Origin of the sequence: Streptacidiphilus alkalitolerans, from assembly GCF_042511045.1 — a bacterium.
Classification (GTDB): Bacteria; Actinomycetota; Actinomycetes; order Streptomycetales; family Streptomycetaceae; genus Streptacidiphilus; species Streptacidiphilus alkalitolerans.
This window is the reverse complement of the sequence record NZ_JBHEZX010000016.1, coordinates 57672-113587: the sequence shown is the minus strand read 5'-3', so window position 1 is coordinate 113587 and position 55916 is coordinate 57672. Positions and strand designations below refer to the sequence as shown.

Annotated in this window: 53 protein-coding genes, 1 tRNA gene and 4 pseudogenes (2 of these 58 cut by a window edge); 24 read left to right on the top strand and 34 right to left on the bottom strand. The window is 69.0% G+C overall.

Annotated features, from left to right (window positions below; translation table 11 throughout):
* The 6 genes from ACEZDG_RS29480 to clpS form a co-directional block, all read right to left on the bottom strand.
* On the bottom strand, positions 1-117 hold the 5' end (the start) of the coding sequence (locus ACEZDG_RS29480) for a PLP-dependent cysteine synthase family protein (protein ID WP_380515201.1). The gene continues 852 nt to the left of window position 1, outside the view; only the first 117 of its 969 coding nucleotides appear in the window; the start codon lies at positions 115-117; its stop codon lies beyond the left edge, outside the window.
* Complete coding sequence (locus tag ACEZDG_RS29475; protein WP_380515198.1) at positions 117-395, bottom strand: MoaD/ThiS family protein; 279 nt, start codon at positions 393-395, stop codon at positions 117-119. Before ACEZDG_RS29475 ends, ACEZDG_RS29480 begins: the two co-directional genes overlap by 1 nt.
* Before the next feature lie 118 nt (positions 396-513).
* On the bottom strand, positions 514-618 hold the full coding sequence (locus ACEZDG_RS29470) for a putative leader peptide (RefSeq protein WP_380515195.1): 105 nt from the start codon (positions 616-618) through the stop codon (positions 514-516).
* 144 nt (positions 619-762) lie between these two features.
* The gene (locus tag ACEZDG_RS29465) at positions 763-1191 is read right to left on the bottom strand and encodes a Mov34/MPN/PAD-1 family protein (RefSeq protein WP_380515193.1); all 429 of its coding nucleotides are present in this window, start codon (positions 1189-1191) and stop codon (positions 763-765) included.
* A gap of 47 nt (positions 1192-1238) precedes the next feature.
* Complete coding sequence (locus ACEZDG_RS29460; protein ID WP_380515190.1) at positions 1239-1817, bottom strand: DUF2017 domain-containing protein; 579 nt, start codon at positions 1815-1817, stop codon at positions 1239-1241.
* 69 nt (positions 1818-1886) lie between these two features.
* Positions 1887-2189, bottom strand: coding sequence for an ATP-dependent Clp protease adapter ClpS (clpS, locus tag ACEZDG_RS29455; protein WP_380515187.1), 303 nt, complete (start codon positions 2187-2189; stop codon positions 1887-1889).
* A 161-nt stretch (positions 2190-2350) separates the two neighbouring features.
* On the opposite strand from clpS, the gene ACEZDG_RS29450 reads away from it, so the two are divergent.
* From ACEZDG_RS29450 to ACEZDG_RS29440, 3 genes are all read left to right on the top strand, one after another.
* Positions 2351-3700, top strand: a complete 1350-nt coding sequence (locus tag ACEZDG_RS29450) for a nicotinate phosphoribosyltransferase (protein WP_380515184.1) — start codon at positions 2351-2353, stop codon at positions 3698-3700.
* Between the two features lie 137 nt (positions 3701-3837).
* Positions 3838-4431, top strand: a complete 594-nt coding sequence (locus tag ACEZDG_RS29445) for an isochorismatase family protein (protein ID WP_380515181.1) — start codon at positions 3838-3840, stop codon at positions 4429-4431.
* A 329-nt stretch (positions 4432-4760) separates the two neighbouring features.
* Positions 4761-5042: a hypothetical protein gene (locus ACEZDG_RS29440; RefSeq protein ID WP_380515178.1), complete on the top strand. Its 282-nt coding sequence runs from the start codon at positions 4761-4763 to the stop codon at positions 5040-5042.
* A gap of 99 nt (positions 5043-5141) precedes the next feature.
* Here ACEZDG_RS29440 and ACEZDG_RS29435 read toward each other — a convergent pair whose 3' ends face one another.
* The 3 genes and pseudogenes from ACEZDG_RS29435 to ACEZDG_RS29425 all read right to left on the bottom strand — a co-directional run.
* Positions 5142-5747, bottom strand: a complete 606-nt coding sequence (locus ACEZDG_RS29435) for an RDD family protein (RefSeq protein WP_380515175.1) — start codon at positions 5745-5747, stop codon at positions 5142-5144.
* Between the two features lie 71 nt (positions 5748-5818).
* Positions 5819-6790 carry an RDD family protein gene (locus ACEZDG_RS29430; protein WP_380515378.1) on the bottom strand — a complete coding sequence of 324 codons (972 nt, stop codon included), beginning with the start codon at positions 6788-6790 and terminating at the stop codon, positions 5819-5821.
* Positions 6791-7501: 711 nt separating this feature from the next.
* Positions 7502-7633: pseudogene (locus ACEZDG_RS29425) on the bottom strand (DUF2510 domain-containing protein); the annotation flags it as partial.
* Positions 7634-7851: 218 nt separating this feature from the next.
* On the opposite strand from ACEZDG_RS29425, the gene ACEZDG_RS29420 reads away from it, so the two are divergent.
* Entirely contained in the window at positions 7852-8331 is a 480-nt protein-coding gene (locus ACEZDG_RS29420) for an SsgA family sporulation/cell division regulator (protein ID WP_380515172.1), read from the top strand.
* Between the two features lie 438 nt (positions 8332-8769).
* On the opposite strand, the pseudogene ACEZDG_RS29415 reads toward ACEZDG_RS29420, so the two are convergent.
* The 3 genes and pseudogenes from ACEZDG_RS29415 to ACEZDG_RS29405 form a co-directional block, all read right to left on the bottom strand.
* Positions 8770-9399, bottom strand: a pseudogene (locus ACEZDG_RS29415) (glycosyltransferase 87 family protein); the annotation flags it as partial.
* Between the two features lie 664 nt (positions 9400-10063).
* A complete protein-coding gene (locus ACEZDG_RS29410; RefSeq protein ID WP_380515169.1) occupies positions 10064-11503 on the bottom strand; it encodes a sensor histidine kinase in 1440 nt (479 codons plus the stop codon).
* Positions 11500-12210 carry a response regulator transcription factor gene (locus tag ACEZDG_RS29405; RefSeq protein ID WP_380515167.1) on the bottom strand — a complete coding sequence of 237 codons (711 nt, stop codon included), beginning with the start codon at positions 12208-12210 and terminating at the stop codon, positions 11500-11502. Before ACEZDG_RS29405 ends, ACEZDG_RS29410 begins: the two co-directional genes overlap by 4 nt.
* Positions 12211-12273: 63 nt before the next feature.
* On the opposite strand from ACEZDG_RS29405, the gene ACEZDG_RS29400 reads away from it, so the two are divergent.
* Complete coding sequence (locus ACEZDG_RS29400; protein ID WP_380515165.1) at positions 12274-12807, top strand: hypothetical protein; 534 nt, start codon at positions 12274-12276, stop codon at positions 12805-12807.
* A 15-nt stretch (positions 12808-12822) separates the two neighbouring features.
* Here ACEZDG_RS29400 and ACEZDG_RS29395 read toward each other — a convergent pair whose 3' ends face one another.
* Genes ACEZDG_RS29395 through hppD form a run of 3 tightly spaced genes read right to left on the bottom strand, consistent with a single transcriptional unit; the run spans position 12823 to position 16750 of the window.
* Complete coding sequence (locus tag ACEZDG_RS29395; RefSeq protein WP_380515162.1) at positions 12823-14187, bottom strand: FAD-binding oxidoreductase; 1365 nt, start codon at positions 14185-14187, stop codon at positions 12823-12825.
* Positions 14188-14201: 14 nt separating this feature from the next.
* A complete protein-coding gene (locus tag ACEZDG_RS29390) occupies positions 14202-15599 on the bottom strand; it encodes a M1 family metallopeptidase (RefSeq protein WP_380515159.1) in 1398 nt (465 codons plus the stop codon).
* Positions 15600-15643: 44 nt separating this feature from the next.
* A complete protein-coding gene (gene hppD / locus ACEZDG_RS29385) occupies positions 15644-16750 on the bottom strand; it encodes a 4-hydroxyphenylpyruvate dioxygenase (protein WP_380515156.1) in 1107 nt (368 codons plus the stop codon).
* A 150-nt stretch (positions 16751-16900) separates the two neighbouring features.
* On the opposite strand from hppD, the gene ACEZDG_RS29380 reads away from it, so the two are divergent.
* The 5 genes from ACEZDG_RS29380 to ACEZDG_RS29360 are packed head-to-tail and all read left to right on the top strand — an operon-like array spanning position 16901 to position 21092.
* Positions 16901-17374 (top strand): Lrp/AsnC family transcriptional regulator, encoded by a 474-nt coding sequence (locus ACEZDG_RS29380; RefSeq protein ID WP_380515153.1) that lies wholly within the window; start codon positions 16901-16903, stop codon positions 17372-17374.
* 29 nt (positions 17375-17403) lie between these two features.
* Positions 17404-18051, top strand: coding sequence for an ABC transporter permease (locus ACEZDG_RS29375; protein WP_380515150.1), 648 nt, complete (start codon positions 17404-17406; stop codon positions 18049-18051).
* Positions 18044-19309 (top strand): betaine/proline/choline family ABC transporter ATP-binding protein, encoded by a 1266-nt coding sequence (locus ACEZDG_RS29370; RefSeq protein ID WP_380515147.1) that lies wholly within the window; start codon positions 18044-18046, stop codon positions 19307-19309. Before ACEZDG_RS29375 ends, ACEZDG_RS29370 begins: the two co-directional genes overlap by 8 nt.
* Complete coding sequence (locus tag ACEZDG_RS29365; RefSeq protein WP_380515144.1) at positions 19306-20100, top strand: ABC transporter permease; 795 nt, start codon at positions 19306-19308, stop codon at positions 20098-20100. Before ACEZDG_RS29370 ends, ACEZDG_RS29365 begins: the two co-directional genes overlap by 4 nt.
* Complete coding sequence (locus ACEZDG_RS29360) at positions 20097-21092, top strand: glycine betaine ABC transporter substrate-binding protein (protein ID WP_380515141.1); 996 nt, start codon at positions 20097-20099, stop codon at positions 21090-21092. The genes ACEZDG_RS29365 and ACEZDG_RS29360 overlap by 4 nt, the downstream gene beginning before the upstream one ends.
* Before the next feature lie 17 nt (positions 21093-21109).
* On the opposite strand, the gene ACEZDG_RS29355 is transcribed toward ACEZDG_RS29360, so the two are convergent.
* Both ACEZDG_RS29355 and ACEZDG_RS29350 read right to left on the bottom strand, forming a co-directional pair.
* Positions 21110-21967: a S16 family serine protease gene (locus tag ACEZDG_RS29355; RefSeq protein WP_380515138.1), complete on the bottom strand. Its 858-nt coding sequence runs from the start codon at positions 21965-21967 to the stop codon at positions 21110-21112.
* A gap of 61 nt (positions 21968-22028) precedes the next feature.
* Positions 22029-22694, bottom strand: a complete 666-nt coding sequence (locus ACEZDG_RS29350) for an IclR family transcriptional regulator (protein WP_380515135.1) — start codon at positions 22692-22694, stop codon at positions 22029-22031.
* A 295-nt stretch (positions 22695-22989) separates the two neighbouring features.
* Between ACEZDG_RS29350 and ACEZDG_RS29345 the strand changes: the two genes are divergently transcribed.
* The gene (locus tag ACEZDG_RS29345) at positions 22990-23943 is read left to right on the top strand and encodes a DUF3152 domain-containing protein (RefSeq protein WP_380515133.1); all 954 of its coding nucleotides are present in this window, start codon (positions 22990-22992) and stop codon (positions 23941-23943) included.
* A gap of 19 nt (positions 23944-23962) precedes the next feature.
* Here ACEZDG_RS29345 and ACEZDG_RS29340 read toward each other — a convergent pair whose 3' ends face one another.
* Both ACEZDG_RS29340 and ACEZDG_RS29335 read right to left on the bottom strand, forming a co-directional pair.
* Positions 23963-25750: a DEAD/DEAH box helicase gene (locus ACEZDG_RS29340; protein WP_380515130.1), complete on the bottom strand. Its 1788-nt coding sequence runs from the start codon at positions 25748-25750 to the stop codon at positions 23963-23965.
* A gap of 225 nt (positions 25751-25975) precedes the next feature.
* Positions 25976-27442 carry an MFS transporter gene (locus ACEZDG_RS29335; protein WP_380515128.1) on the bottom strand — a complete coding sequence of 489 codons (1467 nt, stop codon included), beginning with the start codon at positions 27440-27442 and terminating at the stop codon, positions 25976-25978.
* A 315-nt stretch (positions 27443-27757) separates the two neighbouring features.
* On the opposite strand from ACEZDG_RS29335, the gene ACEZDG_RS29330 reads away from it, so the two are divergent.
* Together ACEZDG_RS29330 and ACEZDG_RS29325 are read left to right on the top strand one after the other, a co-directional pair.
* A tRNA-Cys gene (locus ACEZDG_RS29330) sits at positions 27758-27829 on the top strand.
* Positions 27830-28047: 218 nt separating this feature from the next.
* A complete protein-coding gene (locus tag ACEZDG_RS29325) occupies positions 28048-29034 on the top strand; it encodes a tyrosine-type recombinase/integrase (protein WP_380515125.1) in 987 nt (328 codons plus the stop codon).
* Positions 29035-29120: 86 nt separating this feature from the next.
* On the opposite strand, the gene ACEZDG_RS29320 is transcribed toward ACEZDG_RS29325, so the two are convergent.
* Positions 29121-29660, bottom strand: coding sequence for an HNH endonuclease (locus tag ACEZDG_RS29320; RefSeq protein WP_380515122.1), 540 nt, complete (start codon positions 29658-29660; stop codon positions 29121-29123).
* 861 nt (positions 29661-30521) lie between these two features.
* Here ACEZDG_RS29320 and ACEZDG_RS29315 point away from each other — a divergent pair.
* Positions 30522-30650, top strand: coding sequence for a hypothetical protein (locus tag ACEZDG_RS29315; protein ID WP_380515119.1), 129 nt, complete (start codon positions 30522-30524; stop codon positions 30648-30650).
* A gap of 768 nt (positions 30651-31418) precedes the next feature.
* A complete protein-coding gene (locus ACEZDG_RS29310) occupies positions 31419-31577 on the top strand; it encodes a hypothetical protein (protein WP_380515116.1) in 159 nt (52 codons plus the stop codon).
* 89 nt (positions 31578-31666) lie between these two features.
* On the opposite strand, the gene ACEZDG_RS29305 is transcribed toward ACEZDG_RS29310, so the two are convergent.
* Positions 31667-32029: a hypothetical protein gene (locus ACEZDG_RS29305; RefSeq protein WP_380515114.1), complete on the bottom strand. Its 363-nt coding sequence runs from the start codon at positions 32027-32029 to the stop codon at positions 31667-31669.
* Between the two features lie 1196 nt (positions 32030-33225).
* Here ACEZDG_RS29305 and ACEZDG_RS29300 point away from each other — a divergent pair.
* The 7 genes from ACEZDG_RS29300 to ACEZDG_RS29270 all read left to right on the top strand — a co-directional run bounded on the left by ACEZDG_RS29300 (position 33226) and on the right by ACEZDG_RS29270 (position 40244).
* Positions 33226-33915 carry an XRE family transcriptional regulator gene (locus ACEZDG_RS29300; protein ID WP_380515111.1) on the top strand — a complete coding sequence of 230 codons (690 nt, stop codon included), beginning with the start codon at positions 33226-33228 and terminating at the stop codon, positions 33913-33915.
* Between the two features lie 327 nt (positions 33916-34242).
* Positions 34243-34407, top strand: coding sequence for a ribbon-helix-helix protein, CopG family (locus ACEZDG_RS29295; protein WP_380515108.1), 165 nt, complete (start codon positions 34243-34245; stop codon positions 34405-34407).
* Positions 34385-35113, top strand: coding sequence for a DUF3987 domain-containing protein (locus ACEZDG_RS29290; protein ID WP_380515105.1), 729 nt, complete (start codon positions 34385-34387; stop codon positions 35111-35113). The genes ACEZDG_RS29295 and ACEZDG_RS29290 overlap by 23 nt, the downstream gene beginning before the upstream one ends.
* A 531-nt stretch (positions 35114-35644) precedes the next feature.
* Positions 35645-36106, top strand: coding sequence for a hypothetical protein (locus ACEZDG_RS29285; protein WP_380515102.1), 462 nt, complete (start codon positions 35645-35647; stop codon positions 36104-36106).
* The gene (locus ACEZDG_RS29280; protein WP_380515099.1) at positions 36094-36933 is read left to right on the top strand and encodes a hypothetical protein; all 840 of its coding nucleotides are present in this window, start codon (positions 36094-36096) and stop codon (positions 36931-36933) included. Before ACEZDG_RS29285 ends, ACEZDG_RS29280 begins: the two co-directional genes overlap by 13 nt.
* Positions 36915-37199, top strand: a complete 285-nt coding sequence (locus ACEZDG_RS29275; RefSeq protein ID WP_380515096.1) for a hypothetical protein — start codon at positions 36915-36917, stop codon at positions 37197-37199. Before ACEZDG_RS29280 ends, ACEZDG_RS29275 begins: the two co-directional genes overlap by 19 nt.
* A 288-nt stretch (positions 37200-37487) precedes the next feature.
* Complete coding sequence (locus ACEZDG_RS29270) at positions 37488-40244, top strand: transglycosylase SLT domain-containing protein (protein WP_380515094.1); 2757 nt, start codon at positions 37488-37490, stop codon at positions 40242-40244.
* Positions 40245-40307: 63 nt separating this feature from the next.
* Here the strand turns inward: ACEZDG_RS29270 and ACEZDG_RS29265 are convergent, their stop codons facing one another.
* The 4 genes and pseudogenes from ACEZDG_RS29265 to ACEZDG_RS29250 form a co-directional block, all read right to left on the bottom strand.
* Positions 40308-40904, bottom strand: a complete 597-nt coding sequence (locus tag ACEZDG_RS29265) for a hypothetical protein (protein ID WP_380515091.1) — start codon at positions 40902-40904, stop codon at positions 40308-40310.
* Positions 40905-42430: 1526 nt separating this feature from the next.
* Positions 42431-42675: pseudogene (locus tag ACEZDG_RS29260) on the bottom strand (transposase); the annotation flags it as partial.
* 178 nt (positions 42676-42853) lie between these two features.
* Entirely contained in the window at positions 42854-43552 is a 699-nt protein-coding gene (locus tag ACEZDG_RS29255; protein WP_380515088.1) for a hypothetical protein, read from the bottom strand.
* A gap of 175 nt (positions 43553-43727) precedes the next feature.
* Positions 43728-44180: a hypothetical protein gene (locus ACEZDG_RS29250; protein ID WP_380515085.1), complete on the bottom strand. Its 453-nt coding sequence runs from the start codon at positions 44178-44180 to the stop codon at positions 43728-43730.
* 265 nt (positions 44181-44445) lie between these two features.
* Between ACEZDG_RS29250 and ACEZDG_RS29245 the strand changes: the two are divergent.
* Positions 44446-45051 (top strand): annotated as a pseudogene (locus ACEZDG_RS29245) (XRE family transcriptional regulator); the annotation flags it as partial.
* Between the two features lie 45 nt (positions 45052-45096).
* Here the strand turns inward: ACEZDG_RS29245 and ACEZDG_RS29240 are convergent.
* The 4 genes from ACEZDG_RS29240 to ACEZDG_RS29225 all read right to left on the bottom strand — a co-directional run bounded on the left by ACEZDG_RS29240 (position 45097) and on the right by ACEZDG_RS29225 (position 48126).
* Positions 45097-45846: a GAF and ANTAR domain-containing protein gene (locus ACEZDG_RS29240; protein WP_380515082.1), complete on the bottom strand. Its 750-nt coding sequence runs from the start codon at positions 45844-45846 to the stop codon at positions 45097-45099.
* A gap of 158 nt (positions 45847-46004) precedes the next feature.
* Positions 46005-46739, bottom strand: a complete 735-nt coding sequence (locus tag ACEZDG_RS29235) for a GAF and ANTAR domain-containing protein (RefSeq protein WP_380515080.1) — start codon at positions 46737-46739, stop codon at positions 46005-46007.
* 51 nt (positions 46740-46790) lie between these two features.
* The gene (locus ACEZDG_RS29230; RefSeq protein ID WP_380515077.1) at positions 46791-47516 is read right to left on the bottom strand and encodes a GAF and ANTAR domain-containing protein; all 726 of its coding nucleotides are present in this window, start codon (positions 47514-47516) and stop codon (positions 46791-46793) included.
* A gap of 142 nt (positions 47517-47658) precedes the next feature.
* Positions 47659-48126, bottom strand: coding sequence for a hypothetical protein (locus tag ACEZDG_RS29225; RefSeq protein WP_380515074.1), 468 nt, complete (start codon positions 48124-48126; stop codon positions 47659-47661).
* Between the two features lie 182 nt (positions 48127-48308).
* On the opposite strand from ACEZDG_RS29225, the gene ACEZDG_RS29220 reads away from it, so the two are divergent.
* On the top strand, positions 48309-48875 hold the full coding sequence (locus tag ACEZDG_RS29220) for a hypothetical protein (RefSeq protein ID WP_380515071.1): 567 nt from the start codon (positions 48309-48311) through the stop codon (positions 48873-48875).
* 8 nt (positions 48876-48883) lie between these two features.
* Here the strand turns inward: ACEZDG_RS29220 and ACEZDG_RS29215 are convergent, their stop codons facing one another.
* The 5 genes from ACEZDG_RS29215 to ACEZDG_RS29195 form a co-directional block, all read right to left on the bottom strand.
* Positions 48884-49210 (bottom strand): STAS domain-containing protein, encoded by a 327-nt coding sequence (locus tag ACEZDG_RS29215; protein WP_380515068.1) that lies wholly within the window; start codon positions 49208-49210, stop codon positions 48884-48886.
* A 353-nt stretch (positions 49211-49563) separates the two neighbouring features.
* Positions 49564-52086 carry a xanthine dehydrogenase family protein molybdopterin-binding subunit gene (locus tag ACEZDG_RS29210; protein ID WP_380515066.1) on the bottom strand — a complete coding sequence of 841 codons (2523 nt, stop codon included), beginning with the start codon at positions 52084-52086 and terminating at the stop codon, positions 49564-49566.
* Entirely contained in the window at positions 52083-53246 is a 1164-nt protein-coding gene (locus ACEZDG_RS29205) for a (2Fe-2S)-binding protein (RefSeq protein WP_380515063.1), read from the bottom strand. Before ACEZDG_RS29205 ends, ACEZDG_RS29210 begins: the two co-directional genes overlap by 4 nt.
* The gene (locus ACEZDG_RS29200) at positions 53243-54103 is read right to left on the bottom strand and encodes an FAD binding domain-containing protein (RefSeq protein WP_380515376.1); all 861 of its coding nucleotides are present in this window, start codon (positions 54101-54103) and stop codon (positions 53243-53245) included. Before ACEZDG_RS29200 ends, ACEZDG_RS29205 begins: the two co-directional genes overlap by 4 nt.
* 235 nt (positions 54104-54338) lie before the next feature.
* On the bottom strand, positions 54339-55916 hold the 3' portion of the coding sequence (locus tag ACEZDG_RS29195) for a beta-N-acetylhexosaminidase (RefSeq protein WP_380515061.1). Its footprint extends 33 nt past the window's final position; the window shows 1578 of its 1611 coding nt (coding positions 34-1611); the start codon falls outside the window, past its right edge; its stop codon occupies positions 54339-54341.

Here is a 55916-nt window from a genome sequence, read left to right as displayed (position 1 = left end):
CAGCTTGGCCCAGAGGCGTACGACACCCTCCTCGTTGCCGGGAATGCCCGCCGACAGGCGTGGCAGGCCGACGAGAGGGGTGTTGCCGACGGCGTCGAGGGAGGTGTCGTACTTCATCAGACGGAACCGCCGGCCACCGCGGGGAGGATGGTGACCTTGTCGTTCTCGCCGAGGGCGGTGTTGATGCCGTCGAGGAAGCGGACGTCCTCGTCGTTCAGGTAGACGTTGACGAAGCGGCGCAGCTCGCCGGCGTCGACCAGCCGGGCCCGGATGCCGGGGTGCCGGACGTCGAGGTCGTCGAAGAGCGCGCCCAGGGTGTCGCCGCTGCCTTCGACGTCCTTGGCACCGTCGGTGTAGGTACGGAGGATGGTGGGGATGCGGACCTCGATGGCCATGGCTGCGCTCCTGTGGAGTGGTGGGAGAAGAAGGCGGGGGCTGTCGGTCCCGCTCCGAGCAGGAGGAGCGGGCCGGCGGGTGGGGCTTGGAGGGGTGCGCGGGGCGGGTGCGCGGCGCTCAGCTGGGGCGACAGATCGCGCTGGCGAGGCGGCACAGGTCGACGTGCAGCCGCGCCACGAGGCGGAGGCCCGGGGCGGGAGTGCTCACATCGAGGGAACGCATGGGCTCATCGTATAGATTCCCGACCCCCGAAAGGGATGGGGGTCTCAGTCTGCGGATGGTCGCGTATCGGATTGTGGTATGTCATGAGCAGGGTAACGCCCGCGGGGCCCCGGGGCAGGGTCTCCGGGGCCGCCGCCGACGCGCTCAGCCGTCACCTTCGACCACCTGGACGTCTTCCTCTGTGATCTCACCGTCCACAATGCGGAATGAGCGGAACTGCACCGGACCCTCCTCGCTGCCGCTCTCCGCGGTGGAGACCAGCACGTAGTGGGCCCCGGGCTCGGAGGCGTAGGAGACGTCGGTACGGGACGGGTAGGCCTCGGTCGCGGTGTGCGAGTGGTAGACGATCACCGGCTCCTCGTCCCGGTCGTCCATCTCCCGGTAGAGCTTCAGCAGGTCGCCCGAGTCGAACTCGTAGAAGGTGGGCGACCTGGCGGCGTTCAGCATCGGGATGAAGCGCTCGGGGCGGCCGGTGCCGGCCGGTCCGGCGACCACGCCGCAGGCCTCGTCGGGGTGGTCGGCGCGGGCGTGGTCGACGATCGCGTCGTGCAGGGCTCGGGTGATGGTCAGCATGGCGCCAGGATATGAGCACCCGCCCGGGGGCCGTCAGTCGGCCGCCGTCAGCGGGTGATGGCCTCGATCAGCGTCTCCTGCAGCCCGCCGAGCCAGAGGTAGGCCATCATCAGCGGCTTCCGCGGGTCCTCGTCCGGCAGCCGGTAGAGGTCCTCGGCCGCCTCCGGGTCCTCGGTGACCTCCAGCCTGGTGCCCAGGGTGAGCCGCAGGTCGTTCAGCGCGCCCAGCCAGTGGGTGCAGCCGTCCCGGTCCAGCTTCAGCTCGGTCCGGCCCTTGCGGTCGCTGCCCGCGCCGTCGATGCCGCGGATCAGTGCCAGCGCGTCGCCGCGCTTGCGGCTGCGCAGGTCGTTCTCGGTGAAGCGGCGGAACTCGGCCGAGTGCTCCGCGGCGTCCTCGCCCTCGCCGTAGGCGTCGGGGAACAGCCGGGCCAGCGCCGGATCGTCCGGCGCCTTGCTCGGGCCCTCGGCGAACAGCCTGGCCAGCGGGTCGTCGTCCTCGGCCGGCTCGTCCTCCGGACCGAGGAGTTCCAGCATCTGGACAGCGAGGCTGCGCAGGATGGAGGCCTCGACCGGGTCGAGGGTGAGGGCGGCGCCACCGTGGCGGGCGGGTTTGAACAGTCCGGCCATGAGGAGGTCCGTGGCGCCTTTCGCAAGTCAGGAGTCAGTGGATCGGGAGTCGGAAGTGCTGAGCGTACGTCACTTGTCGTGCTGCAGCGTCGCCCACAGACCGTAGCCGTGCATCGCCTGGACGTCCCGCTCCATCTCCTCGCGGCTGCCGGTGGAGACCGATGCGCGGCCCTTCTGGTGCACGTCCATCATCAGCCGCTTCGCCTTCTCCTTGGGATAGCCGAAGTAGGACTGGAAGACGTACTCGACGTAGCTCATCAGGTTGACCGGGTCGTTGTGCACGATGGTCACCCAGGGAGTGTCGGGGGACACCTCCTCCAACGAGGACGTGTCCCACTCGGTGCGCTCGATCTCGACCGGCGCAACGCTCACGGTGTGGCTCCTGTTCGGGTTCGTCCGCGCGGGTCCTTCGATGGCCTCCGCGCCCCTTCCATGCTGCCATCCGTGTGATTCCAAAGCGATCCGGGGCCGACGCCGGGTCAACCGGCGCGAGAAATCGTCAAACTGACGAGATGTGCAGTAGCATCATCTCCATGGACGCCGCTCTTCTGTCTGCACCCGCGCGTACGGCCGACTCCGCCGCCGCCTCCACCGCGCTGCTCACCGACCGCTACGAGCTCACCATGCTCCAGGCGGCACTGCGCAGCGGGGCCGCCCGCCGCCGCTCGGTCTTCGAGGTCTTCACCCGCCGGCTGCCCGAGGGCCGCCGCTACGGCGTCACCGCCGGGACCGGCCGGGTGCTGGACGCGGTCGAGGCCTTCCGCTTCACCACCCCGCAGCTCGACTGGCTCTCCGACCAGCAGGTCGTCGACGAGCCCACCCTGGCCTGGCTCGCCGACTACCGCTTCGGCGGCGACATCCGCGGCTACGGCGAGGGCGAGTGCTACTTCCCCGGCTCGCCGGTGCTGGTGGTCGAGGGCAGCTTCGCCGAGGCGGTGATCCTGGAGACGCTGATCCTGTCGATCCTCAACTACGACTCGGCGATCGCCGCCGCCGCCTCCCGGATGTCCGCCGCCGCGGGCACCCGCCCGCTGATCGAGATGGGGGCGCGCAGGGCGCACGAGCAGGCCGCGGTCTCCGCCGCCCGCGCCGCCTACGTGGCCGGCTTCTCCGCCACCTCGGACCTGCAGGCCGGGTTCCAGTACGGCCTGCCCACCACCGGCACCAGCGCGCACGCCTTCACCCTGCTGCACGACAGCGAGCGGGACGCCTTCACCGCCCAGGTCGAGTCGATGGGACGGCGGACCACGCTGCTGATCGACACCTACGACCTGGCCGAGGCGGTCCGCACCGCGATCGAGGTGGCCGGACCCGAGCTGGGCGCGGTCCGGATCGACTCCGGCGACCTGCTGATGCTGGCCCACCGGGTCCGCCGCCAGCTGGACGACCTGGGCGCCGAGAAGACCAGGATCACCGTCACCAGCGACCTGGACGAGTACGCCATCGCCGCCCTCGGCACCGCCCCGGTGGACGGCTACGGGGTCGGCACCTCGCTGGTCACCGGCAGCGGGCAGCCCACCTGCTCGATGGTCTACAAGCTGGTCGCCCGCGCCTCCTCGGACGCCCCGGACGCCCCGCTGGTCCCGGTGGCGAAGCGTTCCGCCGGGGCGAAGTCCAGCCGGGGCGGTCGCAAGTGGGGCGCCCGGCGGCTGGACGCCGAGGGCGTGGCCGACGCCGAGGTGGTCGGCACCGGACCGGTCCCGGCCGAGCTCGCCGACCGGCAGCTGCAGATCCCGCTGGTGCGCGGCGGCGAGGTCGTCGGCCGCGAGCCGCTGGCGGCGGCGCGCGAGCGGCACATCCGCTCGCGCGAGCAACTGCCGATGTCCGCAACGCAGTTGTCCAAGGGTGACCCGGTCATCCCGACCGAGTACGTCACCGGGTAGCCTGCCGGGCGCCGGGTACGGAACGCAGACGGCGACGCCCTCCCCCTCGCGGGAACGGGCGGCGCTCCCTACTCTCGTTCCAACACCCTCACTTTCCCGCCGTCAGTCCCTCACAGGCAGCCGCTCCAAGGAGAGCCATGCACCGCGCACTGATCGTCGTCGACGTGCAGAACGACTTCTGCGAGGGCGGCAGCCTCGAAGTGGCCGGAGGGTCGGAGGTGGCCGCCTCCATCACCGACCTGGTGGCCGAGTCCACCGCCGGGTACGCCCATGTGGTGGCCACCCGCGACTGCCACATCGACCCCGGCAGCCACTTCTCCGCCACCCCCGACTACGCCACCAGCTGGCCGGTGCACTGCGTGGCCGGCACCGAGGGCGTCGGCTTCCACCCCAACTTCGCACCCACCGTCACCTCCGGCGCGATCGAGGCGGTGTTCGACAAGGGCGCCTACTCCGCCGCGTACAGCGGATTCGAGGGGACGGACGAGAACGGCATGACCCTGGCGGCCTGGCTGCACGACCGCGGGGTGACCGAGGTGGACGTGGTCGGCATCGCCACCGACCACTGCGTCCGGGCCACCGCGCTGGACGCCGCCAAGGAGGGGTTCACCACCCGGGTGCTGCTCGACCTCACGGCGGGTGTGGGCAAGGAGTCGACCGAGACGGCGCTCAAGCAGCTCCAGGACGCCGGGGTCACCCTGACCGGAACGCCGGTCGTGCTCGGCCACTAGCCGGCAACTTGCGTGCACAGGTGGGCCATTGATGTCCAGGGGGCGCATGGGGCGCTTTCCGCGCGCTTGTGGCATGTGCCAGGGAAACCTTCCCCCCGAAGGATGAGCCCGTGCGCCCCCCGTGCCCCGTCAACGAAGGTTAGGCTGGGGTCACTCGGTCCCGAGCCGGGTACAGGGCTGATGAAACCTGACGGAGACGCCGGGCGTTCGGACGCCGAGGACAGAGCAGCAACGAAGCTGAATCCGAACGCAGTACCGGAAGCAACGTCAGGCCCCCAGCGGAACCGACCCCCCGGCCCGCTCGCCCCGAAGCCAAGGACGGAACAGCCATGCCACGTCTGACCCCCGCCCAGATCTGCTATGGCACACTCGCGGTCGTATGCGCCACAGTCGCCCTGCTCGCCCTCTCCGGTGCCCACGGCCTGCTGGCCATCTCGCTGCTGGTGATGCTCGGGCTGACCCTCGGCACGATCGCCGCGGCGCTGGCGATCACTGCACCGGCCCGCCGCGACCCCGCCCCGTCCCGCAGCCGCCTCGTCGCCTCCGGCCGCCCGTCGCAGGACGCCCCGTCCGTCGAGTCGATCCCGGCCCGGGAGAACGCCCGCAGGTAGCGCTACGGCGCGCGGCAGACGCAGGGCAGTGAAGGGGTCCACCCGGGTGCGGGGTCGGGCCCCTTCGGCCTGCCGGGGGTGTGGGCGGGTGCCGGGTCGTCAGTCGGCCTTGACCACCAGGGTTTTGGCTGCCTTGTCGTGCAGGCACTGGCGGTACGGCTTGTCCCAGGTGCACCAGAGGACGTTCAGCAGCGAGAACAGCAGCGGCAGGCAGAGGCTGGTCAGCGCGCCGGGCAGCCAGTAGACCGCCGACCGGATCCAGGCCGGGGCCCCGCCCGGGACCGAGCCGTCGGCCAGCACCGCGACCCGGAGCTTCATCACCCGCTTGCCCAGGGTCTGCCCTGCGGACCGGCTCAGCATCAGCCCCTCGTAGACGAAGCCCAGCACGCTGGCGACCAGCAGAGACACCGCCACGATGTAGACGTCGTCGATACTGCTGCCGAGGACGACGGCCGTGGCGAGCGCGGTGCCGATGACGATCATGAGCACCCAGTCGATGATCCTGGCGACCAGCCGCTCGCCCAGCCCGCCCAGCGGCGGCATGTCCGCGGGTGCGGGGGCTCCGGCACCGGCGGGGTTGTAGTACGGCAGGGGTGCGGGGGTGGGGTCGCCGTAGGGGGTGCCGTTGTACGGGTTCTTGGCGACCGGCGGATCGGCGTACGGATCCGTGTAGGGGTTCCCGCCGGGCGGCTCAGGTGTCGTCATAAAGGGAGTAGATCAGCCGATAAGGCGTCAGGCGGGTATCTGACACCCGCTCCGGGGCCAATCGGATGACATCATTTCGAGGGGCGGGCAGGGCCGACTGGGCGGGCGGGAGCGGCTGGGCGGGCGGGAGCGACGAAGGTGCGGCCGATCTTGTCGTGCCAGCACTGGCGCCAGGGGCGGTCCACCATGCACCAGACCAGGTCGAGCAGGCCCACCAGCGGCAGGAGCAGCAGCAGCTGGTACGACAGCCAGCGGGTCAGCGAGCGGCCGAAGCCGGGCTTCTGCTTGGACCGGCGGTCGAGGACCCGCAGTCCGAACAGCGCCTTGCCGAGCGTGCGCCCCCACAGCGCGGTCGGCAGCGCCTCGTAGAACAGCCCGACGACCAGGAGGCCGAGGGCGAGCTGCCCGAGCGCGGTGAGGGTCTGCGGGTCCACGAGCCAGACCTTGGTCTGGCCGGGGAGCAGCCGGGCCGAATCGACCTTCTCCTGGACGTGCGCCACCGCCTGCTGGATCACCGGTGCGCCCAGAGCGGCGACCGCCCCGACGACGACGGCCAGGTCCACCAGCCGCGCGGCGAGGCGGCGCCCCAGCACCGCCGGCCGGGGCCCGCGCCGGCCGGCAGCCCCAGCCCCCGACCGCACCCCCGGCTGCACGGACCCCCTCCCGGGGGCGGGGGCGGGGTTGGGGTTGGAAGCGGGGGCCCCTGCGGGCGCGGAGCCGCGCGCGGGCGCAGCCGCCCTGCCGGGGGCAGGGGCGGGGGCGGTGGTTGGCGCGGGCGCAACTCCCCTGCCGGAGGCGGGGGCTGGAATCTCGGCGGAGCCGGGAGCGGAGCCGGGCGCCACCCTGCCGGGGGCAGCGGCTTCGGCGGAGGGCGCGGGCACGGAGGTGCCGACCTGCGGTGGGCGGTGGTGCTGGCGTTGCTGCAGGGCCAGCGCCTCGGCCTGGGCCTGGGCTTGGGCCTCTGCTTCGACCTCGGCCTCGGCCAGGGCCAGCAGGTCGATCGGGCCGGGACGGTGCGGCGAGGAGGACGGTGCCGAAGTCACCGGAAGGGGTGACGGGGCGTCAGCCCCGGTCGCACCCCAGGAGACCCACCGCGGGGCCCGGCCGGTCTCCAGCAGTCCCCGCTGCTGCTCCACATCCGCCACCCATCGGCTACTGCCGCCACCACTGGCATCCTCCACCGCAGACCCCTGAGCAGACCCCGGCGCGGGTCCGGCCCCGGCCACCAGCACGGCCGACCCGTGCCGCCCGGACGGCAGCTCCCGCTCAGCCCGAACCTCCACGCCGGCTTGCGGCTCCACCGCGACCCGAGGCCCAGGAGCCTGCCCGACCTGCGCCGCCGACCCCGCCCAAGGGGCAACCTCGGTCCCGGGCTCCTGCCCGACCCGCTGCTCCACCCCGGCCCAGGGGGCTACCCCGGCCCCAGGGGCCTCCCCCGCCCGAGGCCCGGGACCCTGCCCGACCTGCGGCGCCGACCCGGCCCAAGGGGCCACCCCGGCTCCAGGCGCGCCCCCGCCCCACGGGGCCGGCTCGGCTTGGTGGGGGGGCTCGGCGGAGTGGGGGGCTTGTGCTCCGGCCGTGGGTTCGGGGAAGGGGCCCGTTTCGTCCAGGAAGATGGGGCCGGTCTGGTCGGGCTCCGCCTCGATCGGCGGCAGGAGCCGCTGCGGCACCGGTGGCGGGACGAAGCGGAGGGACGGCGCACTGCTCCGCGCAGCGGCCCGCGGCGGGGCCAGCTCCTCGCCCTCGGCGGGCGCGGGACGGCTCGTCCCGGCGGCCCAGCCCAGCCCGTCCCAGTAGCGGACGTATCCCGGGATCGAGGGGTCGGGGTAGTAGCCGGCCGCGGGGCCGTCGGCTCCGGGGTCCGCAGCGGGTGGGACAGCCGTCATAGAGAGAGACCTGCTTCGTCTGCGTTGCCGGGCGGCTTCGTGCACGCCACGTCGTCGGGCAGTGACAAAGCGTAGTACGCGGGTCACCCTCCGCGGGCGACTTGTCCCGCAACTTGCCCGAAGTCCCACGGAACTCGCGCGGAAGTGCTGTAAGAGTCCGCGCTCCGGTCGCTCTTCTCCAGTAACCCGCACGGGAACGGTCGAGAGAGGGCACCACGATGAACCCCACCAACCCTGACAACCCCACCAACCCCGACAGCGCCGACACCCCCGGCAGCTCCGACAGCGAGACCGAGATCTGCCAGGAGCTGAGGGTCAGTCTGATCCTCTCCCCCGAGCGCAGCATCCCGGTCCCGGCCCGGCTCAGCTACCGCGTCGACGACCCGTACGCGGTGCACATCACCTTCCACCTGGGCCAGGACACCCCGGTGACCTGGGTGTTCGCCAGGGAGCTGCTGGTGGAGGGGGTGTTCAGGGCCTGCGGTCAGGGTGATGTGCGGATCTGGCCGACTCGGCTCGCCGGACGGAACGTCATCTGTCTGGCCCTCAGTTCACCGGCCGGTGACGCCCTGCTGGAGGCCCCGGCCGGTGCCGTCGCCGGCTGGCTGGAGCGCTCCCTCCGCCGGGTCCCGCCGGGGCGGGAGGACGCGGGCCTGGACGTGGACGGGGCGTTGGCCGCGCTCCTGGCCGGGCACTGAGGCCTCCCGCGGCCGTACCGCGACCGACGCGGCCGATGCGACCGACGCGGCCAGCGCCGCCGCCGTCCGCCGCCTGCGGCGCTTGAGGTGGCGTCGCAGCCGTTCCGCCGCGAGGCCCAGGAAGGCCAGCCCGACCAGCGGGTAGATCGCCGCGAAGGGCTGCAGCAGGTAGGGGATGCGCAGATTGCCAAGACCGTGGTGCGGGACCAGCCACATCGCGTACGAGCAGAAGGCCGCGCCCGTCGCCAGGAAGACCGCCCGCCACGGGCGCCGCACGGATCCGCCCAGGCTGCGGGCCCGGGCCCGCTCCTCGGCCGCCTCGGCGGCGAGCAGCACCAGCAGCGGCACGCACCAGACCCAGTGGTGGGTCCAGCTGATCGGCGAGACCAGCACCCCGGTGATCGCGACGCACAGTACCGACCAGGCCCGGGCCCGGGGGAAGCCCTCGGCGTTGCGGTGGATGCCGACCGCCAGCGCCAGCCCGGCGACCCCCACCAGGGCGGTGGCCAGCAGCGCGACCGCGCCGGGCTGCGGTGTGTGCAGGGCCCGTTCGACCAGGCCGCGCAGCGACTGGTTGTCGACGATGTACTCCTTGCCGACCCGGCCGGCGTCGAACACATAGCTGGTCCAGAAGGACCTGGACGCGTCGGGCATCGCCAGCGTGCCGAGCAGCATGGTGGCCAGGCAGGTGGCGCCGGCCGTGAAGGCCGCCCTGGTCCGGCCGCTGAGCAGCAGGTAGACGGCGAACAGACCGGGCGTCAGTTTGATCGCGGTGGCGAGTCCGATGGCGATCCCCTTGCCGCGCCTGCTGTCCGGGCGGGTCAGGTCGTAGAGCACCAGGCAGTCGATGAAGAGGTTGATCTGCCCGTAGCGCAGGGTGGTGAACACCGGTTCGAGCCAGACGCCGAGCCCGACCGCGAGGAACACCAGCGCGGGCCGCATGCTCCGGCGCGGCCAGCCCGCCAGCTTGGCGCCGAGGTGGGCGAGGGTGCCCAGGAGCACCAGGTTGCCGCCGGAGACCAGCACCCGGAGCAGGCCGACCGGCAGCCACGCGGTCGGGGTGAACATCATCGCGGCGAACGGCGGGTAGGTGGCGTAGAGCTGCCACTGGGTGACCTGGACCCCGTAGAGGTCGCCGTGGGTCGCGACGGCCGAGCCCTCGGCGCGGTAGACCAGCATGTCGACCATGGACACCCCGATCAGGTGCCGGACCAGCAGATAGGCGACCAGCGAGCCCAGACCCACCCAGAACGCCGTCAGGGTGGACCGGCGCGGTGCCTCCCGCAGCGCCCGCCGGAGGTCGGCGACCGCCGCGACCGCCCCCGAGCCGAAGGCTCTGGCCTCGCCGTTCTTCCCCGCAGCATCCTCGGCGTTCCATCCGAGACTCGTCACGCAGCACTCCTCTTCGCCGATTCTGCGCAACCCTGACGGATCCGCCGCCGGCCGGTCACCGGCGTACCAGATTGTCACGCCGCCCCCCGGCGCACCGCCTGACCCCCTGCCCCAAACTGGGACGGGCAGGCCGCCAGCTTGGTTCCTGGCGGCCTGCCCGTTGCTTGTTTCACCTGTTCGGAGCAAAGGCCGGGTCGTGTGGGGGATCGACCCGGCCGCCGCCGACGCTACCGCTGGTTCATCTTCCTGCCCACTGCGGCAACACCTGCTCATACAGCCGTAGCGCCCGCTTAGGGCGCCGTTAAGCTGCCGGCGCCATCAGGGCCGGTCCGACGGGCCGTCAGCGGACCACCCTGACCCGGATCCGCCCGTTCCCGCGCCTGCGCGAGCGCCCGGCCTGGTCCGGCAGCCCGTCCGCCGACGGACCGGGGGACGGTTCCCCGGCCGCGGTCCGCAGCATGATCCGGATCTCGGTGCCGCCCAGCACCGACCAGCCGACGGTCACCCCGCCGCCGGTGGACTCGGCGACCCGGCGGGCGATGTCGAGGCCGAGGCCGGTGGAGCCGGCCCCGCCGTGGCCGTGGCCCCGGCGCAGCGCGGCGTCCGCGTCGGCGATACCGGGTCCGGCGTCCGAGACCAGGATGTAGACGGCGTCGGGTTCGCGGTGCACGTCCACCGCGAAGGCGGTGCCCTCGGGGGTGTGCCGGAAGACATTGCCGAGCAGCGAGTCCAGCGCGGCGCCCAGGTCGGCGGCCGGCACCGCCACCGGGACCGGGTCCTCGGCCCCGGCGAGCTGCCAGTCCCGGCCCTCGTCCTCGGCCAGCGCGGACCAGAAGGCCACCCGGTCCCGGATCACCTCGGCCGCGTCGCAGGACAGCGGTTCGGGCACGGCGTCGCCGTCCGCACCGACCAGGCCGCCGGACCCGCGGGCCCGCGCGGTGCTGATGATCCGGTCGACCTCGCGTTCCAGCTGGTCGACGGCGTGCCTGGTCTGCTCGGCGGCGTCCCCGGTGCCGAGCGCGGCGGCGTTGAGCCGCAGCACGGTCAGCGGGGTCCGCAGCCGGTGCGACAGGTCGGCGGCGAGCTCGCGCTCGTCCGCGACCAGTTGGACCACCCGGTCGGCCATGGCGTTGAAGGCGACCGCGGCCTCGCGCAGTTCCGGCGGCGAGTCGTCGGCCTGCGGGACCCGGACCGCCAGGTCGCCGGCGCCGAGGGCACGCGCCCCCGCGGCGAGGCGGCGGGCCGAGCCGACGATCCGGGTGCCCAGCCGGTCGGCGACCAGCACCGAGATCAGCACCAGCACCACGGCCACCCCGGTCAGCACCAGCCAGGCCGAGAGCACTCCGTCGCTGAGCGCGGCGTCCGGGACGAAGACCTCGACCACCGCGATGCCGCCGCTGCCGACCGCGACCGGGGACAGGTAGGCGTAGCCGCCGGGGACGGTGGTGCTCGCGGCGGCCCCGTCGGTCTCGACGGTGCGGATCTCGGTGTCGGTGGCCCGGGAGCGGCCGATGGTGGTCAGGAACGGGCCGCCGTTGATCGGCAGGTGCACCGCGATCTGCCCGGCGGCCCAGGCCTGGGTGCTGGCCAGGGCGCGCTGCAGCGACTGCTGGTCGGTGGTGATGGCCAGGGCCGGCCCGAGCTCTCCGGCCTGGCGTTCGGCGACGGTGAAGGCGCGGTCCCTGGCGGTCTCCCTGACCATCAGTCCGAGCGGGATCAGGAACGCCAGCGCGACCATGGTGGTGACCGCGACCGAGACCTTCACCAGGGCCCATCTCACGGCGCGTGCTCCCCCGCGGGGGGCTCCGCCGCCGGCGGGTCCAGGCGTACGCCGACCCCGCGCACGGTGTGCAGGTAGCGCGGCTTGGACGCGGTCTCGCCGAGCTTGCGGCGCAGCCAGGACAGGTGCACGTCGATGGTCTGGTCGGTGCCGTAGGGCTGCCGCCAGACCTCGGCCAGCAGCTCGCGCCGGGAGACGACCACGCCCGGGCGGGCGGCGAGGAAGGCCAGCAGGTCGAACTCGCGCCGGGTGAGGTCGAGCTCGGTGCCGTCCAGGACCACCTGGCGGCGCTGCAGGTCGATCCGGATCCCGCCCACCTGGAGGTGCTGCCCGGTGCCGGGTGCGGCGCCGGAGCGGCGCAGCACGGCGGCCATCCGGGCGCTGAGGTGCTCCCCGGAGAAGGGCTTGACCAGGTAGTCGTCGGCCCCGGCGTTGAGCAGCCTGATGATCTCGGACTCGTCGTCCCGGGCCGTGGAGATGATCACCGGGACGTCGGTGAGGCCGCGGATCATCTTCAGCGCCTCGCTGCCGTCCAGGTCCGGCAGGCCGAGGTCGAGGATCACCACGTCGCAGCCCACCTGGGCGACCTCGCGCAGCGCTTCGAGCGCGGTGCCGACGCTGCGGACCGCGTGTCCCGCCCCGGAGAGGTGCCGGATGAGGGCTGATCGTACGAATGGGTCGTCCTCGACCACCAGGACCGTTGCCATGAACACTGAAGGTAGCCCATTGGGATGATCTTCTGGGAGGGGCAGTCGTACATACTGTTGCGGGTGCGCAGAGGACTGATCCGGGCAGGGGCGTGGGCAGGGGCGACCGCGGCGGCGGTGTCGGTGTCCTGGTTCGGCGTGCACAGCGTGCTGGCGGACTCGTCCGCGGTCCAGCCCCGGCCGCTGGTGGTGGCGCTGAACGCGCCGGTGGCCTCGCCCGTGCCGCCCCCGCCGCCGGCCGCGATCGGCACCCCGGCGCAGACCCCCTCGGCCACCCCCTCGCCCAGTACCAGCACCGGTGCCGGGGCGGCGGGCACGGCCGGGACCGCGCCGGCGCACCGTCCGTCCTCCGCGCCCCCGTCGCCGACCGCCTCCCCCACCGAACAGGTCGTCAGCTACACCCGGCCCGGCGGGATCATCGTGGTCGCTGTGGGCCCCAGCTCGGCGAAGCTGATCACGGCGACCCCGAACCCCGGCTGGTCGGTGCAGACCTGGACCTCCGCGCCGGACTGGTTCCGGGTCGACTTCGTCCGCGGCGGCACCGACACGGTCTTCTACATGACCTGGAACGGCCACCCCCCGATGGTCCAGGACTAGGGTCTGCCCGAACCGCTACAGCACCTTGCCCGGGTTGAGCAGGCCCAGCGGGTCGAAGGCGGCCTTGACCCGGCGCTGCAGCTCCAGGCCGACCGGGCCCAGCTCGCGGGCCAGCCAGTCGCGCTTCAGCAGCCCCACGCCGTGCTCGCCGGTGATGGTGCCGCCGAGGTCCAGGCCCAGCGCCATGATCGCGTCGAAGGACTCCCGGGCCCGGGCGGTCTCGTCCGGGTCGTCGGCGTCGAAGACCACCACCGGGTGGGTGTTGCCGTCCCCGGCGTGGGCGACCACGCCGATGGTCAGGTCGAAGCGCTCGGCGATCTCGGCCACCCCGGAGATCATCGCGGCCAGCGCGGAGCGGGGTACCGCCACGTCGTCGACCATGGTGGTGCCGAGCCGGTCCATCGCGGTCAGCGAGAGCCGACGGGCCTGCAGCAGCAGCTCGGACTCGGCGCTGTCGGCGGCGGGGACCACCTCGGTGGCCCCGTGCGCGGTGCAGATCTCACCGGCCGCGGCCAGGTCGGCGACCGGGTCAAGGGTGTCGAAGGCGATCAGCAGCAGCGCCGCGGTGGAGTCCGGCAGTCCCATCTGGGCCAGCGCGTTGACGGCCCGTACCGAGACCGTGTCCATCAGCTCCATCAGCGAGGGGGTGTAGCCGGCCTCCATCACCGCGCACACCGCCGCGCAGGCGGCTTCGGTGCTGGGGAACTCCGCCGCCAGCGCCAGCTGCGGCGGCGGGGTGGGCCGCAGCGCCAGTGTCGCCCCGACCACCACGCCGAGGGTGCCCTCGGAGCCGACCAGCAGCCGGGTGAGGTCGTAGCCGGCCACGCCCTTGGCGGTGCGCCGCCCGGTCCGCAGCAGCTCGCCGTCCGCCAGCACCACGTCCAGGCCGAGCACGTACTCGCTGGTGGTGCCGTACTTGACGCAGCACAGCCCGCCGGAGGCGGTGCCGATGTTGCCGCCGATGGTGCAGCTCTCCCAGCTGGACGGGTCCGGCGGGTAGGTCAGGCCGTGCGCCCCCGCCGCCCGGGACAGCTCGGCGTTGACCACCCCCGGCTCGACCACCGCGATCCGGTTCACCGGGTCGATCTCCAGGATCCGGTTCATCCGCACCAGCGACAGCAGGATGCACCCGTCCACCGCGTTGGCCCCTCCGGAGAGCCCGGTCCGCGCCCCCTGCGGCACCACCGGGACCCGCAGCGCGGTGGCGCTGCGCAGTACGTGCCGGACCTGCTCGACCGTGTCCGGGAACACCAGCACGGCCGGCGCCCCGCTCTCGCAGAACCCCGCCATGTCCTGCCGGTAGGCGGCGGTGACATCGGGGTCGACGACGACGGCCGCCTCCGGCAGCCCTTCCCGAAGCAGGTCGACCAGGTCGCTCATGTGTTCTCCCCTTGCTACAGCTGTGCCGGCTTGCCCTTGCCATACAGCCACGTCGCGAACAGCGCGTCCAGGGTGCCGCTGTTCTTCCCGGCCAGCTTCTTGCTCAGCGCGATGAACTGCGCGGTGTCGCCGTGACCGTAGCGGTGGTCGGTGGCCCAGGTCTTCAGGATCGAGAAGAACGCCTGGTCGCCGACGGTCTCGCGGAGCTTCTCCAGCACCATCGCGCCGCGCTCGTACGGCGGGGTGCCGAAGAGGTTGCCGCCGTTGCCGGGGTCGCCGGCCGGGAAGGACCAGAGGTCGTCGCCCGCCGGGAGGGCGTAGTCGGCGGCCAGCCGCTTGGCGGTGCTGGGGCCGCCGTGCTTGGCGTCCCAGAGCCACTCGGTGTAGGTGGCGAAGCCCTCGTTCAGCCAGATGTCCTTCCAGCTCCCCAGGGTGACCGAGTCGCCGAACCACTGGTGCGCGGTCTCGTGCACCAGGGTGTCGATGTCCGGCGCGCGGTCGTAGATCGGCCGGCTCTGCGTCTCCAGCGCGTAGTCGACGTCGTGGGCGTGCTCGACGATGGCCCCGGCCGAGTCGAAGGGGTAGCGGCCGAAGAGGCTGCTCTCCCAGGTGATCACGGCCGGCAGCTGGTCCAGCACCGGCCCGGCGGCCTTGGCCTCGCGCGGGTCGACGGCGCTGTAGACGGGCAGCCCGGCGGCCGTCCAGGACTGGCTGACCTGGAACTTCGCGACGCTGGCGGTGGCCAGGTAGGCCGCCATCGGCCGGCTCTCGTGCCAGGCGAAGACGGTCTTGGCGCCCTCCGTGCGCTGGCTGACGAGGCGTCCGTTGGAGACCGCGGTCCAGCCGTTGGGGACGGCGACCGCGATGTCGTAGGTCGACTTGTCGAGCGGGTGGCCGTTGCAGGGGAACCAGGTCATCGCCCCCTGCGGCTCCCCGGCGACGAAGGAGGAGCCGTCGGCCTCGGTGATCCAGCCGTCGGCCGAGCCGTCCGGGTCGGTCACCTTCGCCGGGACCCCGGCGTAGGTGACCGTGGTGCGGAAGGACTCCCCGGCGAGCAGCGGACGCGCCGGGGTGACCTGCAGCTTCACCCCGGTGCGGCTGAACTGCGCCCTGGAGCCGTCCACCAGCACGCTGCTGACGGTCAGTCCGGAGAGGTCCAGGTCGAAGGAGCTGAGGTCCTGGGTGGCGGTGGAGCTCAGCGTGGCGGTCGCGGCCAGGGTCCGGGTGGCCGGGGTGTAGCCCATGCTGAGCCCGTAGTGGACCACGTGGTAGCCGCCGTCCCCGGACAGCGGGAAGTACGGGTCACCGGCGGTGGCCGAACCGGGCGTGCCGCCGCCCCCCTGGGTGGCACCAACCAGGAGGGCGGCGAGTACGGGAGTCGCGGCGAGGGCGAGAAGGCGACGTGTGATCATCTGCCCAGACTAGAACTGACGGGCAGTCACCGCACGGCGAAGCGTCAGAGATTGCCGCGAAGCTCCTGCTCCCGCTCGATCGCCTCGAACAGCGCCTTGAAGTTGCCCTTGCCGAAGCCCATCGAGCCATGACGCTCGATCAGCTCGAAGAACACCGTGGGCCGGTCCTGCACCGGCTTGGTGAAGATCTGCAGCAGGTAGCCGTCCTCGTCGCGGTCGGCCAGGATCTTCAGCTCGCGCATCTCCTCCAGCGGCAGCCGGGTCTCGCCGGCCCACTCGCCGAGGGTGTCGTAGTAGGAGTCGGGGGTGTCCAGGAACTCCACGCCGGCGGCGGACATCGCCCGGACGCTGGCGGCGATGTCATTGGTCGCCAGCGCCAGGTGCTGGACGCCGGGGCCGCCGTAGAACTCCAGGTACTCGTCGATCTGCGACTTCTTCTTCGCCACGGCCGGCTCGTTCAGCGGGAACTTCACCTTGCGGTGGCCGTCCGCGACCACCTTGGACATCAGCGCCGAGTACTCGGTGGCGATGTCGTCGCCGACGAACTCCTTCATGTTGGTGAAGCCCATGACCCGGTTGTAGAAGGCCACCCAGGTGTCCATCTGCCCCAGCTCCACATTGCCCACGCAGTGGTCCACCGCCTGGAAGAACCGGCGCTGCGGCGGCTCCACGAAGGGCGTCCGGGCGACGTACCCGGGCAGGTAGGGGCCGTCGTAGCCGCTGCGGTCCACCAGGGTGTGCCGGGTCTCGCCGTAGGTGGCGATGGCCGCGAGCACCACCGTGCCGTGCTCGTCCTTCAGCTCGTACGGCTCGGCCAGGCTGGTGGCGCCGTGCTCCACCGCGTAGGCGTGCGCCGCGTAGGCGTCGGGGACCTCGATGGCCAGGTCGATCACGCCGTCGCCGTGCGCGGCGACATGCTGCCCGAGGAAGGCGCCGTGCTCGGTGCTCGGCTTGACCACGGAGGTGAAGACGAACCGGGCGCTGCCCGACTCCAGCACGTACGAGGCGGTCTCCCGCTCCCCCGTCTCCGGCCCCGCGTAGGCGACCAGGCGCATGCCGAAGGCGGTCGAGTAGTAGTGCGCGGCCTGCTTGGCGTTGCCGACGGCGAAGACGATCGCGTCCATGCCCTTGACCGGGAACAGGTCACCCATGACGGCCTCCGAGGGTGTGAAGTGGTGTTGCGGGTACCGTCGCTCCGATCGCCCTGCTGCGCAACTGGTCGGATAATCGCTGCACAGGCTGTACAGCCGGACCAGCCGGAGTCGAGTATGGCTGGACAAAATGTCCACCGAGGAGGACCCGTGCCCGGCATCGACCCGCTGGACTGCTCGCTGCTCACCCTGCTGGCCGAGGACCCCCGCCCCGGCGTCCTGGAGTGCTCCCGCCGGCTCGGCGTCGCCCGCGGGACGGTCCAGGCCCGCCTCGATCGGCTGCGGGCCAACGGGGTGATCCGCGGCTTCGCCCCGCAGCTGGACCCGGCCGGGCTCGGCTACCCGGTGACCGCCTTCGCGACCCTGGAGATCTCCCAGGGCCAGGGCAGCGACGTACGGGCGCACCTGGCCTCGGTCCCCGAGGTGCTGGAACTGCACACCATCACCGGGCAGGGGGACATGCTCTGCCGGATCGTCGCCCGCTCCAACAGCGATCTCCAGCGGGTGATCGACCGGGTTGTGGGTTTTGATGGGATCGTGCGGGCTTCGACCGCCATCGCCCTGGAGAACCCGGTGCCGTACCGAACTCTCCCCCTGGTGCAGCAGGCCGCCGGGGACCAATGACCTGACGACGCAGGGAGTGCTGACGGACCGTGGGTTTCTGGGACTACGTCAGCAGCCGTCAGCAGCAGCTGCTGAGCGACACCTACCAGCACGCCAGCGCGGTGTTCCAGTGCATGCTGATCGCCGTGCTGCTCGGGGTCGGCCTCGGCGCCCTCACCTACCGCAGCGAACGGGCCGGACGGCTGGCCACCCTGGTCACCGGCACCGTGCTCACCATCCCCTCGTACGCCCTGCTCGGCCTGCTGATCCCGCTGCTCGGGCTCGGCGTCCCGCCGACCGTGACCGCCCTGGTGCTGTACGCGCTGCTGCCGATCGTCCGCAACTCCATCGTCGGACTGCGCGGGGTGGACCCGGCGCTGGTCGACGCCGCGCGCGGGATCGGGATGACCGGCCTGGCCCGGCTGGCCCGGGTGGAGCTGCCGATCGCCTGGCCCACCATCCTGGCCGGCATCCGGGTCTCCACCCAGATGAGCATGGGCATCCTCGCCATCGCCGCCTACGCCTCGGGCCCCGGGCTCGGCAATGAGATCTTCGCCGGCATCGCCAGCCTCGGCAGCGCCAACGCGCTCAACGAGGTGCTCGCCGGGACGCTCGGCATCGTCGTGCTCGCCCTCCTGTTCGACGCCGCCCTGGTGCTCCTGGGGCGCCTGACCGTATCGGCGGGTATCCGTGTCTGACGCCACCACCGACAACGCCCCGACGATCACCAACACCGCCCCGGTCACCGGCGCCACCATCGAGCTGGAGAACCTGACCAAGCGCTACCCGGGCAACCCCACCCCCTCGGTCGACTCGGTCAGCATGAGCATCGCCGCCGGGGAGACGGTGATCCTGGTCGGCCCGTCCGGCTGCGGCAAGAGCACCACGCTGCGGATGATCAACCGGCTGATCGAGCCCAGCTCCGGCCGGATCCGGATCGACGGCGAGGACGTCACCGACATCGACCCGGTGAAGCTGCGCCGCCGGATCGGCTACGCGATCCAGTCCTCCGGACTGTTCCCGCACCTCACCGTCGCCGAGAACATCGCCCAGGTGCCGCGGATGCTCGGCTGGGGCAAGCAGCGGATCAAGGACCGGGTCGAGGAGATGCTGGACCTGGTCGGCCTGGACGCCCGCGAGTTCCACGACCGCTACCCGCGGATGCTGTCCGGCGGCCAGCAGCAGCGGGTCGGCGTGGCCCGCGCCCTGGCCGCCGACCCGCCGGTGCTGCTGATGGACGAGCCCTTCGGCGCGGTCGACCCGATCACCCGGGACCACCTCCAGGACGAGCTGATCCGGCTGCAGCAGGAGCTGCACAAGACCATCGTCTTCGTCACCCACGACTTCGACGAGGCGATCAAGCTCGGCGACCGGATCGCGGTACTGCGCGAGCAGTCCCACATCGCCCAGTTCGACACCCCCGAGGCCATCCTCACCAACCCGGCCGACGAGTTCGTCTCCGGCTTCGTCGGCGCCGGCGCCGCCCTCAAGCGGCTCAATCTGACCCGGGTCCGCGACGTCGGCATCGCCGACTTCCCCTCGGTCACCGTGGACGAGCCGCTGCAGGACCTGTTCGACCGCTTCCGCAGCGGCAGCGCCAACGAGATCCTGCTGCTGGACCGGCGCGGCCGTCCCTACAAGTGGCTCCGGCGCGGCGACCTGATGCGGGCCCGCGGCTCACTGGCCCGGGCCGGCGCCCTGGTCAACCACACCGTCAGCCGCGACGCCACGCTGCGCGACGCGCTGGAGGCGGTGCTGACCGACAGCGGCGGCCGGGTCGCCGTCACCGGCCGGCGCGGCGAGTACCTCGGCGTGGTCGACATGGAGACCCTGCTGAACTCGGTGCACGAGCTGCTGGAGGCGGACCGGCTCACCGCGCTGGAACACCGCGAGGAGCAGCACTCCCGGGTCGCCGAGGAACTCGAGGGCTTCACCGGCGGAGGCGAGCACCTGTGAGCACCGGGACCAGCACCACGACCGCCGGAGCGCCCCCGGCCACCGCCCGCCCGCGCCGGATCACCGTGCGAAAGCTGCTGGTCACCCCGGTGGTGCTGGCGGTGCTGCTGCTCTGCACCTACCTCTGGATCACCAACGCCGACCTGGACTCCATCGAGCACAACTCCCTGGACGGCGGCCAGGTGCGGCTCTACCTCTGGCAGCAGGTCAAGCTGACCGCGGTGTCGACCTTCTTCGTACTGGTCATCGCCCTGCCCGCAGGCATCCTGCTGACCCGGACGTTCGCCCGCAGGGCCGTCCCCTTCGCGGTCGCGCTGGCCAACCTGGGCCAGGCCACCCCGGCGATCGGGCTGCTGGCGCTGCTCACCATCTGGCTCGGCATCGGTCCGCGCACCGCCCTGATCGGCATGGTCGCCTACGCGGTGCTGCCGGTGCTCAGCAATACGATGGCGGGGCTGCGGGCCATCGATCCCACCCTGCTGGACGCGGCCAGGGGCATCGGCATGTCGCCGCTGGGTGTGCTCGGCCGGGTGGAACTCCCGCTGGCGGTGCCGCTGATCCTGGCCGGGGTGCGCACCGCGCTGATCCTCAACGTCGGCACCGGCACCCTGGCGGCCTTCGCCGGGGGCGGCGGGCTGGGCAACCTGATCACCGCGGGGATCACCACCCAGCGCACCAGGGTGCTCGTCGTCGGCGCGATCCTGACGGTGTGTCTGGCCCTGCTGGTGGACTGGCTGGCCTCGCTGGCCGAGCTGAGGCTCAGCCCGCGCGGCCTGGAGGTCCGGCAGTGACCCGGCGGGCGGCGGTGACCCGGCGGCTGCTCCCGCTCGGCGCCCTGCTGCTGCTCGCCGCCCCGCTGGCCGGCTGCGGGCTGCACAGCGGCACGGTGATCCCCTCCGACCTCGGCCCCGGCACGCTCGGCAAGGGGCTGCCGCTGAAGGGCGTCACCCTCACCATCGCCTCCAAGAACTTCACCGAGAACGTGATCCTGGCCGAGATGATGGGCCTGGTCTGGACCGCCGCCGGGGCCACCGTGGTCGACCGCACCAACATCTCCGGCTCCATCGGCGCCCGCCAGGCCATCGTCTCCGGCACCGCCGACGGGATGTACGAGTACACCGGCACCGCCTGGATCACCTACCTGGGCAATACCAAGCCCATCGCCGACCCGCAGCGGCAGTGGCAGGCCGTCCACGACGCCGACCTGAAGAACGGGCTGACCTGGCTGCCGCAGTCACGGCTGAACGACACCTACGCGCTGGGCGGCAACGCCGCCAACGTCGCCAAGTACCACCTCAAGACCCTCTCCGACGTGGCCGCGCTCTCCAAGTCGAACCCCTCGGCGGTCACCCTGTGCGTCGACAACGAGTTCGGCGTCCGCGACGACGGGCTCACCGGCATGGAGAAGGCCTACGGGATGTCCATCCCCAAGTCCAACATCAGGACCATGGACGCCGGGATCGTCTACACCACCCTGTCCGCCGGAAAGTCCTGCCTGCTCGGCGACGTCTACAGCACCGACGGCCGGATCCCGGCGCTCAAGCTCCAGGTGCTGGACGACGACAAGCACTTCTTCCCCAACTACGACGCCGCCCCCGAGCTCTACAGCAAGGCCGTCCGGGAGCACCCGGCCATCACCGGGCTGCTGGACCCGGTCTCGGCGAAGCTCGACAACACCGTGGCCCAGCAGCTCAACAGCAAGGTCGACGTGGACGGCCAGGACCCGCGCGCGGTGGCCCGGCAGTGGCTGATCGACAAGGGCTTCGTGGTCCCGAAGAAGTGAGCTGTGGGACGGGCGGTTCAGCAGCTGGGCACGGTTCCCGAGCCGCTCTGCAGCGACTTCAGCGCCGCGACCGCCTGGTCCAGGGTCTCCACCGGGACCAGCCGCAGCCCCTTCGGCAGCCCGGTCTCGCCGTTGCCGCACTCGGCCCGCGGCAGCAGGAACACCGTCGCGCCGTCGCGTGCGGCGGCCTTGGTCTTCAGCGCCACCCCGCCGACCTGCGACACCTGGCCCGAGGCGTTGATCTCCCCGGTCCCGGCGACATTGGCGCCATTGGTCAGGTCCCCGGCCGCGCCGGACCTCCCGCTGCCGTTGCCGGCCAGTTCGTCGATGATCCCCAGGGTGAACATCAGCCCCGCGCTGGGGCCGCCGACGTCGGCGAGGGTGATGGTGACCTTCACCTGGGACGGGTCCAGGTGGAGGTAGGCCAGCGCGGCCGAGGTCGCCGCCGACTGCGAGTCGGTCATCTCCTGCTGGTTGGTCGCCTCCACCTGCTGGGTGTTCTGCCCGGCCGGGTAGACGGCGGCGTGCGGCACGACCGCCTCGTCCTTGGCCGGCCAGGCCCTGAACGCGTCCAGCAGGCTGATCGAGTCCTGCGGCGCGGTCGCCGAGATCGTGGTCATCCGCAGCGCGCCCACGGTCTGCCGGACCGGATGCCCGGTGATCGCGATGACCTGCGTGGACCGCTCGCCCGCCTGCGGCGGGTCCGGATAGGCGCCCAGGGTGTTCGCGGTGATCCCCGGATACATGATCGTGAACGGCAGCGGCGCGAAGCCCGCCGCCCCGAACAGGCCCAGCAGTACGACGGCGCAGACCGTCAGGACCACGGAACGACGCGACAGGGCGGACGCAGACAGAGAGAACGGCACACCGCGCATCAAAACACACCGCCCGCCGAGCGCCGTCATCGGCTCGCTGGGGCCCTTGCCGGCGCAGCTGTCAGCGCAGCGCCTCGGCGACCTCGGTCGCGGCCTCGACCACCCGCGGGCCGACCCGCTCCGGCACCATCCCGCCCAGCATGACCACGCCCACGCAGCCCTCGATCCCGCTCAGCCCCAGCAGCGCCGCCGCCGCCCCGCAGGCGCCCGAGCGCTCCTCCGGGCCGCCCTCGGTGGTCCCGGTGGCCGCGAACGGCGGCTCGGGGCGGGCCCCGTACGGCAGCGCACGGGCGGCCAGGATCGCCCGTCCGGCCGCGTTCTCGTCCAACTGGTGCCGGAGGCCGGTGCGGTAGGCGACGTGGAAGTCGGTCCAGCTGGGCTCTATCACCGCCACCACCAGCGCGTCGGCACCGTCCACCAGGGTCAGGTGCGCGGTGGCGCCCAGGTCCTCGGCCAGGCTGCGCAGCGCGGGCAGCGCGGCCTCGCGCAGCAGCGGGTGCACCCGGTGCGCCAGCCGCAGCACGCCCAGGCCGACCCGGACCCGGCCGCCGATGTCACGGCGGACCAGGCCGTGCTGCTCCAGCGTGGCCAGCAGCCGGTAGACGACGGTCCGGTTGACCTCCAACCGCCCGGCGAGCTCGGTGACGGTGAGGCCCCGCTCCGAGTCGGCGAGCAGTTTGAGGACCTTCACCCCGCGGTCCAGGGTCTGCGATGTCTCGGCGGTCACGGCCCGTGTTCCCCTTCCGCCGGTTGTGTGGTGAGGGAGGACGCTAGTGATGTAGCACCGCTCTGCGGAAGAGCTTGTCCAGAATTCGGTCAGGAATCCTGAAAATTCACCGACCCGACCGGGACAAGACGGGATAACCAGACATCTCGCACCGCTGAACCGCGATCGGATCCGGTGGCACAGGACGAACCTTTGGGACGTGTGCAACCATCCTGATCGCTCGGATGTGTTGTTCTCCGTAGCGCCGTAGTGCCCCCGCGCCGCGGCCCCTGCCACACAGAGAGCTTCCGCCGTCATGTCGCGCAGCGCCCGCCGCCGTCCCCCCGCCCGCAGCGCTTCCGGCAGGGCTTCCGGCGGCGCTTCCGGCGGCGGGCGCAGACGGGCGCAGGGGCGCTCCTCCCGGCGGCGCCGGGCGAAGCCGTCCGGGGGGAGCGGCAAGACGCTGGTCCTGGTCGCCCTGGTCCTGGTGGCCGTCCTCGGCCTCGGCGGTTATGTGCTGCACGACGCCACCCGGGCCACCGCGACGGCCGGCGCCGCCAGCACCGGCGCCTCGACCGCGACGGCCGCCGCGACGCCCTCCACCGGCCCCGACCGCGCGGCCCTGGCCCCGGCCACCCCCTCGCACTCGGCCCCGCCCACCCCGGCCGCCTTTCCGACCACGTACCCGAACAGCGCCAAGGGCACCTACAGCTACGCCACCGGCGGCACCAAGCGCTTCGGCACCGGGACGCTGCAGCGCTACAAGGTCGCCGTGGAGAACGGGCTCGGGGTGACCCCGGCCGCCTTCGCCGCCCAGGTGGACGCCATCCTGGACAACACCCAGCGCGGCTGGAGCGCCCGCGGCCTGTGGTCCTTCCAGCGGGTGTCCTCCGGGCCGGTGGCCTTCACCATCTACCTGACCTCGCCGAACACCACCTACCACTTCTGCGAGCAGCTGATCCACCTCGACATACGCGAGTCCGCGCCGGGCGGGGTGAACTGCAGCAACAACGGCGACACGGTGGTCGAGAACATCGCCCGCTGGATCGACCTGACCCAGTACTACAAGGGGCAGCCCGACCTCTACCACGCACTGGCGATCAACCACGAGGTCGGGCACTCGCTGCACCACGGACACGTCTCCTGCGCCGGCGCCGGCGACCCCGCGCCGGTGATGATGCAGCAGATCAAGGGACTGCACGGCTGCGTCCCCAACGGCTGGCCCTACAGCGCCGACGGCACCTACATCACCGGGCCGCCCGCGCCCTGACCGCTCAGGTGATGGACGGTCAGGTGATGGTGGTCGCCCACTCTTGAATTTTTTTGATGCGGGCCTGCAGCTGACCCGCCGTCGCCTGCGCCGTGAGCGGTCCGCCGCAGACCCGGCGCAGCTCGTTGTGGATGGTGCCGTGCGGCTGGTTGGTCCGGTGGTGCCAGGCGCCGACCAGGCCGTTCAGCTCCTTGCGGAGCTCCTGCAGCTGCTTGTGGGTGACCACGGGACGCTTCTCGGCCGGCAGTTCGATCAGGTCGGCCTGCTCGGCCGGCTTGGCCTTGCTGCGCTGGATCTGCCGGGTCTGCCGCTTCTGCAGCAGTATCTGCACCTGGTCCGGCTCCAGCAGGCCGGGAATGCCCAGGTACTCCTCTTCCTCCTCGGACCCGGCATGCGCCTGCATGCCGAACTCCTTGCCGTCGTAGAGCACCCGGTCGAACACCGCGTCCGACTCCAGTGCCTCCCACGGCAGTTCGTCCTCGCCGTCGGCCTCGTCCTTTGTCTTCTCGGCGTCGGCGAGCAGGGCGTCCTCCTCGTCGAAGAGGCCGTCCTCCTTGTTCTTCTTCCGGTCCAGGACGTGGTCCCGCTGCAGTTCCATCTCATTGGCGAAGGTCAGCAGGGTCGGCACGGACGGCAGGAACACCGACGCGGTCTCGCCGCGCTTCCTGGCCCGGACGAAGCGTCCGACCGCCTGGGCGAAGAACAGCGGGGTGGAGATCGAGGTGGCGTAGACGCCGACCGCGAGCCGGGGCACGTCCACGCCCTCGGACACCATCCGCACCGCGACCATCCAGCGCTGGGCGCCCTCGGAGAAGTCGGTGATCCGCTGCGAGGACTCGGCCTCGTCGGACAGCACCAGGGTGACCTTCTCCCCGGTGATCTCCTTGAGCATCTTGGCGTAGGCGCGGGCCACGTTCTGGTCGGTGGCGATGACCAGGCCGCCCGCGTCCGGGATGCCCTTGCGCACCTCGGTCAGCCGCTTGTCCGCCGCGCGCAGCACATTGGGCATCCACTCGCCCTGCGGGGCCAACGCGGTGCGCCAGGCCTGGGCGACGGCGTCCTTGGTCATCGGCTCGCCGAGGCGCGCGGCGACCTCGTCCCCGGCCTTGGTCCGCCAGCGCATGTTGCCGCTGTAGGAGAGGAAGATCACCGGGCGGACCACATGGTCCTCCAGCGCGTGCCCGTAGCCGTAGGTGAAGTCGGCGATGCTCTTCCGGATCCCGTCGTTCCCGGCCTCGTACGCCACGAAGGGGATCGGGTTGGTGTCCGAGCGGAACGGCGTCCCGGTCAGCGCCAGCCGCCGGGCGGCCGGTTCGAACGCCTCCGCGCAGGCCTCGCCCCAGGACTTGGAGTCGCCGGCGTGGTGGATCTCGTCCAGGATCACCAGCGTCTTGCGCTGCTCGACCCGGTTCCGGTGCAGCATCGGATTCACCCCGACGCCCGCGTAGGTGATGACGATGCCATGGTAGTCCTTGGACAGCGGCCCGCTGCTGTAGCCCGGATCCAGCCGGATCCCTATCCGCGCCGCCGCCTCGGCCCACTGCTTCTTCAGATGCTCGGTCGGCGCCACCACGGTGATCTGCTGGATCACATGATGGTGCAGCAGGTACGACGCCAGGGTCAGCGCGAAGGTCGTCTTCCCCGCGCCGGGGGTCGCCACCGCGAGGAAGTCGCGCGGCTGCTTCTCGACATAGCTCTCCATCGCGGCCTGCTGCCAGGCGCGGAGCGCCCCGGCGGTGCCCCAGGGGGCACGTCCGGGAAACGCGGGGGACAGGGACGGATGGTGGGATGCGGTTGCAGTACTCACGGTCTCCGGCACGGGTCGACAGCACGAACATGGCGCCGGCAGCCGCCCGACCCCGTCGGCCCCACTGCCCGCGCCCGGTCTTCGGACAACCCGCCTAGCCTACCGGCGCGACGGGTCGGACCGGTGTCATCGGGATGACGCCGGGATGTTCGTCGTGGCGTGCGTGGTGGCGTGCGTGGTGGCGTGCGTGGTGGCGTGCGTGGTGGCGGACCGGACTGAACTGGCTCACCGTACCCGGGTGCGCCCGCAGACGGCCGCGCCGAGCAGGGCCACGCCGGTCATCGTCGCGAAGATGGCCGCGAAGCCACCGCCGGTACCGGTCCCGACCACGCTGAACAGCACCCCGGCGAGGCCCGCCATCAGCACGTTTCCGAGCGCGTCGCTCACCTGCAGCGAGGCCGAGTTCTCGCCGGTGTCGTCGGCCTCGGAGAAGGCCAGCATCAGCACGCCGACGCTGGCGATGGTCAGCCCCATGCCCAGCCCGCCCACCGTCCAGACCACCGCGACCACATACGCGGGCACCGCGGGCACCAGCGCCAGGCCGGCCCCGGCGATGGCGAAGGCGCACATCAGGAAGCCGGTCCGGATCAGCAGCGAGCGGTGCCGGCCGGCCCACGGGCGGCCCTGGATCCAGGAGCCGAGAGCCCAGCTGACGCCGCCGCTGGTGAGCGAGAGCCCGGCCAGGGTCGGCGACAGTCCGCGCTGGGTGACCAGCATCAGCGGGATGAACGCCTCGGCGGCGAAGAAGGCCCCGGCCGCTATCCCGCGCAGCAGGATCACCGTCGGCAGGCCCCGCGCCGCCCGGAAGGTGCCGCGCGGCAGCAGCCGGGTGACCGCCGGGACCAGCAGGGCCAGGCCGGCCGCGGCCGGGATCAGCGCGTAGACGTCCAGCAGCTGGCCGGCGTACTGCAGCAGCCCGGCCCCCACCGCGAGGGCCAGCGCCAGCAGGATCCGCCGCCGGTCCAGGGCCCAGCCGCGGGGGGCGGGGGTCGGGGTGGGGGTGGCGGCTGCGTGGGTCGTAGTGGTGGCTGCAGCCACGGCCTGAAGCCGGCGCAGCTCCGGGAGCATCAGGGCGACCGGCAGGGCGATCAGCACCGGGATCGACAGGAACACCCAGCGCCAGCCGAGCTGCTGGGTGACCGTCCCGGAGATCACCGGGCCGATGATCGAGGGCAGCACCCAGGCCGAGGAGAACGCCGCGAACACCGACGGCCGCAGCCGCTCCGGGTAGGCCCGGCCGACCACCACGTACAGCGCCACGATCAGCAGCCCGCCGCCGAGGCCCTGGACCGCGCGCCCGCCGACGAAGGTCCACATGTTCTGCGCGGTCCCGGCGATCAGCAGGCCGACGCCGAAGGTGGTGATCCCGGCGCTGAGCGGTCCCAGCGGCCCCCGCTTGTCGCTCCACTCCCCCGACACCACCATCGCCAGCAGGCTCGCGGTGAAGTACCCGCTGAAGGCGAAGGCGTACAGCCCGAGGCCGTTCAGGTCGCGGGCGGCCACCGGCATGGCGGTGTTGACGGCGGTGGCCTCGAAGGCGACCAGCAGCACGCAGGAGACGATGCCGAGGGTGAGCGCGCGGTACCGGCCGCTCATCACCCCGCCCAGGTCGGCGGGCGGCGGCGGATCGGTCTCGCGGTCGTGGACGGGGCGGTGGGTGTGGGTGGTCACCGAAGGGATTGTAAGGGTCATTGACCGCGTTGACCCCTGTCGGGAGACCGAGCCCCCCTCAGCCTCCCGACCTAGGACCTCATGCTGTGCGACTGAATACCCCGAGAGGTGTTGACGAATAGGGGGGCGAATACCGTAGAGTCAATTCCAGAAGCGCAGGACCGGAACAACCAACGATCAGGAGTCGGTGATGAACGGGAAGGCAGTGCACAGCATGACGCGCGCCACCCGTCCCGAGTCCTGTCCGGTCGACTGTCACAGCACGGCGTGTTGTCGCCCCGCCGTCGCCGCTGCCTGAAGCAGCACCTCCAGTTTTTCCCGCATCACCCCTGTCACGGCCGTGTGCCCGAGTGGTTGAGGGGACCGCCTGCAAAGCGGTTTACGCCGGTTCGAATCCGGTCATGGCCTCTGATCTGCGAAAACAGCTCTTGTGGATCTTGTTGCGCACCACCCAAGGGACGCTAGGCAAGTCGCTAGACCGCCTAGAACTTGCCTAGCTCCCGCTGCTCCACAGGGACGCAACCATGATCAGCAACAAGCCCGCTACGGGTCTCAAGAGCCCGCTCCGCTCCGCCGTACGCAGTGCCAGCAGGACCGGAGTGGCCTACACCGCTCCGACTGTAGGAATGGACGACAAGGAATCCATCCTTTCCGATTTCGTCATGCATTTGAGGACCACCACCAATAAGCGTGGACGTCCTTTCCAGAGGCGTACCGTGAATGCCTACCGATCGTCCGTGGTCGCTCTGGCCAAGTGGCTCGACTCCCCCACTGGCGGTGCCGGTGGAGACTTCCTGGCCTGTGACGCCGCCACCCTGAACCGGTTCTTCCGCTGGTACTACGTCACGCACGACGTGCCGAAGTCACACGACGGACAGGGCGGGTACACGGGCGGGACCAACACCCAACAGCGGAACCTAGCGCCGTTCTTTCAGTGGCTCGAAGACGAGTACGAGCACCCGTCGCCCTGGCGCGACAAGACGTTCCAGCGGTACGCCACCCCCGCACTCGGCAAGCCCAAGACCCTCACGAGTGACTTTGTGGGCGACGTCCTCAAGGTCACAGGTGGTGGATCGCCGAGGGTCAAGGACTTTGAGACCCTGCGGGACTTCGCAATCCTGTGTGTCCTCACGGACGGGCTCCGGGCCGAGGAGCTTCTGACCCTCACGCTGGACTCGCTCCACCTGGCCGAGGGCATCGTGTACGTGATTCCCCTCAAGGGCCAGCGGAACAGTACGGACCTTCGGCCGGTGCCGCTACAGCCCCGGACCGTCGTGGCCCTTCGGCGGTACCTCCGTGCCCGTGCGCTCCACAAGGCAGCAGCAAGCCCGCACCTGTGGCTCGGCGTGAGGGGTCAAGCGAGCATCGCCTACATGGCCCTGTACCGAATGGTGAAGCGGCGGGCGGAGCAAGCCGGATACAACCCCGCCGAGGTGACCCCGCACTCGTTTTGCCACACGTGGTGCGACAGTCTCCTGTCGTCCGGCGTGAGCGGAGAGAACGTGATGGCCGTCCGAGGGTGGACCAGTCACCGGATGCTGCTCCGCTACGGTGCCGACCAGGCTTCCAACCGCGCCGTGGCCGCAGTCCAGAAGCTAGGCGACAGGTACTGACCGAGCCGGCGAAAACAAGAGGCCCCCAACTTGCCTGACCCACAGGGTAGTTGGGGGCGTCACTTTGCCCTGGTGCTGTCATGCCGTCAGGCCACATTCCTCCACAGGGTGCGCTTCACTATGCGCCGGACGGTCGAGGGGTCAATGTCGTACGCCTGGCCCAGCTCCGCGTAGGTCACCCCGCCCTCGGAGTACGCCTCCCGAAGCTGGATCACCTCAGCCTCGCCAAGCTTCGGCCCCCCGGTAGCTGTCCCATGCCCCTGCTTGTCTGCCGCGTTCTCAGCGCGCGTTCCCCAAGCCAGGCTCCAGGCATGGTTGTTGAGCCTATCTCCGTCCAAATGCCTTACCTGGTAGTTGGGTTGTGGACGACCACCATGGAAGGCTTCACAGACAAGACTGTGCACCGTCCGCATGTGCTGCCTGCCGTCCACACTGATGCCGACCACCTTGTACCCGGTGGAGCTGATACCCGGCCGCAGCCATGTCGGACCGATGCCGGGACTGCCCGGACCCAGAATCCTGCCGTCGTTGGTCGCCTCGTACCCCGGTGCCCACAGGATGGGGGCCATACGGAGAACCGTCTCGCCGATAACTGACGTCTTGTCATTTCTCAGAACTGCATCCACGTGAGTTCCATAGGCCCACAGTGTCGAGTAGTCACAAGGGGCACCCTTGACGCCTCGTCAGCTCCACAGGGGTAACAGGCCATCAGAAACTAGCCAACACAGAGTCAGAAACTGGCCCAATTCCCTTTATTTGCAAGGGAGTTGAGTGTTGATACAAAGGGTAATACAAAGTGGTGCAAGCCCTAAGTTACTCACGAGTAACATAATTCAACCCATAAATCCACCCGATTCAGGGTCTTCCGACCGACCTCACCACCCCTGACCTGGGCTTTTCCATGATCGAGCCTCGGTCCACACCTCACCGGCAAACGATCTTGATAATACTTCACACCTACCATTGCCAGGGATAACCGAGATAAGCCGCCATAGGGCGAGGTCACCACATCACGACCACTTGCACCACTCGCAGGGAAAAATGCCAAAATGTATACGCAGAGTAGCGATGCATCAGGTATACGATTACTTAGAGTATATATATATTCTCAATTAGGCTTCTACTTCAAAGGGCCGAATGGTGACCACCACCCGCGCAAGCGCACTTTGGTGGTGATGTGGTGACATTACATGATCATCAGTACTCTGACCTGCGGTTATATAGGTCACCACTGGGCGGTGTTCTCGTGGTGTTCGTGGTGACCTGAGTTCACCACACATCACCACCAGTGCACCACCGATAGCACCACAGTGGTGCACAGACTTCCACGGGTCGGCATTACCGGCCGGTTATCAAATTTTTCATCCGAGTACCCGGAACGGTTTCACCCGTCGCTGCCGGTGGGTATCACCATGGCCGAACGAAACGCATAGCCAGCGCCAGCACATTGCAAGCCACTCCAAACTGAAGAATGGTCGCAACACCAGATGAATGCAGCGATTGCCACAGAGACGGGCCAGGAAGCGCACGGAGAGGGCCCCTCGTCCGACTACCGGGACTACACCGACCAGGACATAGCCGACGCACTGGCGGCCCTGGGGAACGAGGAGGACTGACGGGCTACGGGGCGGCGTCCGAGCACCGCGCCGGTACAACCGACACCCGAGGGGCTTACAGGGCCTCTCAGCGGCCTCCACGAGAGTAGGGCGCAATAGTGATCGTGCCCCCGTCCTTGGTCCTCCTAGAGTGTCCGGATACCTCGTGTACGGGAGGAGATTGGCATGGTGGCTTGGACTCGGCTACGGGGAGCGGTGATTCGATGTCCTCAGCTCCCTCGGCGGCGTCCTGACCCTTGGTGAGACTCAGGATCACACCGGCTACTGCGGCTACGGCCGCCGCGCCTCCGCCAACACGCTTGATCGTCTTCTCGTGCTTCCTGTACAGGCTCTTCAACTTCTGTGGGACGGAAGGAGTCTCGCCGTCCTCGGGTGGGGTCTCGTCGGTCACCCCTACAGATCTACCGGACCCGCTCCTCAGCTGTCAGGGAGTTCGTTGGTGAACACCAGCAAGGGGGAGCATGTGAGCAGCGTCACAGCGACTTCCGGGCAGTCGATGAATCGTCGGCCCTCGAAGCCCGTGGCCGACGATTCACAAGCCACTGCGAGGATCGAAGCCAGACTCAACCGGAGCCAGATAGGCCCCAACCTTCGATTTCATGGAAGAAACGGGATTTAATTAAATCCAAAGCAGGCGTTCCACGAGTGGAACCTTCGATCTAGTAGCTCACTTTAGAGGTTAGCCTTCGCCACTAGCGCTAGAGTGTGGCCTAAGGCGAGCGACTGACGCTCCCTCAAAAGCCCACCCACCCGCAGAGGAGCACAGCCATGCCCGCAGCAGGCGGAAGCCCTGAGAACGGTCACTCTGGCAATTGGAACGGCTGGTGGCGAGTGGTAGTGCTCGGTGCGGCCGGGGTGATCCTGGGCAGCGCCGCATGGGATCTGCTGGCAGCAGTCGGCCAGCACGTGTCCATCGCGTTCCACTGAGGGGCCGTAGGGACCGTTTCCGATCAGGTTGACCGTGGTCTCGAATCCGGCGAAGAGCAGGATGCAAGCCATTCGCGCCGTAGCTTGACTCAGGTAGTCGGCGGCGGCGTGGGGTTCTGCTGCCGGATCGCCTCGCGTAGGGTCTCGGCACCTTCGCGGGTCTCGACCTGCCGGGTCTCCGCCGCGATCCTCTGACGGTCCGTCTCTGCCTGGATCTCGGCTTTGCGGACGTCAGCACCTTTGGTGATCTTCGCCTTGGCTACGACTGCTGCGGCTGCGACGACCGGGGCCACGGCTTCCGCGACATAGCGAATGCCCTCAATGTAGGTGGCGTTGCCAGAGCCGAGAGTTATGGCTTCGCGGCGGGGCCTCTTAAGAACGATCCCGTCAATTCGGGACTCGGAAGCCTCGACATCTTCGACAACCTCGGCAGATTCGGTTTCATCTGACATACCACCAGGTCTCCCCTGTGCGCCTGCCATGGAAACCGAGAGTCGCCGGGCCTACCTACTACACCGGTCCGTTGCCCCCTGTGGCTCACAGCCCAGTAACCGCAAGGGTCCGCGGAAGTGCCGGCGCGTCCGGCCTCCTAGTCGGCGTAGGACACCAGGAAGCCCCGGCCAACCGCACGGGGAAGCGGGAGGCCGGGGCCGAATGTGGGGCTGAACCCTCGTTCAGCCTGGGTGTGGAGCTGGGGAGCGGTCTTCCGTCTGCTGCCGACGATCGGCCAGTGCCTCACGATGGGCGCGGTTGGCGTCGAAGTAGACCCGCAGCCTCTCGGTACGGCTCCACAGGGCGACGTCGGGTATGTGGCCGGGTAACGGGGGTGGCGTGCTCACTGCCCCTCCAAGGGGGCCTGCTGTCCTGTTGGAACGGTGGCGGAGCCCTCTGTGGACCTTCCGTGCTCGGCTACCTCGTGACGGCGCTGGAGTACCCGCACGTCGGTCAGTCTGCTGTAGTCCCCGCAGAGCATGGCCGCTTCGGCCTGGCCGTGCAGGCGGGTGCACTCTTCACAGACGGGGGGCTTCCTTGCTGCCTTGGGCATCAACCAGCCTCCGCCTTCTTCTGGTGCCGGCTGCACCGCGGGCACCGGCAGGGTGGAAAGCCCAAGCTGAGGTCTGGTGGCTGGTACGGGTCCCAGTCTCCGGTGACCTCGACGGCGCGTACGGGGCTCGTCTCCCCTGTGGGACTCAGGGAGTAGATGCGGATGTGGAGTCGTCGTCCCTCCAAGCCCGTCATTAGTCCTCCACCGCCGTCTCACCGATAGCGGGTGCAGCAGAGGCCGCGAGGACCCTGCCGAGTTCTCCTAGCGGTAAAGGTCCCTCGGAGCATTCGAGGCAGAGCCGACTCAGGGCCACGAGTAGCCGTTCGTTGGACCCACACCCCTGGCACGTCTGTGGAACCGCGGTCACCCACCAGGACGTCATCGCTCGCTCCCACTTCCCTCGGCCCTATCGCTCACTTCAGCATGGTTCGATCGTGACCTTGATCAGGGGCCGAAGTAGTCCATGTGGGGCGACAGTTCAACCGTCTGGGCCGTAGCCTTGAGACGGCCCTAACGTCCCAGGGGGAAGCCTTGAACACCTCATTAAGGTCTGCTATGGACCTTGCTGGCATGTCTCCCCGCCAGTTGGCTAGTCGTATTGGAGTGACCAGCAAGACTGTTGAGCGCTGGTTGGCTGATGGGGAACGAGTGCCACACGCACGGAACCGCGAGGACGCCTGCGCGGCGTTGGGAGTTGATGAAGAGGTGATCTGGCCTCAGGTAGTCCGCGACAAGCTCAAGACAGGGCACGACCGGGAGCTTGTCCAGGCGTACCCCTACCGCTCTGCCTGCCCTTCTACGGTGTGGGGCAAGCTAGTTGCCGACACAACAGCGGATCTCTATTTCGCCGGATATACGAACTACTTCCTGTGGCTGGAACAGCCCAACTTCGCCGCAACCCTGCGGGCCAAGCTTGAGGCAGGGTGCCGGGTCCGCTTCCTGTTGGGCGATCCTGAGGGCGAGGTCACCAAGCAGCGGGAGACGATCGAGGAAACCGCCCTGTCGGTCTCTACGCGCATCCGGATCACGCTGGAGTCCCTACGATCCCTCGGACCCATTGAAGGACTGGAGACCCGCTACAGCGCCCCGCTGGACGCCATCAACCATGTCTCCCTGTCGGTCTTCCGGTTCGATTCAGAGGTGCTGGTCACTCCTCACCTTGCGCGGTTGGTGGGACACGACTCCCCACTGATGCACCTTCGCCGACAAGGCCCGGCCGGCATGTTCGACAGGTTCGCTGAGCACGCCGAAGAACTCTGGACTCGCGGAGTCTCCGCAGAGCTGTCGCTGTAGTACCCGCTCAACACGCCTCAGGCCCCTCTGTGAAGCTCGCAGGGGGGCCTGAGTGCTGCCAGGGGGCCGGTGCTACTTTCCACGGCACTCCCGGGGCCTCTCTCGGCGGACGTACCCAAGCGAGTGGTTCGGCTCGACACACCGCGCCTAGGTATCGCTTGAGGCAGATCGAATTCCGGGGCCAGTACACCAGGATGTGCCCGCCTGAGAATTCGATCTGCTATTCCCTTGAATTCCCACCATGGGACAACTCTGGAATTCGATGCGTAAGACCTATGCTTTAATAGAGTATAAGCACAATTACTCCCCTTGAAAGGAACCTAGGAAATGGTTGTCTCCAAGTCCTATGCATTCACTAAGGAGCTTCTTGAAAGTCTGTCAGAACTGGCAGCCCAGGAAGATCGCTCAGAGTCAAGCATTGTCCGTGTGGCCGTGCGAGAGTACCTAGCCCGTCAGTCGTCTACGGCACGTGGTGCTCACGATGACGACTAATCCTTGGAAGGGCTATAAGACAGACGCGTTCGGTCGAATCACCAGCCGCTACACCACTGTAGAAGAGGCTCAGAGGGCACTCTTCACCAACGACATTCCCCCGTCCCCATTCGCAGCCCAGGACCTTCCATCTGTAATTGGTGACCTGATCATCTCTAAGGCTGCCAACCTCAATCAGCTACCCGACATGTGCGCGATGGTCGCATTCGGCGTCATTTCTGCTGCTACCTGTGGGCGCTTTGAGGTAGAGACTCCCGACTACACCAAGCCATGTGTTCTTTGGACAGGAGCTTTCGCACCGTCAGGATTCAAGAAGACGCCGGTGATGAATACCTTCAAGGCGCCACTTGTGGCAATGCAGGGCGAGCTACAACGGGCTGCAGACGCTCTAATTGTAGAGAGCGACACCCTGATTGAGCGGCTGACTACCCAAGTGGCTGAGGCTAAGAAGGCTGCTATCAAGAGTGGCGATTGGGAAACTCACGCAGATCTTTCCCGGGAGCTTGCCACAGCTAAGGCCGAAGCACCGAAGCGTCCCACGCTACTAGTCAGCAACATCACACCGGAAGCTCTCGTGCATAAGGCAGCCGAAAATCAAGGCCGTCTCACCTTCCTGTCCGATGAGGGACAGGAGACTCGGTGTTCTGGAGACCCGCAGCATCAAGTTGTTGTAAGACTCGGGCCACCTGAGAGATACCAACAGTAGAGCGATCCACAGAGAAGTACCCGCAGTACCCGTTAGGGGCCAGGTGCCCGGACGCGGAAGACCCCTGATGGCCAGGTGCCCAGGGATGACAAGAAATGAGGGCAAGAGATGATCCACACCACGCTAAGGAAACAGAACAATGCGCGACAACGATTTCGAGTACGAGTACCAGACTTGGCAGAAGCCGGTTGGTTGTGAAGGTCTGTCATGTGACGGGCTTTCAAGTGACGACCCCTGTGGGGTTTGCCTAGGCTTCGCGGCTGATTTTGTAGCCGAGCATGAGGCCAATGAGTTTCGCTACAGTCCGGCGTCGGATGACGATATCTTCGACTATCACGCCCCATGCATGCAGATGACTTGTACTGACGCTACGTGCGACGACTGCATTGCTTACCTCGCCTACTACGAACGAGAGTTCGGCGAGTCTGGCCTCGGGAGGGCCTGCCTAAATTGCTCCCAGCACCTGCCGACACGGTGCGATCTTGAACGGCACTTCAACCTGAATCTCTGCCAAGAGACTGAGTACGTGCCATGGACATTCCCCACCATCACAGACAAGGCAGCAACATGACAGTAAAGCGAGCAGAAATCGAGCGGCGTGAGGTGCCCGGCTACCCCGGCGTCTACGCCCTAGCCTCCGGAGACCTTCCCGAGGTCCCGCTCACCCTTCGCGACGATGGCCGACTAGAGGTAACTCTATTCAGCCCTGACGGTGCCCCACGCACGTTCTTGCGGGCGGCCGTTGTGGTAGCAGCCTTCACAGGGAAGCGTCCTGAGGACGTGAGCCATGTCAAGCACCTGAATGGTTACCTGACGCTGGACTCCATCAGCAATCTTGACCTTTCAGACCGCGACGAGACCGACGACCAGGTGCAGACCGTCCGCCTCTACGACGGGCGGAACTACACCGAGTACCCCGCTGAGTACGCCCCACCCGCCCCCGTGATATTCGAGCAGGACAAGCCCAAGAAGCGGAGCGTGTGGGATTCATGACCACAAATTCAGAAACCACTACAGATGAGCTGAAGCGCCTTAAGGGCGAGGTGAAGCTACGAAGCGTGCGGCAGGAGTCGGAGATTGACCCTGTGGCAGATGCTTCTGTGGATCTCCGCATAGCCGAGCTGGAGTTGGCTGAGGCGGAGGCCAAGGTTCTCGACCTGACTACTCGTCTGGAGAGCGGAGCCGGCCCGGCCCCTAGCGCCTCCACCCTGGCTACGGCCAAGGCTGCAAGTGAGCATGCTCGCGGCGTAGTTAAGGGCAAGACTGCTGCACTCGCCCGTGCCAAGGACACCGAGCGGGTGGCGAAGTTGACCGCCCTATCTGACGAGGTATCCGAGTACGCCACGAGTGGCCTGGTCGATGAGATCGCCAAGGAACTCACAGAGGCCATCAGCCATCTATCTGCCTTCGAGAGTCTCGTTCGGCAGCACAACGAGTACCTACGCGGTGTGGCAGCAGAGGCGAAGTCCCTTGGTGTCAGTACTGCGGGCGGTCCCGCCGTACCTGACCCTGCAACAGGTGGCATCCGGGTTGTACCGGACACAGGGACTCGGATCTTCGCTGGCACCCATCAGGTTCGATCCCTGGACGCTGTCTCACTCATCGCACGCTCGCGTGGCGACGATGGCATAGAGAAGGTTGCCCAGGGCGTGAGGTCCACGGTCGTCCGTCCGGTACCTGATCCCACTCTGGTCTACTACCGCGACCGTGACGGGGGGAGCCTCAGCTTCCCCCGGGGCGAAGAGCCCGGCGAAGTTCAGGCATCGTTCCGCGGCTTGACGCCTCTGGACTACTCAGACGTTTGGCCATCGACATCATGAACAATGAGCTAGAGCAGTTCCAGCGTGCATGGCTAAAGAGCGCTACACCCGCGCAGATCCTCATTGCTCAGGCCGATGGCTTGCTTGACGAGATCCTGAAGCCCTCCGCACCCCCTGTGGAGCCCGCCAATCCTTCCGGTGGAGCCGCACAGCTACACAGGGCCCAGCTAGCCGGTATGGACTCGGCAGCCATCATGGAGGCCGTCAAGGCGGGGACGCTGTCCGACGTGCTAGCCGGTCGAGAGCCGCAAGCTCCCGAGGAATAGAAAAATCCCGCTTCTGAATTCACAGAAGCGGGACTATTTCGAGAAACCCAACGAGCATGACGGACCCGTTTACCAACCACGTTAACGATTATACTTGAATCAGCGACTAGTAACCAAACACACTCTTCCTGCGCAAGAAGATCGCTAGTCGTAAATCGCAAGACTGACAGAGGGCACGCTTTCAGATCTGGTGAGTAATCCCAGGCTGGGCGTGCCTTTTTTCTTCCCCAAATCTAAAGGAAATCCAATGACGCTATACGTATGCCCAAATCCGGGCGGTGAGATCTCATGAGCGACGTCGCTCGATTGACTATCTCGGTTCGCTCAGATGTCGCCAATGCTGTGAGGTCACTCGGCCAGTTGGACGCTGCCCTGCGGCGCGCGGCCGGGTCAGGAAATGGCACCAGTGACTCGCTGAACAACACCACCAATTCGGCTGATCGGACCGGTGACGCTATGCGCCGGATGTCTTCTGACACCGACCGCTCGGCACGTTCTCTGGACAACTTCAGTAAGAGCTCCGGCAAGTCTAATATCAACGTCCGTAGCCTGCTGATCTCCCTAGCCATTGTTGCCGGTACGTCTCTCGTACCGATGGCGGGGGCGTCTGTCGGCGCGCTAGCAGCCCTTGGCGCTGCGGCTACTTCGGTAACCCTCGGCCTAGGCATCTACGGGCTAGCACTCAAGGATCTACTCGGCAGCGCCGGACCAGCCAATGACGCGGTCCGACATATAGCCCAGGCATTCGATGAATGGGCCCAGGCCAATTCGAAGGTCGTCGTCAAGCCGATTGCTGACTTCCTCAACGTCGTCAAGCCGGGCCTAACTCTCCTCACGCCGCTACTCGATAAGACCTCCGCCGCCCTGGACAAGGGCGTCAAGGCTCTCGCAGGTTGGGTCAAGGGCAAGGAGGCCGCTACCAACATCAAGGCCCTGACAGCGGCCTTCACTCCGCTCGCTGCCAACCTCGGCGGTGCGCTAGGTAATGCCCTACGCGGAATCCTGAATCTGTTTGTCGCTTTCCTGCCGACCTCTATCCGTCTCACAGGGGGCATCAAGGGTCTATCTGACACATTCCTGAAGTGGTCGCAGAACCTTGATAAGAATCAGGGATTCCAGAAGTTCGTTCGCTTCGTCAACACCGAGGGTCCAAAGGTCTGGAATGACCTAGGAATCATCACCGCTTCCCTGATCAAGTTCACCACAGCACTAAATCCGCTTGGAACCCTGGTACTCACAGGGCTGACTAACCTGATCAAGTATCTCGGCGAGCTTGACCCGGCAACCATCAACGCTATCGCCACGGCCATTGCTGCCGTCGTTCTAGCGTCCAAGGGGCTTGAGCTAATCGCTCCGCTCATTGCATTCATCGCTACACCTGTGGGTGCGGTCGTTGCGGCTATCACCCTACTCGCTGTGGGCTTCTACGAGCTGTACCAGAAGTCACAGCCATTCCACGACTGGGTCGTAAATAAGCTGGTCCCCGGTCTGCGGAATCTGTGGGATCTTATTTCGGCCCAGGTAAAGCCTGCCCTAGATGCAATTTGGTCTTCTATCCAAACGCACGTCGTGCCGGCTCTGGAATCCTTCTGGTCTTCCGTCCAGAAGGCTTGGACGAATGCTCAGCCTTTTGTCCAGCTGATCGGTACCGTTCTCAAGGGCGGACTACTGACCCTGAAGGAAATCTTGATTGAGGTCGTAATTCCAGCCCTTGGGCTATTGGTTACCGCCTTTGGCACAGTAATTCGCTGGGCCAGTCAGGTAGTCGGCGGACTCGCTAGCCTGGCCAATTACGGCATTCAGAATTTCATGCCCGCCGTACGGCAGGTGGCAGATTTCTTTGTCTCTGCCTGGAATAATGTCTACACCGCTCTACAGACAGCGGCTCGCAACATCGTGCAGGCTTTCGCCAACATGGCATTGAATATTGTCAAGGCTGCCGACGTTGCCTTTGGCTGGATTCCTGGCCTGGGTGGAAAGCTGGACAAGGCCAAGTCTGCCATTGAGTCCTTCAAGGACTCGGTAAACGCGTCCATGGGCGGGATCAAGCCCAAGACCATCCCCGTCACCATCAGCTTCAACGGGGTGAACGAGGGATCGATCACAGGGCACAGCTACACCAGCACCACCGGCTTCACCTACGCCAATGGAGGTGCCGTACGCGGCCCGGGGTCTAGCACCTCGGACTCTATTCCGGCGTATCTCAGCAATGGCGAGTACGTCATCAACGCTGCTGCCACTGCCAAGAACCGTCCGCTACTCGACCAGATCAACAGTGGGCGTCAGGGGTTCGCCGCAGGTGGAATGGTCGGCTTCAACAACGCGACCGCTGCTGACGGAAAGCTAGCTGCCAAGATGGAGATCGACAAGACCACCAAGTCAATTGCCTCGTCCTACGCGACTGCCTTCAACAAGTACCAGTCGTCAATCGCTCACGCGGTGGACCTACCCGGTTCTGCGGCGGACTGGATTCACGAGGGCTTGAAGATTGTCGGTCGAGACAATGCCCTGTGGTTCAACGGGATATCGATCATCGCCGCAAACGAGTCCGGTGGTAATCCCACTATTGTGAACAACTACGACTCGAACGCCAAGGCCGGCACCCCGTCCATGGGTCTACTCCAATTCATTCAGCCGACGTTCGACGCGTACGCCATGGCAGGCCACAAGAACATCCTGAACCCTGTGGACCAGGTTATTGCGGATGCCCGCCCCGGTGGGTATATCGACTCGGCGTATGGCGGTATCAGTAACGTGCCCGGTGTGCGCTCGCTGAACGCCGGTCACCAGTACCTGCCCTACCGTCTGGGTGGCATGGCCAAGGGTCTGTCCCTGGTCGGTGAGAACGGTCCTGAGATCATCGACGGTGGCACGTACGGCACCAAGGTCTACAACAATAAGCAGACCCGAGAGATGCTAGGTGGTGGCAGTGGTGGCGACATTAATGTCATCTACAACGGCACCGTTTACCAGGGTGGCCCGGACGACGCTGCGGACGTAGCGTTCAAGCTCCGCACTCAGAGTATTGGTTTCCGCACTCGGTAACCTGCCCGCTCCACAGAAAAGCCCAGCAACCTATATCGGGTTGCTGGGCTTCTTTGCGTCCGCTTACTGTTCCGGTGGTGCCGCGTAGATCCGCCGACTCGGGAAGTCCGGGATCTGCTGCCGGTAGCTGGCGAGGTTGCTTCCCTCGGCGTCCAGCTCTATCCGATCGACCCGCGTAACGGTCCCGTCGTCCACCAGGGCGACCGTCCGGTAAGTGGTCCCACAGGGGTTACACGAGTGGTCGAAGTAGACTCCCAGGAAAACCGGTGCCGGCTCGTCTTTTCCGGCGTATTCGGCCTCACTGTGGGCTATCGCCTTGGCCGTCAATTCCTTAAGCCTCTCAATGGCCCCGTAGGCGGTCGCAGGGTGCGGACACGGGCAACCTACCCAGTGCACCCGCGAAAGGCCGTCAGAAGCCCTCTGGGACTCCTTCTCGGCCCTATTTGCCAGTTTCTCCGCATAGGTCTTCCGCCTGCGACCCCGTTTTGCCTCCACAGGGGTATCGGAGTCGTCCAGCTTCCGCCGGTCCCTCTGTGCGTTGCTGATCTGTTTGCAGGGCTTGCAGTAGTACCCCCGCTTGCCTCGAACGCTGGGAGTGAAATCCGTCTGCGGTAGGAGTTGGTTGCAGTAGGTGCAAAGCTGCTTCGGTATGGGTGCCATTGGCTGGTAGATCTCATTTCGTGATATTGGAGTTAGCTCTCTCCTAAGTGTATTTTTTCCAGGGGGCGTCGACCGTGGATTTTGGAGTTGGTTTGGTTCTGTGCGAGGGGAGTCACCCGACACATACGCGTACACCCACCCCTAACCCGACTCACCTCATTATCCAGTGACCAAAATCGCGACTGATCGACCATCTATCGAATCCACCTGTGGATGTCTGACCATGAATCAGTACCTGTCGACCTACTGATGACCGGTCAGAAGGAACAATGAATGAAGAGCGGAAGAACCCTTGACGGACATGCCGTAGTTGGCGAGCGAGAGAACGCGACCATCGAATACCTGTCGAGACTCAACAGATCTGAATGATCGAACTGATGATGAACACAACGACGAACGAACTGACGAACAATCAATCGACACTAATGAACTCAAACATCGAACGATCATGAACGACGAACACAACCAACAACATCACTGATCAAGAACGACAAGATCAACACGACCGATGAACACAAGATCACAGCGCATCAACTCGACTGAGAAAGCTACGACTTGAGACAAGCTTCTGATCAACACCTGTGGACCACAACACAGTGTCGAGCCGGAAGATCAGCGTGTCTGTGTGAACTGGACCAACCTTGTCGACTGGACTCGTATACGAGACCGAAGCCCTGTGCGTCCGTCTACGACCCTGTCTCGACACGGGTAGCCAACTGATACCGGCCTGCCTCTGTGACGCCGTCCTATGGTGCGTCAAGGACTGCCGAACTAGGAAAGTCGCCTAGGTCTCGGAGTGGCTATGGGAAACCGAGCCGAATGGGTATGATTCAGTCGTCAGGCGCAACACAGCTGCAAAGCGGTTTACGCCGGTTCGAATCCGGTCATGGCCTCTGAGCTGGGACTTCTTCCCAGTTGATCTACGTTGCACCCCGCACGGATATACCCAAGTCTCCGCTTCGCTCCGGCCTGCGGAGCAGCGAACCGACCAGGAGGACCCACCCGTACGCGGGGCTCGCCGCAGCAGCGGTAGACGCCAAGGAAACGATCCTCGCTGAATTCGTGGCGTATTTGCAGACCACGACCAATAAGCGTGGTCGGCCATTTCCGACGCGCACGATTAAGGCGTACCGGTCTTCCGTCGCAGCGTTGGCAAAGTGGTTTGAGGCCCTGCCGGTGGCAGAGGAACAGGCTTCCTCGACACCCGCACCCTGAACCGCTACTCGCGGTGGTACAACCAGACCCCCCGCGAGCAGGCCGTCGCCGACCACCACGCACAGCCCCTGGTGCGTGCACTGAACCATCGCTCCGCCTGGGACCGCTACCCGCACCTGGGCCTATGGGTGCTTTGGCCCGACAGCGACCCGATCTCTCGATTCGCTCGGGATCCTCAGGCCGATCTGAAGGAGGCAGCGTTCCGGGCCATCGCCACCTTCGCCCTGCTCACTCTGGACGGACAGTGGATCGACGCCGAGTGGCCCGGACTGTTCGCGACGGCAGGGCCGGGCGAGCGTCCCGGCGCCGCCTACGTGGACAACGTCGGTGTGGCGCCTGACCTCGCGGTTGATTCGCTCCAGCGGGTTCGTCGACTGGATCTTCTTCCAAAGTCGCTCCGGGACAGGGCGAACGCGGTCAGGTCGTCCTACTCCTCCAAGAGGATCTCCCTGACCTTCGGGGACTGCTTGCCGAGCATCTCGGCACCGGTGTCGAGCCAGCTCCGGACAGCGTCGGCGTTGGGCTGGGCGAAGATCGCCCGGATCGTCGCGGTGACGGCAAAGGTGCTGCGCACACTTCGCGGCCGCCGTCCTCGGTAATGCCCTCACACAGCCGCCATGGCAACCTGCCGGCACTTCCGAGGGCCATCACGGACCACTCGTCAGAGTGGCTACGGGGAAGCCCCGACCAGCTGCACGGGGGAGCAGGAGGCGGGGCAGATTTGGCGGACGCGCTCACCCTCGCAGACGCGTAGTCAGGGACCAGCGTTCGGCAGCCTCCGTCAGTCTCACCCTCTGTGGGAGCGGGTCTTCACCGGTCCGGAAGGACCAAAACGCATGGACGGTCCGGGCGAAGATCCCCAGCCGGTCCGGGTCCGCATCACGGTAGGCCGGGACATGCCGGGCGATGCAGTCGGCTTGCTCTGGGGTGTGGCCCGCTGCGATCAGGCGGGGAACGAGCAGAGCCGCGTCTGCCCAGTCCGGGCCGGGGCAAGACAATGCCCAGTCGAGCAGTCGGACCCCGGTGTCGGTGACCAGGAGATTGAACTCCCCGGCATCCGTGTGGGCGAGCGCTGTGCCGTCCAACGCTCCCTCACAGCCCACAGGAACGAACCGGGCCAGCCGGTCACTCAGCGGCTTCTTGCTGATCTCCACTGGCCACGGGTGCCCGGACACGACCGACAAGGCCTGGACGACCGGCAGCAGGTCGGGAGAGCCGGGGGCGAAGCTCGGGTGCCTGCCGACCAGAGCGGCGTACCCGTACAGCAGCCACCCTCCCCCTTCGGCCTCCCACAGCAGGGGCGGGGCCAGCGGAGCGGCGGCGGTCACCCGCGCCTCATGGTGGTAGATCCACGCGTGTGGGTTGTCCGCCGGGGTGGCCTTGAGGAACACCGGTCCCGTCCCGGTATCGAGCGTGCTCGCAAAGGCGGACATGACTCCGTTGTCGGCACTCCGGGCACTGAGTACCGGACCGCTGTGCTTCTGAACCACTTCCCGTGCATCGTCAGGGAGTTGGGCCCACTCGATTCGCTGCGACACTGTGGATTCCTTGCCTCACACGAGGGGCGGGCCGGTGCCCTCTCGCAGGACACCGGCCGCACTGGTCCCTCTACTTCCTGCCGGTGAACGGGGAGTCAGAGCAGTTGGCATGGCATTGTGAGCACTGGGCCAACTCGATCTCCGGCCAGAAGTCGGGTTCGAGCAGGAAACCAAGCTCCGCGATGGCATCGATGGCGCGGGCCCGCAGCACCTTGCCCCCGCCGTGCTCCTCCGGGTCCAAGTAGCCCGGCTTGTGGTGCACCATCTTGCCGAACATCTCGGTGCACCAGGTCATGTACGCCTCGGTGTTGAGGACGAACGCGTGCCAGTAGTCGTCCACCTCCGGCGACGGGCTGAGCGGGCGGTCCGACTTGACGCAGGCCGTGAGGAACGCGGCCATCTGACCTACGCCCAGTTCCGCACGCTCCTCGGCCACCTCCGGGCGCTGGGCCCGCATGGTGGTGACGATCAGGCCGCGGACCTCGGGGTGGATCAGGTTGCGCGGGTCAACGCCTAATCCCACAGGCGGTGCAGTTTCACTCATGGTGTGTGCCTCCTTGCATCGAGTACCTCGCGCCCGTCTCCTGTGGGGACGGGGATCCTTGGGCCTGCGCTCTGCGCGTTCTCAGAGTTGGGGGTTATGCGGAACGGTCATTTACCCTCAGTCCACGCCGGGCTGTCGCCGCTTCGTTGCTGCCATCCATGTTCAACATGCTGTGCTCGGTGACGTACTCAGCGCGACGACGAGGCGGGCGTCACTGGGGCGTCAAACCGGTGTCATTGAGACGTCTACATATCCCAGGCCCGTCTACGCGCGGGCCTTGGAGTCGCTTACGGGACTCCCCGTGGAGTCCCTGGGGTTCCGTCTCCCGGTCCCCCTGCTCGGGGTGGCGGACGACGGGCGCGGAGGCCACGACCTGGACGTCGAAACCGGGGCTGCGCCGATTCCTGTAGCGACGTCACCCGCACCGGTCCACAACCATGGTGGCGTGTGGATCAGCCGGTACGAGTACTTCTCTTCGAGCAGGGGCGATACCTTCACAGCCGCCCACTACGTCTTGCTGATCCAACACGGCAACCGCTTGACCGGCCGCTCACTGCCTGGCACGTCCACGAATCCGGACAGTCCGATCACCCTCGACCTGACGGTCGATCGGAACGTGGTCACCGGCACGTGGACAGAGCAGACAGCAGCAGACGGCTACTACAACGGGGCGCGGTACCACGGCGCAATCCAACTGCTGATCGAGCCCACCAACCGGCGCATGGCCGGCAAGTGGGTCGGGTTCGGCAAGGAGTTCGACGTGAACACGGGTCCATGGACCCTGTCCTTTGTGGACGCCAGTACCACCAAGGCGGCGCTGGAGCGGTACACCGAACCTCCGACCGTGTAGGCACGACCCATAGCCACCCCTCGGGGCAGGGCGGCCCTGGACGTGTCAGTGGGACGGGATGGGGCCGGTGGGGGGTCGTTGGGGGCGTTTGATGCTGGTGGGGTCCTGGCCGGTCTCGACCACGCGGGCTGCGATGTCGCGGAGTTTGACGTTGAGTCGCTGTGAGGCTTCGACCAGGAGCTCGAAGGCTTTCTGGGAGGTCACCCGGTGGCGTTCCATCAGGATGCCGGTTGCCTCGCCGATGGCCTGGCGGCTCTCCATCGAGCGGCGCAGGGATTCGACCAGGCCGGCGTTCACCAGTGCCAGCGACGCGTGGACGGCGAAGACCACGGCCAGTTCCACCGCCTCGTCGTTGAAGGCCGACGGCCGGCCGGCGTGCAGGTTCAGGGCGGCGGCGGGGGTGCCGCCGGTGGAGATGCGGCAGGCCAGCATGCTGCCGATGCCGAGCGCGCCGGCGCCGCGGGTGAAGGCCGGCCAGCGCTGCTCCTGGGCGATGTCGTCGATCTGCAGCACCTGGCTCTGGCTTCCCCGCATCGCCTCCAGGCTGGGCCCCTGGTCGAGTTCGGCCTGCAGCTGGTCCAGTTGCAGCACCGTCGGGTCGGTGTAGGCGGGGCTGGTGAGGGAGCCGTCGGAGCCGAGGAGGCTGACACCGGCGTGCTCGCTGCCTTCCACGAGCTCGCGTGCTGTCTCGGCGATGGCCCGGAGGGTTTCGCCGACGCCGGCGTGGCCCTGCAGCGCCCGGGCGGAACTCGCCAGCCGTGCCGCTACTGCCAGACTGCCGCGCTCTGCCCACATGTTGGCTCCTCGTCAGCTGCGGTCGGCCTGCCGTCTCCGGCCCAACCCTGGCTGACCCCTGTGCTGGACGCCCCAACGCTACGCCCTGCGCCGCGCCCGGGTCCGGTCAATACACGCGGGAAGCCCAACGCGCCGTCGCGCCCACCACGCCGTCGCGCTCAGGGCGCGGTCGCGCTCAGGACGGACTCGGCGCTGGCGGGCGAGGTGTTCAGTGCTTCCGCGGCCTGGGTGAGCCCGGCGCCGTGGAGCAGCGCGTAGTGGCGCAGGCGCTCGAACGCCTCGTCCATCGACAGGCTGCCCTGTTCGGCCAGGATGCCCTTGGCCCGCTCGATCTGGGAGCGTTCGAGCAGGGCGTTCCGCACCTGGACCGGGACCGACTCGGGCGGCGCCCCCGCGTGGCTGTGCTGCACGATGCCCAGCATCGCCAGGTCGGCCAGCGCCTGCACGGCCCGCAACGCGGCCGATTCGGCGACTCCCGGCCGCGGGTGGAAGAGGTTGAGCGCTCCCACCGTGCGCCCCCGCAGCCGCAGCGGCACCGCGTTCGCCGAGTGGATGCCGAGGCCCGAGGCCGCCGCCGCGAAGCGCGGCCACCTCTCGGCGAGGGAGGCGATGTCGGGTTCCTGGACGGCTTGTCCGGAGCGGTAGCACAGGACGCAGGGGCCCTCGCCCGTGTCGAGCTGAATGCGTTCCAGCCTGCGGATCCCCTCGCTGGAGTAGACGATGTCCCGCAGTCGGCCGGTCTGGTCGGCCACGACGATGCCGGCCCCGGCGGCTCCGCACACGCGCATGGAGGCGTCCGCGAGACGGTGCAGCAGATCGGCCAGGTCGAAGTCGCTGACCAGGACCTCCGCCAGATCCGCAAATGCCTCGTTCCACTTCGCTTCACCCGACACAGCCACCTCCTCGCTCCACGCTACGCCCCCGTCCCGGGCCCGACGACACTCTCACTGCTCCCCTCGGGAAAGACGCAGAGTACGGCCGACGATCGCGGAGGCCACCTCGCTCATCGTCAGTCCGTGCGCGAAGGCGTATCCGCGGAGCCGGGCCAGCGCCTCGTCCGAGGCCACTCCCAGTTGGACCATGGCCATCCCGACCGCCTGGTCCACCTCGACCTGGTCGAGCAGGGAGTCGTGCAACCAGTCGGCGCCGGGACCGCCCCCGGCCGGCCGGCCCGCGGTGCCCGCCAGCACCAGGGCGACCGTGTCGACCGCCAGCCGCGCCTGCTCGTCCAGCTCGGGATCCAGATCGCTGGGTTCGCTCCGGTAGAGGTCGAGCACGCCCAGCGGCACCCGGCCGAGGGCGAGCGGAAAGGCGTACACCGCGCGCAGCGGGCATCCGGCGGCGGAGGTGACCGTGGCGGCCTGGGCGGCGAAGACCGGCCAGCGGCTGTCCGGCCGGTACAGGTCGGCCACCGTGACGGGCTCGCCCAGGGTGAAGGCGGCCATGCCGGGGCCCTCGCCGAGGGTGAACTGCAGCTCCTCCAGCCCCGCCACCTGTCGGCTGCTGGCGGAGCGGGCGACCGGTCGGCCGGGGCCGGTCATCATCGAGATGGCGGCGCCGTCCACCGGGAGCGTACGCACGCACGCCTCGCACAGCCGGTCCAGCACACCGGCCCGGACGCCCTGCGCAGCGCTGGTGAGCTCGATCGCCACGCGCGCCAGATCTGCCATGCCACCGCCCAGTGCAACCATCACGCCATCACGCCATCACTACCCGCGGGCGCCTCCCGGCAGCCCGCACTCCATCCTAGGCCGCAGCCGCCCCAGTGCACGGCACGGCCACGCACGGCCGCGCGCGACAGCGGACGATCGCTCAGCCGCGGGGTCGCTCGCGGGTCGGCGCGCCCGCACGCCGGTGCCTGCCGGGCCGGGCCGGGTCCTGGCCGTCCAGCGCCGCCTGGTGGTCCCGGTCGCGTTCGGCGGTGCCGTTCAGGAAGACCCGGGTGGCCTCCAGCAGCGACAGCTCCGCCCGCACCAGCTGCTCCTCGGCGGAGGCGGCGGTACGGCTCGCGCCCCGGGCCCGGTCGAATCCGCTCTGGTGCAGACGCAGCAGCCCCCTGCGCTTCTCGACCTGTAGCAGCAGCGCCATCCGTTCCTGCGACAGGGCGTGCTGCTCGGCGAGGAGCGCCTGCTCCGCCGTGCTCACGCCCCGCCCGTGCCCCTCGGCGAGGGCGTCCGCGCGCTCCTGCTCGTACCGGGACTGGAGCCGGCGGAGTTCCGACTGCCGACGAGTGATCTCCTCGGCGCGGCCGCGCCACTCCAGTGCCTGGATCGTGGACATCCCGCTGCTTCCTCCCGCCCTGGGGGCTTCCCCGGTCAGCACCCGTTCCTGGCTTTCCTCTGCGACGGATACCCAACCGGACCGGACCAGTTGGCCGGCCGCGCCTCTCTTCACAGTCTCTCCCCACTTCCGGAGCCGCCCTCACCTCCTTCCACCCAGCCGTACGGCCGTACGGTGTTGGCATGGACCGGGACCGGCTGAGCGCGATCGAGCATGCGCTGGTCACACTGGAGTGGGCGCCCTCCCACGAGGAGGCCGCCTTCGGCGCGGCGCTCCTGTACCGGCGGGACCGCCTCGAAGGGGCCGGGCCGCCGGGCGGGCTGCCTCCGAGCGGTGGACCGGAGCCGCTGTGGCTGACCCAGGTCCTCTCGGTACAGGCCGATCTGGTGCGGGAGTTGGACCAGGAGTTACTCCCGCTCTGGCGCGAAAGGCTCGGCGCCAGCCCGATGCTGGTGCTGGTCGACGCCTATGTGGAGGCCGTGCGCCCACTGCTGCCGGTCGCGGCGCGGCTGGTGGCGGCCTGGCGGGACGCGCCCGCGACCGCCCCCACCGGGGCCGAGGTGCTCCGCTGGGCCGCGGACCACTCGGTGTCCCCCGAGGAGGCGGCGGTCCGACTCAACTGCGAAGCCCTGCTGCTGTGGGAGGACCGGCAGTTGACGGAGCAGGAGATGACCCGGGTGGCCTGCTGGCAGCACCGGGTGGTACGGGTGGGCGCGGTCCTGGAGGCCGCCGTGACCACGCGGCCGTAGTGAGCCGGTCACGGCGGCGGGGACAGTCTCCGGCTGAATCCGGTCTCCCTGAGCAGCCGTTGCAGCCGGGGCGAGACCTCGGAGAGGTAGAGGGCGACGCCGTGCTCGGAGGCGAGCCGGTGGACCGCCATCAGTATGCCGAGGCCGGTGGAGTCGCAGAAGGTCAGCAGGCCGGCGTCGATGACGATCCGCTCGATCAGCGGGTCCTCCAGGATCTCGGCGACGGCGCCCCGCATCCGCGGGCCGGTGGAGAGGTCCAGTTCCCCGGAGAGCAGCACCCTCGCGGTCCGGTCGATGTCGACCACCACGATGTCAAGGAGCGGAAGGTCCGTCATGGTCTGTCCTTCCCCCGGGATGCGGCACTGCGGCCTTTCAGCGCAAGGGAGTTGACGGGGCCACCGAAGAGGGAGGGGGCGGCCGTCCCGGTGCGGGGGATCTGCACGGCGCCGCCGGGCGGAGCCGGCACATGCCGGCATCTGACCGCGCCCGGGGCTGCCCGCGGGCGCCACCGCTCCGCGGTGGTCAGCAGTTGAGGGATGCTCATTGCATCTGTGTCCCTGTCCGACTCCGGGCTCCGCCCGTCGCCGGGCAGCCCAGGGCGTCGGCTGCCGTTTTGAACCGTCCCTGCCTTCAGTGTTCCAGAAGTGCGAGCGGAGCGGAAAGCCCGCCACCGCGCCGGACACCGGTGTCAGCCGACGATGTCTTCCGGGGGGATCGGGAGGCGGGTGACCGGGCGGCCGGTGGCGGCGCGGACGGCTGCCGCGACCGCGGCCGGGGCGACCGCGGCCGGGGCGGCGCCGACGGCCTTGGCGCCGAAGGGGGCGACCACGTCGCGCTCCTCCAGCAGCGCGGCCACCCGGATCACCGGGGCGTCCAGCGAGGTGGGCAGCCGGTAGCGGGTGAACGAGGGGTTGGCGATCCGGCCGCCCTCGCTGACCAGTTCCTCCATCAGCGCCAGGCCCAGGCCCTGGGTGGCCCCGGCCTCGATCCTGGCCTCGATCTGCTCGGGGTTGAGCGCCCGGCCCACGTCCTGGGCCACCGTCAGCTCGACCACCCGGACCGTGCCGAGCTCCACGTCCACGTCCACCACCGCGCGCATCGCGCAGAAGGCGAGGCCGACGAAGGCGTCGCCCTGCCCGGTCTCCGGGTCCAGCGGCTCGGTGGGGTGCGGGCGGCACTGCGCCGTGGCCCAGAGGTCCTTGCCCTCCAGCGCCTGGAGCACCGGCATGCCGAGCACCCCGTCGTAGGAGGTGATCTTGCCGTCGCTGATGGTGAGCAACTCCGGCGACATGCCGAACTGCGCGGCCAGCGGCTGCAGCAGCTGGTGCCGGACCATCAGCGCCGCGCGCTCGACCGCGCCGCCGGACACCCAGGTCTGCCGTCCGCGCGCGGACGGGCCGGCCGGGGGCTGGTCGGTGTCCACCGGGGCGATGTAGACCTCGCTGATGCCCAGCACGTCCTGGACGATCTGCCGGGCCAGGGTGGAGAAGCCGGTGCCGGTGTCCACCGCGGTGCACATCACCGACGCCTGGGCGCCGCTGATCCGCACCGAGGCCGTCGAGACCTCGTCCGCGCCCTCGGCGCCGAGCATGTGCACCATGCCGACGGCGTAGCCGATGCCGCGCCGGACCGCCGACGGGTCGCCGGCCCCGTGCGGGCCGCCGGGCAGCAGCCACTCGTCGTCGGGCTGGTCCACCGGCAGGGCGGGCAGCGGTTCGGCGGCGAGCGCGTCCAGCAGTTCCCGTACCGGCGCCGGGCAGGTGACGGCCTGTCCGGTGGGCAGCAGGTCGCCTGTCGACATGGCGTTACGGCGACGAATCTCCAAAGGGTCCAGGTCCAGCGCCGAGGCCAGCTTGTCCAACTGCGACTCGTAGGCGAAGCAGGTCTGCAGCGAGCCCTCGCCGCGCATCCGCCCGGCCGGCGGGTTGTTGGTGCGCACGGCCCAGGCGTCGACGAAGACATGCGGGACGACGTACGGGCCCGCGGCCATCGCCGCAGCGGCGGCCAGCGCCTCGCTGGACACCTCGGCGTAGGCGCCGCCGTCCAGCAGCAGTTGGGCCTCGACTTTGAGCAGCCGGCCCTCGGCGTCGGCGTGGTGCCGGTAGCGCAGCAGCGCGGGGTGCCGGTGGGCGTGGGTCAGGAAGGACTCCTCCCTGGTCAGCGCCATCTTCACCGGGTGTCCTGTGCGGATCGCGAGCAGTCCGAGGGCGACCTGGAAGCCCATGTCCTCGCGGTCGCCGGTGGCGCCGGGGACGCCGCTGACGACCAGTCGGACCCGGTCCGGCTCCAGGCCCAGGCACATCGCGGCCCGGTCCCGGTCGCCGTGCGGATCGGTGCTGGCGACGTGCAGTTCCACGCCGCCGTCCGGGCGCGGCACGGCGAGGCCGGCCTCGGCGCCGATCGGGGCCGGGTCCTGGCGGCCGACCTGGTAGAGGCCCTCCACCACGACCGCGCCGACCACCTCGGGGTCGCCGAAGCGCACCGGCTGGTGCCGGAACAGGTTCCCGTCGGGGTGGATCGGCGGCGCGGTGAACGCCTGTTCGGGGTCGGTCAGCGGTTCCAGCGGCTCATAGGTCACCAGCACCGCGGCGGCGGCCAGCCTGGCCGTGTCCGGGTGGTCGGCGGCGACGGCGGCGACCGGCTCGCCGTGGTGCCGGACGTAGTCGGCGGCGAACACCGGGCGGTCCTGCACGATCGGCCCGCTGGGCGCGCCGTCCGGCAGACCGGACGGACCCGGGCGCAGATCGGCGGCGGTGACCACGACATGGACGCCGGGGATGGCCAGCGCCGGGCCGATGTCCACCGAGACGATCCGGGCATGGGCGTAGGGGGCGCGGGCGACGGCGCCCCAGAGCAGCCCCTCGGCCCAGAGGTCGGCCGCGTACGGGAAGGTGCCCATGGCCTTGGCCAGCGCGTCGGCCCGGACCGGGGAGGTGCCCAGGCCGATCGGCGCGGCCGGGGCGGTCAGCACCGCGGTGCCGCCGACGGCGGCGCTCGCGCCGACGTTCGGCGAGGTCAGCGTGCCGCCTCCGGCGGCCTGCTGGGCCGGGATCCTGGCCGTACCGGTGCCGGTGGTGGTGGCCGTGCCCGCCTTGCGGGCGCCGGGGCCGCCGAGGGCGCCCCCGGTGGCGCTGCCGGGCGCCCCCTGCGGGACTCCGGGTGCCGGGGCGGTCAGGTTCTCCTCGTCACCGGAGCTGGAGGGGGTGGTCATGCTCCGGCCTCCGGGGCGGACGAATGCGTGTGCTGTTGCTGTTGCTGGTGCGGCAGGACGTAGACACCGGGCTCCAGCTCGGCGGGGGCCGGATAGCCGTTCGGGGCCGCGGCGTACTCGCCGGTTGCGTACTCGCCGGTGGGGAACTCGCCCGTGGCGAACTCGCCGGTCCGGTAGTCGCCCCCGCTGTACTCGCCGGTGCTGTAGTCGCCGGTGCCGTACTCGGGCACCGGGAGCACCGGGAACTGGCCGGTCCCGTAGTCGGGCAGCTGGAACTGGCCGGTCTGGTAGTCCTCGGCCTGCGCCTGGTAGTACGGCTGCGGCTCGCCCTCCGGGTATCCGGCGTACTGCGGAACCTGCGAGGTCGCCGCGGGGCCCGCCGAGCCGTCCAGCGGTCCGAACAGCGGGTCCGGCTCGGCCGGGGGCTCCGGCTCGGCCGACTGCTGGGCCGGGAGGTCCACGTACACCGGCTGCTCGGCCTCGACCGGGCCCGCCGGCGGCTCCGGCGTCGCCGCCGCGCTCTCTTCCGGCCCTGCGGCCTCCGCGGTGCCGTCCGACTCCGACCCCGACCCCGACTCCGTCTCCGGGTCCGGCACCGACGCCGCCGCCTCGCGGGCCCGGGCCACGGTCTGCACCGCGGCCAGCGCCCCGCTGTACCCGGTGCACCGGCACAGGTTGCCGCACAGCGCCTCGCGGGCCTGCAGGTCCGTCGGCTGGTGGTTGCGCTCCAGCAGGTCGTGCACCGCCATCGCCAGCCCCGGCACGCAGTAGCCGCACTGCACCGCGCCGCTCTCGGCCAGCGCCCGCTGCACGTCCGAGGGGCTGCCGTTGGTGCTGAGCCCCTCGACGGTGCGGATCTCGCTGTCCGCCGCCAGCGCGGCCGGAACCAGGCAGGCGGCCGTCAACTGCCCGTCCAACTGCACCGAGCAGGCCCCGCACTCGCCCTGGTCGCAGCCGCCCTTGGCGCCGGCCAGGCCGAGCCGTTCGCGCAGCACGTAGAGCAGGCTCTCGCCGATCCAGGCCCCGTCGACCGGCCGGTCCAGGCCGTTCACCCGAAGGGTGTACGAGACCCGCGGCGATTCGTCCGAGCTGCCGAAACCGGTCGCGCCCATGCTCTCGGCCATGCCCAGGGTCACCGGGTTGGTCAGGTAGTCCGTCACTTCAGCGCCCTCCCGAGTGCGCGGCGGGCCAGTACGGACACGGTACGGCGCAGCCGTGCGGCTGCCGCGCCCGGCCCCCCGTCCGCACCTTCGGGCCCCAGGCCGCCGGGCGGCTCGGGGACGCAGGCGGAGGCGACGTACTCGCCGAAGGCCGCCGCGGCAGCGGGGTCTATGGTCCGGTCGCCGTCCCAGTCGATGCAGCCGGAGACCCACTGCTCAGCCTCCAGCGGGCGCAGCGGCACCGGTGCGACCGCACCGACCGCGCAGCGCACCGCGCGCCGGGCCGGGTCGAGCACCAGGGCCACCGAGGCGGTGGCGCGGGAGGGCCCGGTGCGCCCGGTGGCCTTCATGAAGACCTGGGGGGCGTGCAGCAGCGGGACCCGGACGTAGCCGAGCAGTTCGCCGCCGCGCATCGGGTCGAGCCCGGTGAGCAGGTGGCTGACCGGGACCTCGCGGGCGCCCTCGGGGCCGACCAGGGTGACCGTGGCCTCCAGCGCGGCCAGCACCGGCAGGGTGTCCCCGGCCGGGTCGGCGGTGACGATGTTGCCGCCGAGCGTCCCGGCGTTGCGGACCTGCGGCGGTCCGGCGCTGCGGGCGGCCTCGGCCAGGGCGGGCATCAGCGCGGCGAAGTCGGGGCGGCCCATCCGGGCGTGGGTGAGCCCGGCGCCGAGCTGGGCGGCGCCGTCCTGGTACTGCCAGCCGCGCAGCTCGTTGATCCGCCCCAGGCCGATCAGTGCCATCGGGCGCAGCAGGCCGGCGTTCACCGCCCCCATGAGGTCGGTCCCGCCCGCCACGGGTACGGCGGCCGGGGAGGCCGCCAGCGCCGTGACCGCCTCGTCAAGCGAGGCCGGGAGCATGATCGTTTGGTTCACCTGTGTCCCACCGTGCTCGGGTCTCTCACACCGCCGCTGCTTCTCGCCGTACCGTACGTGCAAACAGCCCGACCGCGCACCCTTCCGTCGTGGTGACACCTCCCAGGAGCTACGAGCTGCCCCTATTGCCCGAATTGGGACCCTTTTTGGGCGGACTGGGGACATCCCCAGCCCGTCCCGTCACTCCCGCGGGGCACGTCCCGCAAGCGGTTCCGCGGGATCAGACCACCGGCGGCAGTCCCTCGATCGGACGTCCCTGCACACCGGGGCGGAGCTGCCACGGCTTGGGGCCATCGGCCGGGCGGTACTCCACCCCCAGCGCGTCGAGCCGGCGGTAGTGGGTCTCCATCCGGGCCGAGAACCCGTCCCAGTCCCGGTCCTCGGGCAGCTGCGGCAGCCGCGACCAGGCGACCTCGGCGAACGCCGCCAGCCGGGGGAAGGCGCGGTAGTCGACGTCCCTGGCGTCGTCCATGAACTCGCTCCACAGGTTGGCCTGAGTGCCGATCACATGGGCCGCCGCCTCCGGGTCCTGACGCAGCGCCGGGGGCAGCGGCTCGAACCGGTAGACGTCCTCCAGGCTGCGCACCCAGCCGACCGGAATCGGCTCGTCCGGTCCTGCCGCCTGCCGGTGGTCCAGGTAGACCTGCTGCTCGGGGCACATCACCACGTCGTGCCCTGCCTTGGCCGCGGCCACCCCGCCGGCGTAGCCGCGCCAGGAGGACACCGCCGCGCCCGGCGCCAGCCCTCCTTCGAGGATCTCGTCCCAGCCGATCAGCCGGCGTCCGCGCTCCGCCAGCCAGCTGTCGAAGTGCCGCAGGAACCAGCTCTGCAGTTCGTCCTCGTCGGCGAGTTCGAGCTCCTTGATCCGGTTCTGGGCGGCGGCGCTGGCCTTCCACTGCTCCTTGGGGCACTCGTCCCCGCCGAGGTGGATGAAGGTGGACGGGAAGATGTCGAGGACCTCCTCCAGCACGTTCTCGTAGAACCGGATCGTGCTGTCCTCGACGTTCAGCACATTGGGGTTGATCCCCCAGTCGGTCCAGGTGGACAGCGCCCCGGTGTCGACCACGTCCTGGTTGCCCAGCTCCGGGTACGCGGCGACGGCCGCCTGCGCGTGGCCCGGGACGTCGATCTCCGGCACCACGGTGACCTGCCGGTCCGCCGCGTAGGCGACGATCTCCCGGAGGTCGTCCTGGGTGTAGTAGCCGCCGTGCGGCCGGTTGTCGCGCTCCCCTCCGGAGCGATAACCGACCATGGAGCGTTCACGCCACCCGCCGACCTCGGTCAGCTTCGGGTAGCGCTTGATCTCGATCCGCCAGCCCTGGTCGTCGGTCAGGTGCAGATGCAGCACATTGAGCTTGTGCGCGGCCAGCAGGTCGACGTAGCGCAGCACGTCCGCCTTGGGCAGGAAGTGCCGGGAGACGTCCAGCAGGACGCCGCGCCAGCCGAAGCGGGGGGCGTCGGCCACGGTGACCCGGGGCACCGCCCAGCCGTCCCGCCGCAGCGGCGCGCGGCGGTAGGCGTCCGGGCCGAGCAGCTGGCGCAGCGTCTGCGCGCCCCAGAACAGGCCGGCCTCGTCCCCGGCGGAGATGAGCACCCCTCCGCCGGTCACCTCCAGCCGGTACTCCTCGGACCCGAGGCCGGGGACGACCGCCAGTTCGATGCCGGGTCCCGTGCCCGTCAGCAGCAGCCCGGTGGCCGCGCCGAGGGTGGCCCGGAGCCAGTGCCGCACCCGCTCCGTCCCCGGTCCGCCGCCCAGGCCCGACTCGGCGTCGAACAGGAAGGTCAGGTCGTCGTCGGT

Bases quoted from the DNA above. Each gene is read 5' to 3' on its own strand.
- ACEZDG_RS29475 (WP_380515198.1), bottom strand. From the start codon at position 395: ATGGCCATCGAGGTCCGCATCCCCACCATCCTCCGTACCTACACCGAC.
- ACEZDG_RS29470 (WP_380515195.1), bottom strand. From the start codon at position 618: ATGCGTTCCCTCGATGTGAGCACTCCCGCCCCGGGCCTCCGCCTCGTG.
- ACEZDG_RS29465 (WP_380515193.1), bottom strand. From the start codon at position 1,191: ATGCTGACCATCACCCGAGCCCTGCACGACGCGATCGTCGACCACGCC.
- ACEZDG_RS29460 (WP_380515190.1), bottom strand. From the start codon at position 1,817: ATGGCCGGACTGTTCAAACCCGCCCGCCACGGTGGCGCCGCCCTCACC.
- ACEZDG_RS29450 (WP_380515184.1), top strand. From the start codon at position 2,351: ATGGACGCCGCTCTTCTGTCTGCACCCGCGCGTACGGCCGACTCCGCC.
- ACEZDG_RS29445 (WP_380515181.1), top strand. From the start codon at position 3,838: ATGCACCGCGCACTGATCGTCGTCGACGTGCAGAACGACTTCTGCGAG.
- ACEZDG_RS29440 (WP_380515178.1), top strand. From the start codon at position 4,761: ATGCCACGTCTGACCCCCGCCCAGATCTGCTATGGCACACTCGCGGTC.
- ACEZDG_RS29435 (WP_380515175.1), bottom strand. From the start codon at position 5,747: ATGACGACACCTGAGCCGCCCGGCGGGAACCCCTACACGGATCCGTAC.
- ACEZDG_RS29420 (WP_380515172.1), top strand. From the start codon at position 7,852: ATGAACCCCACCAACCCTGACAACCCCACCAACCCCGACAGCGCCGAC.
- ACEZDG_RS29405 (WP_380515167.1), bottom strand. From the start codon at position 12,210: ATGGCAACGGTCCTGGTGGTCGAGGACGACCCATTCGTACGATCAGCC.
- ACEZDG_RS29395 (WP_380515162.1), bottom strand. From the start codon at position 14,187: ATGAGCGACCTGGTCGACCTGCTTCGGGAAGGGCTGCCGGAGGCGGCC.
- ACEZDG_RS29390 (WP_380515159.1), bottom strand. From the start codon at position 15,599: ATGATCACACGTCGCCTTCTCGCCCTCGCCGCGACTCCCGTACTCGCC.
- hppD (WP_380515156.1), bottom strand. From the start codon at position 16,750: ATGGGTGACCTGTTCCCGGTCAAGGGCATGGACGCGATCGTCTTCGCC.
- ACEZDG_RS29355 (WP_380515138.1), bottom strand. From the start codon at position 21,967: ATGCGCGGTGTGCCGTTCTCTCTGTCTGCGTCCGCCCTGTCGCGTCGT.
- ACEZDG_RS29345 (WP_380515133.1), top strand. From the start codon at position 22,990: ATGTCGCGCAGCGCCCGCCGCCGTCCCCCCGCCCGCAGCGCTTCCGGC.
- ACEZDG_RS29335 (WP_380515128.1), bottom strand. From the start codon at position 27,442: ATGACCCTTACAATCCCTTCGGTGACCACCCACACCCACCGCCCCGTC.
- ACEZDG_RS29325 (WP_380515125.1), top strand. From the start codon at position 28,048: ATGGACGACAAGGAATCCATCCTTTCCGATTTCGTCATGCATTTGAGG.
- ACEZDG_RS29315 (WP_380515119.1), top strand. From the start codon at position 30,522: ATGAATGCAGCGATTGCCACAGAGACGGGCCAGGAAGCGCACGGAGAG.
- ACEZDG_RS29310 (WP_380515116.1), top strand. From the start codon at position 31,419: ATGCCCGCAGCAGGCGGAAGCCCTGAGAACGGTCACTCTGGCAATTGG.
- ACEZDG_RS29305 (WP_380515114.1), bottom strand. From the start codon at position 32,029: ATGTCAGATGAAACCGAATCTGCCGAGGTTGTCGAAGATGTCGAGGCT.
- ACEZDG_RS29295 (WP_380515108.1), top strand. From the start codon at position 34,243: ATGGTTGTCTCCAAGTCCTATGCATTCACTAAGGAGCTTCTTGAAAGT.
- ACEZDG_RS29285 (WP_380515102.1), top strand. From the start codon at position 35,645: ATGGACATTCCCCACCATCACAGACAAGGCAGCAACATGACAGTAAAG.
- ACEZDG_RS29270 (WP_380515094.1), top strand. From the start codon at position 37,488: ATGAGCGACGTCGCTCGATTGACTATCTCGGTTCGCTCAGATGTCGCC.
- ACEZDG_RS29265 (WP_380515091.1), bottom strand. From the start codon at position 40,904: ATGGCACCCATACCGAAGCAGCTTTGCACCTACTGCAACCAACTCCTA.
- ACEZDG_RS29255 (WP_380515088.1), bottom strand. From the start codon at position 43,552: ATGTCCGCCTTTGCGAGCACGCTCGATACCGGGACGGGACCGGTGTTC.
- ACEZDG_RS29240 (WP_380515082.1), bottom strand. From the start codon at position 45,846: ATGTGGGCAGAGCGCGGCAGTCTGGCAGTAGCGGCACGGCTGGCGAGT.
- ACEZDG_RS29230 (WP_380515077.1), bottom strand. From the start codon at position 47,516: ATGGCAGATCTGGCGCGCGTGGCGATCGAGCTCACCAGCGCTGCGCAG.
- ACEZDG_RS29225 (WP_380515074.1), bottom strand. From the start codon at position 48,126: ATGTCCACGATCCAGGCACTGGAGTGGCGCGGCCGCGCCGAGGAGATC.
- ACEZDG_RS29220 (WP_380515071.1), top strand. From the start codon at position 48,309: ATGGACCGGGACCGGCTGAGCGCGATCGAGCATGCGCTGGTCACACTG.
- ACEZDG_RS29215 (WP_380515068.1), bottom strand. From the start codon at position 49,210: ATGACGGACCTTCCGCTCCTTGACATCGTGGTGGTCGACATCGACCGG.
- ACEZDG_RS29210 (WP_380515066.1), bottom strand. From the start codon at position 52,086: ATGACCACCCCCTCCAGCTCCGGTGACGAGGAGAACCTGACCGCCCCG.
- ACEZDG_RS29200 (WP_380515376.1), bottom strand. From the start codon at position 54,103: ATGCTCCCGGCCTCGCTTGACGAGGCGGTCACGGCGCTGGCGGCCTCC.